Here is a 55397-nt window from a genome sequence, read left to right on the forward strand (position 1 = left end):
GTGGGGAAGATAAGCGGCTGGCTGTGAATGTGCATGAGCTTTGCACTGGTATTGGGAATGCCCTACATCCTTATTCTTCGTCTGGGGATAGTTTTGAAGGATTGTTTGAGGCGACCTTGGGCGCTGAATACATTAGCGAGGAACTTCAAAAGATTTTTGTGCGTAATGATAATCCCACCTCTCGCGTGGATGAATTCAATGTGCTTACCTATGAATCGAGTTGCGATTCTGAACAAAAATTGCTGAAAACACTGTCGCCCGATAACACAGCAAGCTACCGGTGCTACTATCCTGCCGCCGCCAGTTCCTCAAACCCCCTGACGCCGAGTAAGCTGGTCAAAGGCTTTAAAGATTTCCCTGCCTTGTCCTGCCCAGCTACCCCAGAGGGTGCCACGCCCCCCCTGATGGCAGAGTATCAATGCGACGCCCATGGCAACCCGTTGGGTTTGATACTTTATGGTTACCGAGCAGTCACTCGCAACGCCCGTCAAGTTTTGGAAACCAGCAGCATAGTGACCCTGGAGGGAATCAAAGGCGCGCTGACAGACGACCGTCTGGACTCGAAAGTCGTCTGGACGCAGGCTAGCCCCGACGAGCCGATTCTCTGGCGTGTGAGTAGTACGTCAAGCACGGAGCCCGCCGCAAAGACGCCAAATGAAGGCAAAGTGCGAGTATGGTCCATCACCAACGAGCAGATCACCGTGCTGGGGGATCAGCGCGTCAAGCTGACCACCGTACAATCCTTCGAAGACAACCCAACTGCGCCGGGGCTCAAGATCAGCACCAGTGCCACCACCGTTGCTGGAACTCACGAGGTCAGTCGCGAAATGCGTTCGCGCTTCAGCCGTCGCTGCTTGAGCAAGACCCTCGACGGTGTGCAAACCGTGTTCGAACACGACGGGCTTGGCCGTGTAACCAAGCAGTCGAGCTACCGCCTCAATGCCAAAAACGAGCCCGAGGCTGGCGCTTATAGTGTAATCAACACCGACTATGGCATTGAGCATGGCGGCCTGAGCGCACTTGTCAGCTTCATCAATGGCAGCCAAAGGCGCGACTGGCTCGATGGCTTGCAGCGGGTGGTTCGCAGCGAGTGGCGACGCACGGCCAAGGATGGCTTCATACCCCTGAGCCGCAACCACCTGCATGGCAGCGGCGACGATGACGGGGCGGGAAGCCGACAGTGGGATTACCTGCCAGGTGGCCAGGCGATCTGTGAGCCTTTGCAACGCGTTGAGCTGCCTGGGCGGCACCCATGGAGCCGCGACCTGCTGGACCCTGCCGGCACCGTCATACAAGGCCTGGGGGCCCAGACGCTGCTACGCAGCACCAACACGTTCGAAACCCTTGCCAATGGCCATATGACCCGCAGTGAGGCTGTGCGAAGTAGCGCCGGTATTGCTCGCGCTGATACCGTTCGCCAGTTCGATTCCAGCGGGCGGTTGATCGAACTCACCCGCACTGTCGACGGCCAGTCGCGCACGCACCAACTGCAGCGCGATGGGCTTGGCCGTGTCACCCGCCACATTCGCCCCGATGGCAGTGTGGTGAAGCGCAGCTATCACGCAATGAGCGATCATGTCACCGAACTGAAAGTGTTCAGCGATAGCATGGACACAACCGTTGGCCAGGTCATTGGTACCCAGGAAATCGAAGCCATTTCAACCCTGAGCAAGCGCAAGGTCGGTAGCCGCGAGTACAAGTTCAAAGGTGAGAACGTGACGCTGCCGGACAGCACTTCGCTGACGTTGACCGAAGCGGGCGACAGCGGCCAATATCGAGCCGGTGATCTGAATATGTCCAGCGTCAGCCGCAGCGGTTCGGTCACTACCTTAAGTACTGAGCAGGGCACCGAACAGCTTGGCAGCGGCTGGCAACATAGCCTTACCGCCAGCCAGTTGCCAGGTAAGCAACGACTCGATGAAACCACACCGCGTAGCACCCACAAAGGGCTCATCTGGAAAACGCTGCGCGGGCTTACGGTTGCCGCACTTCGAGCCGACGGGCACTGGCAGCGGGTGTTTAGCGATCACCACGGACGTCCCCTGCGTAGCTGGCATGACCATGAGGACGTGCTGCATCGCCATGACGATCATGGCCGTCAGGTAGAGCGGCGGGTTCATGCCCAGCGGGCAGGTGCGCAGTGGCAGGTGAACAGCGAGCACGATGCGTTTGGCCAGGAAACCCTGCGTAGTTTCAGCCACAACGGCCAGCTGGTATTCGCTCAACAGCTCAAGTGGCGTAGCGACGGGCAGCTGCTCGCCAAGCACAGCCGAGAAGGCGGCACCTGTGTGCGTAGCGAGCAGTTCGACTACGATGCGCTCGACCGCCTGATCCACTACACCTGTACAGCGGCGCACGCCAGCCACTTGCCTCGTGATGGGCAGGGAAAAGCGGTGAAGGCGCAGCGCTTTACCTGGGATGTGCTGAGCAATCTTGAAAAATGCGTCACCACGTTTGAGGACGACAAAACCTCTACTCAGGAGTTTGCCTACCACGCCGACAACCCAACGCGCCTGAAAACCGTCACTACCGACAAAAAGGCGGTACAGATCACCCATAGTGCCAACGGCTATCTGACCGAGGATGGCAAACACCGCAAGTTGGACTACAACAAAGGCGGGCAGTTGACCAAGGTCAGCGGTGCTGACAGTACCGTGCAAGCCAGCTACGTCTACGATGGCTATCAGCGACTGGCAGCCCAATATATTGGCGAAAGCAAGGCGATCTGCGAGCTACGGTACGCTGGCGATCTGCTGATAGGCGAAGACTGGTTTGATGCCGGCGGCGCATTGACCCGCCAGCGCAGCATCAGCCCGGGGTTGGCAGAGTACGAAGGCAATGCCGTCAACTGGCTGATCGATGACCCTCAGAGTGGAGTCGCTGGTTTTTACAGCAACGCAACGCTGCAACTGACTCCCCTGTTGCCGTTTGGTGAAGGCGCAGCGACTATGGCCATCAGTTCTGGCTACAACGGTATGCGCCGAGACCCGGTGACTGGCAGTTATCACGCTGGCAACGGTTACCGCTGTTACGACCCGTCTCTGGGCCGCTACACCCAGCCGGACTGGCTGAGCCCGTTCGGCGAGGGCGGTCTCAACGACTACGTGCACTGCCCGGACCCGGTTAACCAGCATGACCCCAGTGGGGCCATTGTGCTCAGCCGCTGGGGCCAGTCGCAGTTGGCCACCCTGGAGCAAGGGCTGCGCGATGCTCAGCCCTTCCCGGTAGGCGATCGGTGGCGACGGATCGGCACGGCCATTGCCATCACATTGATAGGGATCGTGGCGTCTGTACTCACGGGCGGCACAGCCTCGATGATGGTGTTCGCCGTGCTCACTGCCCTAAGCGTCGCCTCGTTGGTGTTCGAGGTGGCAGCCATACTGGTAGAGGACAGTTACCCTGAGCTTGCGAGAAAACTGTCGATTGCGTCTGCCGTCACGGGGGTGTTGTCGATTGGCAACTTTGCCGGGGTCTTCAAACAGAGCGCTCGCTTGCTGAAGTCGGCCGCCAGCCTTGCGGTACGGGTGGTCAGGAATACGCAGCGCGGGTTGCAGGCACTTTGGAAAATTTTTAATAACGTTAAACGTTATGGCTTCGCGGTTGCCGGCCAGATGATTACCAGCAGTCGTCAAGCTGTCAAAACGGCCCGGGAGGCGGCCAAAGCGGCTGCTCAGACAGCCAGAAGCACAGTGGTCGATGCATTGGGTGAGTTGGCAAGTCCGCAGTTCGCGGTGGTAGAGAAGGACTTGCTGCTCAAGATGGCGAGCGGTAGCAAGTTCCATGTTCTCACCGGTTGGAAAGGCAACTTCTACTTCCGCGCCACTCAGCATCCCAAGGCGGTCACGCTCGCTGCAGAGGCGGTTGAGTGGGTAGACAATGTAATGGTTTACCATGAACTTTACTCGGGGCCCGACGACAGTGAATCTCAGGCCACGGGTGGCCGCAGTCAATTGAGCTCGCTTGCCAGGATGATGTCGCAATCGCCGGTTTGAACCGGGTCTGGGGGGCGCGCCTGCGTCCCCCTTTTCACCTGGTGAATGACTGTAAAAGCAGGGTGGGGGCCACAACCTGTGTGCGTCCCTGAGTGATCTACTGCAACGTCGGCGGCTTGGCCTCGGCAGGCAAAGCCGCGACCACCGCTTCGATCCGCGCGATTTCCACCTCCAGGCGTTTAGCTTCCTGATGGTTACCTTCGGCCCTCAGGCGATCGCGCTCGCGTCGCAGGTTGAGCAAATTCTTCTGCAGGGCTAGGCCGGATTTATTGTATTGATCCATGTTTCACTCACGCCATTGGCCTCCGTGCCGTTGTAGGAAAAATGGACCGTAGCAGCTACAAAATCCTTCGGGAACTGAGGTTTCATACAGGAAAACCCGGCTGCCTGTAATCTGCCTACAGGCCTTGGGGAAACGTCCTACAAATCCCGTGTTCAACTGTTTCAGTTCATGTGCGCAGACTACGCATCGAATGCCCGGATTTGCTGAGGTAGCGGCACCCGCCTGGTGCGGAGTCATTGGAAGGTAAGGGCACAAGCACATCCTCGACGCTGAAACGTTATGTAGCAATTGGCTAGCCATAGCCATATCCAGCCGAGGTTCAGCTCATTTGAAAAACCGGCTCGGCGTTATGCCGAACTGGCGTTTGAACATGCTGGCGAACGCGCTTGGGCTGTCGTAGCCCAAGGTCCCGGCGACATCGATGATGCGCTGGCCCAGGGCGATGCGCTCCAGTGCCTGCATCAACCGAGCCTGTTGGCGCCACTGGCCGAAAGTCATGCCGGTTTCCTTGCGAAACAGGCGCTGGATGGTTTTCTCATCGACGCCCAGATGAGCGCCCCAGTCCGCTACGGTAGAGGTGTCGTGGGGGCGGGCGTGCAGGGCTGAACAGATGGCCTGCAGGCGCGGGTCGCTTGGCTGCAGCAGTTTGAGCGGCAGAGTCGGCAACACGCAGATTTCATCGAGGATCAGGCGCATCACCCGTGCCTCGCGCGAGTCCTCGACAAAAGGCCCGGTGAAGTCGACCGAAGCCTTGATCAATTCGCTCAGGAGCGGGGTAATGCTGATGGCCCTGCTTTGTTGGGGCAAGCCCGTCACTGCATTGGGGCGCACGAACACGCTGCGCATTTTCACATCACCCACGCAGCGGATGGCGTGTACCTGGCCAGAAGGCATCCAGATCCCACGGCTGGGCGGCACGGTCCAGCGTTCAGCGCCGGACTCGACCAGCATCAGGCCCTTGATGGCGTAGATCAGTTGATGCTTGGTATGCGAGTGGGGCGCGATGTACCAGTCTGGCGGGTAGTCGGTTGCCCGGCTACCCACCTCCCACGTCCAATCTTCGACCTCCATCAGCAATTCGTGCTGGGGTTTGACCATCATGTTCTCGTGCCGTCCAAAAGCGCTGCCATGTTAGCAGCAGCGGGTGGGCCGTGCCTTGGAGTGGGTCGCTGGCAGCAGCGCGGTGGCCAGGCCAAGCAGCGGCAGGTAGGCGATCACCTGATACACCCATTCGATGCCGTACAGGTCGGCCAGCTCGCCCAGCCCTGCGGCACCGATGCCGCTGATACCGAACATCAGGCCGAACATCACCCCCGAGACCATGCCGACCCGGCCAGGCACCGCCTCTTGGGCATAGACCACCAGCGCGGCGAAGGCCGATGACATCACCAAGCCAATGGCCACGGCCAGCACCGCAGTCCAGGCCAGGTTGGCATAGGGCAGGGCAAGGGCGAAGGGTGCAACGCCGAGGAACGAAACCCAGATCACCGCCTTGCGCCCGATTCGGTCACCTACCGGGCCACCGGCAAAGGTGCCCAACGCCACCGCGGCCAGGAACACGAACAAATACAACTGGCTTTGCTGCACGCTCAAGCCAAAGTGTTCGATCAGATAGAAGGTGAAATAGTTGGTGAACGAGGCGATGTAGACGAACTTGGCGAACATCAGCACGGCGATGACCGTGACGGCACGCCACATGGCGCTTTTGGCCAGGCCAGGTGCTTGATGCCCGGCCAGGCCTTGGAGTTGCGTCTGACCGTGGCGGATGGTCCAGCCGGTCACCCGCAGCAATACGAAGATGGCCAGGCCGGCAGCCAGCATGAACCAGGCGATGGCTGGTTGGCCGTGGGGGATGACGATGGCGGCGGTCAGCAGAGGGCCAATGGCAGACCCGGTATTGCCGCCGACCTGAAAGGTCGACTGCGCTGTGCCAAAGCGCCCGCCAGAGGCCATGCGCGCTACCCGTGAAGCTTCAGGGTGGAAGGTTGCCGAGCCGATGCCGACTACAGCGGCGGCCACCAACAGCATGGGGTAACTGTTGGCATAAGCGAGCAGGGCGATGCCGAGCAGGGTGAACAACATGCCGGTGGGCAGCAGGTAGGGCATGGGCCGCTTGTCGGTGTACATGCCAACCCAGGGCTGCAGCAGCGAGGCGGTGACCTGATAGATCAGCGCAATCCAGCCGATCTGGGCAAAGCTCAGTGAGAAATCGCTTTTGAGCATCGGGTAGATCGACGGCAGCACCGCCTGGATCAGGTCATTGAGCAAATGAGCGAAGGCGGCGGCACCGACAATGCGGACAACGAAGCCCTCAGGTTGGGCGTTGACGGTGGCTGGCGGGGCCAAGGTGGCGGCAGGAGTCGTCATGGTTTCGGCTCTTGTTCATGGGTGGCAAGGCAAAGCAGGGGCTAGGTTATCCAGCCGACCATTGCCTGTCTCACGCTGAACAGGCACTGACTGTCGCGATTCGGACAGAGCGATACGTCGTCCTGCACGCTGCGTACCGCCTCTCGGGGTTTTCCTATGGCTCAGCCATTGTGGCGCAGCTAGTGTCGCTTCACTGTTCAAGGGGGAGTGAAGGATGAACAAGGCATCGATTGTGGCAGGCATACTGCTGACGGCACCGGTCGCCACCGCCGAACAAACCACGCGTGAAGGTGATTACTGGTATCTGCAGACCAGCGTCTACACCCGGCATTGGACCCACGACCCCGAGCACAACAATCACCAGGCATTGATCGGTATCGAGCGCGTCTACACCGATGGCGCGCTGTGGGGAGCGGCGACATTCAAGAACTCGTTCAACCAACGCTCCTACTACGCCTATCTGGGCAAGAGTTGGCAACACCCACACTATCCTGTGTACGCCAAGTTGAGCGCAGGTTTTATCGAAGGCTACAAAGGCGAGTACGCCGACAAGATCCCGTTGAACCACTTGGGCATCGCGCCAGTGATCATCCCGTCGCTGGGGGTGCACTGGGGGGCAGTGGGGGGCGAGTTCGTGGTGCTGGGAGGCGCTGGTGGGATGGTCAACCTAGGGCTGCGCTTCTGACCGGTTGGGGCGACCCCAAAGGTAAGCAAGCCAAGCGCGTGCAAGATGCCCCTGAGGTTGGGCGTATCGCCAACCTCAGGGGCTTGGCCGTGAAATCAGTCCCAGGCCGGAGCAAGCCCAGCAGGGCTGACCTCGCGGCCGTTGCGCTCAAGCTCGGCGATACGGGCCATATCGTGTTCGTCCAGGCGCAGGTCACGGGCGAGCAGGTTGCTGGCCAGGTTCTCGCGCTTGGTCGAAGATGGGATCACTGCGTAACCCAACTGCATCGCCCAGGCTAGGGCTACTTGCGCCACGGTGGCTTTGTGCTTGCTGGCGATATCGGCCAGTACTGGGTCTTTGAGCACTTTGCCGTACGCCAGGGTCATGTAAGAGGTGACGGTGATGCCTTGCTGGTCGAGAAATGCGGCCAGCGTGCGATTTTGCAGGTACGGGCTGAGCTCGATCTGGTTTGTGGCGATTTCGCCTTCGCCCACGACCGCGATGGCCTGGCGGGTGAGTTCGATATTGAAGTTGGATATGCCGATCTGGCGCGTCAGCCCTTGCTGTTTGGCGTCGGCCAAGGCCTGCATATATTCACGCAACTCGACTCCTTTGCCTGGCGCCGGCCAGTGGATCAGCAGCAGGTCGACGTAGTCGGTGCGAAGTTTCTGCAAGCTCTCGCGTAAGCTTGGGATCAGCTTGTCGGCCGCGTAGTTGTCCACCCAGATTTTGGTGGTGATGAACAATTCGCCGCGCGGCACGCCGCTCTCGGCGATGGCCTGGCCCACCTCAGCTTCGTTACGGTAGATCTGCGCGGTGTCGATGGCCCGGTAGCCGAGGTCCAGAGCCGACTTGACCGAATCGATCACGGCTTGGCCGGTGAGGCGGAAGGTGCCCAGGCCGAATGCTGGAATGTTCATGAATCTGCTCCTGGTCAGTGAAGGATGAACCGCATTGAGCCTAGCTGCTCAGCGCCGGCCCATCAGCGTAGTAGGGCAGTGTGGGGCCTTGCTCGGCTTTGATTAAGCCAGGGTCGGTGCAAGGACATTTGACCTGTAATCACAAATGAAACGGCCCGCCAAAGGGCGGGCCGTCAGGCAGTGCAGGTGACGATCAGCGGCGGCGGAAAAGCGGCAGCGGCTCGTCGGTGGCGGCCTGGTAGGTCACCGAGAAGTCTTTCAGGCCTTGCAGCGCGTCTTGCGGATCTTTATCGGCCCGGATGGCGAAGGCGTCGAAGCCGCAGCGGGCCATGAAGAACAACTGATCGCGCAACACGTCACCAATGGCGCGCAGTTCGCCCTTGAAGCCGTAGCGGTCGCGCAGCAGGCGTGCATTGGAGTAGCTGCGCCCATCGGTGAAAGCGGGGAAGTTCAGGGCGATGACCTGAAAATGCTGCACGTCGTCACCGATTTCTTCGGCCTGCTCGTCACTGTCCAGCCATACACCCAGGCCGCCGTCGCGGGCCTTGAGCACGTGGGCATGGTCACGCCACATCTGCAGCGGGACGATATAGTCGTCGCAATTGCTCAGCTCATCGAACGAGAAATCCTTGGGCAACAGGTGCCAGGTTTCGTCGACGATCTGGTTGTTCTTAATGATTCGCTGCATAGACGCGTTCCTTGAAGGGGTCGATGCCGATCCGCTGGTAGGTGTCGATGAAACGCTCTTCCTCGGTGCGTCGTTCGACGTACACGGCGATCAGCTTCTCGATCACATCAGCCATGTCATCCTGGGCGAAGGACGGGCCGAGGATCTTGCCCAGGCTAGCGTCGCGCGCGGCGTTGCCACCTAGCGACACCTGGTAGAACTCCTCGCCCTTCTTGTCCACCCCGAGGATGCCGATGTGGCCGACGTGGTGGTGGCCGCAGGCGTTCATGCAGCCGGAGATGTTCAGGTCGATTTCGCCGATGTCGAACAGGTAGTCCAGGTCATCGAAACGGCGCTGGATGGATTCGGCGATCGGGATCGACTTGGCGTTGGCCAGGGAGCAGTAGTCGCCGCCCGGGCAGCAGATGATATCGGTCAGCAGGCCAATGTTCGGCGTGGCGAAGCCGCCCTCGCGCAGTTCCATCCACAGCGCGTGCAACTGGCGCTGTTCGACGTCGGCGAGAATGATGTTCTGCTCATGGGAGGTGCGCAGGAAGCCGAAGCTGTAGCGTTCGGCAAGGTCCGCCACGGCGTCGAGCTGCTTGTCGGTCAGGTCACCTGGGGCGACGCCGGTAGGCTTGAGCGACAGGGTCACCGCCACGTAGCCAGGGCGCTTGTGGGCGCGGGTGTTGCGCGAGCGCCAGCGGGCAAACCCTGGGAACTCGGCGTCCTGGGCGCTGTAGTCGACGTTGTCCAGGGCCAGGTAGTCCGGGTCGACGAAGTGGCGCGACACGCGCTGCACTTCTGCTTCGGTCAGGGTAGTGCTGCCGCCACGCAGGTGGACCATTTCGGCCTCGACCTTCTCGGCGAACACTTCCGGGGTCAGCGCCTTGACCAGAATCTTGATCCGCGCTTTGTACTTGTTGTCACGGCGACCGTAACGGTTGTACACGCGCAGGATCGCGTCGAGGTAGCTGATCAGGTCCTGCCAAGGCAGAAATTCGTTGATGAACGAGCCCACCACTGGCGTGCGGCCCAGACCACCCCCGACCAACACGCGAAAGCCCAGCTCGCCAGCGGCATTGCGCACTGGCTCCAGGCCGATGTCGTGCACTTCGATGGCGGCGCGGTCTTGCTTGGAGCCGTTGATGGCGATCTTGAACTTGCGCGGCAGGTAGGCGAATTCCGGGTGGAAAGTGGTCCACTGACGGACGATTTCGCACCATGGGCGCGGGTCGACGAGTTCGTCGGCGGCCACACCTGCAAACTGGTCAGTGGTGGTGTTACGCAGGCAGTTGCCGCTGGTCTGGATCGCATGCATCTGCACGGTGGCCAGCTCGGCGAGGATGTCCGGGATGTCTTCCAGCGCCGGCCAGTTGAACTGCACGTTCTGGCGCGTGGAGATATGGGCATAGCCCTTGTCGTAGTCGCGAGCGATCTTGGCCAGGGTGCGAACCTGGTTGGCGTTCAGCTGGCCGTACGGCACGGCGACACGCAGCATCGGTGCGAAACGTTGGATGTAAAGGCCGTTCTGCAGGCGCAGAGGGCGGAATTCTTCTTCGCTCAGCTCACCGGCCAGGTAGCGGCGGGTCTGATCACGGAACTGCTTGACGCGGTCCTCGATGATCCGCTGATCGTACTCGTCGTATACGTACATAAAAGTCCTGTCTCAGGCTGCATGCAGCTATTCGCGCGCACGGCCGCGCACTCCGGTTCGGAGCCGGGGAACGATAGCAGGTTGGGTTTATGCGCTAAAGTGATGTTTTTGCATATGAAAAGAACCAAACGAACTAAGTGAGACTGAGTGGCGTTTGTTACCCGTCAGGCAGGCAGGTTTATACTCGGCGATTTGGTTTGAAGGGGGTACCCGCATGCTCAAGGCGCTTTGCCAAAGCGTGTTACTGAGCCTGCCGCTGGCAGCCTCCGCTCACGCCGCTTCGGTAGTTTTTCTAAACCCTGGCCACAGCGACGAAGTATTCTGGAGCAGCTATTCGCGTTTCATGCAGGCTGCAGCCGACGAATTGGGCATGACTCTGGAAGTCGATTACAGCCAGCGAGACGGTGGGCTTGCGATGAGCCAGGCTCGGGCGGTGCTTAGCAGGCTCAAGCGGCCAGATTACTTGGTGCTGGTCAATGAACAGTACCTGGCGCCTGAAATCATCCGCTTGTCCCAGGGTAGTGGAGTCAAGCTGTTCTTGGTCAATAACGGGCTGACAGCCAGCCAGGCTAAAAGTATCCAGGCCCAGCCAGGCAAATATGGCCAGGTACTGGGAACCTTGATCGGTAACGACTGGCAGGCGGGCTTTGGCATGCTGCATGAAATGGTGGCCTCACTGCCCCGTGACAACCAGCCCATTGATCTTGTGGCTTTTTCCGGAGTCAGTACAACCCCCGCTTCCCAGTTGCGCGAAGCAGGCATGCGCCAGGCGTTGGCCGACTTCCCTCAGGTCCGCTTGCGCCAGGTGGTATACGGCGGCTGGAGCCGAGAGCGCGCCTACGAACAGGCTCAGCAGTTACTGCAGCGCTACCCGAAGACTCGGTTGGTCTGGGCTGCCAACGACCAGATGGCCTTCGGTGCCATGCGGGCATTCGAGCAAGCCGGCCGCACCCCTGGGCGCGACGTGGTGTTCGGCGCGATCAATAGCTCGGCCGAAGCCCTGCAAGCGCGTATCGATGGGCGTTTGAGCGTGCTGATGGGCGGGCATGCGACACTGGGCGGGTGGGCCATGGTGCTGCTGCACGATGATGCCCAAGGGTTGGATATTCACCGCGGTGGCCAACGTGAGCATGTACTGCCGGTGCTGCAGTCGATCGACCAAGCCAAGGCGCGTCGCTGGCTGAAGTTGGTCGAGCGCGACGACTACGGCGTAGATTTCAAGCACTACAGCGCACAAGGGCGGCCAACCAGCTACCAGTACCCGTTTTTGACAACGCCCGTCGACTATTGAAAGCCCTTGCTTGAGGGATGGTCATTGCTCGTCTTAACTGCTGGTTGTGAAGTGCATTCCCATAACCACTACAAGAGGCAATGCAATGGGAAACCCAACCAAGGTCCGCAAAGCTGACAGCAGTGTCGATGCCTGGGCGATCCTCTGCCTGATCGTTCTGGTGGTGGTCACCGCCGTGTATTGGGTCAGCCACCAGTGACGTGACGCTCCACCCATGATGCAACCACAGCGCCTGCGTAAGGGAGACACGCAGGCGTTTGTATTTTCACCGCGCAGTAAGGTGCAAGGCCAATTGCACAAGGCCTATCAGCACGGCAATGAACACCAGGGTGAACAGCGCGCCCAGCACGATGAAGTGGCTGGCTTTGCCGTGGGTGAAATCCCGCGTACGGTTCTTGCCGCTCTGTACGCCGAAGGCAGCGGCCAGGATGCTGTGCAGCATTTGCCAGAACGTAGGGGGCTTGCCTTGGCTTGAGTCGTCCATGGGAGGCTCCTGGGTGTTGGTAGACAACCAAGGGACAGTATAGGCAAGGCGCTTGACGTTGATCGTGCCTGGCTCTTGGCGGGCGACCTTGCTCCCCCCACAGGAATGCATTGCCCCCAGAAGTTGGGCAGTGATGCAAACCTTGGGGGGAGCCTGAAGCGAGCAGGCCGGGGGGGTTTAGCTGTCGTAACCCAGGTTAGGCGCCAACCAGCGCTCGCTGACCCGGATATCCTGGCCCTTGCGCGCGCTGTAGCTGTCGATCTGGTCTTTGTCGATTTTGCCCACGGCGAAGTACTGTGCTTGTGGGTGGGCAAAGTACCAGCCACTGACCGCCGCCGCCGGGAACATCGCGAAGTGTTCGGTAAGGAACACACCGCTTGGCCCGGTTTCGCCGATGCCGCTGCCGTCGAGCAGGCGGAACAGGGTTTGCTTCTCGGTGTGATCAGGGCACGCCGGGTAGCCAGGGGCAGGGCGGATACCGCGGTACTGCTCCTTGATCAGCGCCTCGTTGTCCAGGTGCTCGTCCTGTGCATAGCCCCAATGCTCTTTTCGCACCTGCTCGTGCAGCCATTCGGCACAGGCTTCGGCCAGGCGATCGGCCAGGGCCTTGACCATGATCGAGCTGTAATCGTCGCCTTTGTCCTGATAGGCCTTGGCCACTTCCTCGGCGCCGATGCCGGCGGTGGTGATGAAGCCGCCGACGTAGTCGGTCACCCCACTATGCTTGGGCGCGACGAAGTCGGCCAGGGACAGGTTGGGCTTGCCATCGGGCTTGATGGTCTGCTGGCGCAGGTGGTGCAAGGTCGCCAGGGGCTGGCCATCTTCACCGTAAACCTCAATGTCGTCATCGGCGACCTGATTGGCGGGCCAGAAGCCGAACACGGCGCGAGCGCTGATCAGCTTCTCGTCAATCAGCTTGTCGAGCATCTCGCGGGCATCCTTGTACAGCGCGGTGGCTGCTTCACCGACTACTTCGTCGGTAAGAATGCGTGGGAACTTGCCGGCCAGGTCCCAGGAAATGAAGAACGGCGTCCAGTCGATATATTCGGCCAGGGTACGCAGGTCAATGTCTTGCAGCACCTTGACACCGGTGAAGGAGGGCACCGCCGGCTGATACCCGGCCCAGTCGTATTGCGGCTTGGCAGCGATGGCTTGGGCGTAGCTCAGGCGTTCGGTGCGGGCGCTGCGGTTGGCGGTACGCTCGCGTACCTCGACATATTCCTGGCGGGTTTTCTCGACGAAGGCGGGCTTGAGCTCCTTGGACAGCAACTGGGTGGCCACGCCCACGGCACGCGAGGCGTCGGTGACGTAGATCACCGCGTCGTTGCTGTATTTGGGTTCGATCTTGACCGCAGTGTGCGCCTTGGAAGTCGTGGCACCGCCGATCATCAGGGGCAGGTAAAAGTCCTGGCGCTGCATTTCGCGTGCGACGTGGACCATTTCGTCCAAAGACGGCGTGATCAGGCCAGACAGGCCAATGATGTCGCACTTCTGCTCACGGGCGGTCTGCAGGATCTTCTCGGCTGGCACCATGACACCGAGGTCGACGATGTCGTAGCCATTACAGCCCAAGACCACACCGACGATGTTCTTGCCGATGTCGTGGACGTCACCCTTGACCGTGGCCATCAGGATCTTGCCCTTGGCCTCGGGCTTGTCGCCTTTTTCTGCTTCGATGAACGGGATCAAATGCGCCACGGCCTGCTTCATGACCCGGGCCGACTTGACCACCTGAGGCAGGAACATCTTGCCGGCACCGAACAGGTCGCCGACCACGTTCATGCCGTTCATCAGCGGGCCTTCGATGACCTCGATCGGCCGGGCACACTGCTGGCGGCACGCTTCGGTATCTTCGACGATGAAAGCGGTAATACCCTTGACCAGCGCGTGCTCAAGGCGCTTTTCAACGGGCAGCGCGCGCCACTCTTCGTTTTCCACTTCCTTGGTGGCGCCGCCGCCTTTGTAGTCATCGGCGATTGCCAGCAAGGCGTCGGTGCCGTGCGGAGTGCGGTTGAGCACCACATCCTCGACCTTCTCACGCAGCGCCGCAGGGATCTGGTCGTAGATCTCCAGCTGCCCGGCGTTGACGATACCCATGGTCAGGCCGTTGCGGATGGCGTGGTACAGGAAGACCGAGTGGATCGCTTCACGCACCGGGTTGTTGCCGCGGAACGAGAACGACACGTTGGAAACACCGCCCGAGGTCAATGCGTGGGGCAGGTGGTCGCGGATGTAGGCACAGGCCTCGATGAAGTCGACAGCGTAATTGTTGTGCTCTTCGATGCCGGTGGCCACGGCGAAGATGTTCGGGTCGAAGATGATGTCTTCCGCCGGGAAGCCGACTTCGTTGACCAGAATGTCATAGCTGCGCTGGCAGATTTCCTTCTTGCGTGCAGCGGTGTCGGCCTGACCAACCTCGTCGAAGGCCATCACCACCACGGCTGCGCCGTAGCGCTTGCACAGGCGAGCGTGGTGCTTGAACTGCTCCACGCCTTCCTTCATGGAAATCGAGTTGACGATGCCTTTGCCCTGGATGCACTTGAGGCCTGCTTCGATCACCTCCCACTTGGAGGAGTCGATCATGATCGGCACCCGGGAGATGTCAGGCTCACCGGCGATCAGGTTGAGGAAGCGCACCATGGCGGCCTGGGAGTCGAGCATCCCTTCGTCCATGTTGATGTCGATTACCTGGGCGCCGGCCTCGACCTGTTGCAGGGCCACTTCCAGCGCTTCGGTGTAATTTTCTTCGCGAATCAGCCGGGCGAACTTGGCGGAGCCGGTGATGTTGGTGCGCTCGCCGACGTTGACGAACAACGACTGGCGGTCGATGGTGAACGGCTCCAGCCCTGACAGGCGGCACGCCTTGGCGATTTCCGGGATCTGGCGCGGTTTGTATTTGCTCACGGCCTCGGCGATGGCCTGGATATGGCCAGGCGTCGTGCCGCAGCAGCCGCCGATGATGTTGAGAAAACCGCTGGCTGCGAATTCCTCGACCACCGCGGCCATTTCTGCCGGGGTTTCGTCGTACTCACCGAAAGCGTTCGGCAGGCCCGCGTTAGGGTGTGCGGACACATGGGTATCGGCCTTGGTCGCCAGCTCCTCCAGATAGGGGCGCAGGTCCTTGGCACCCAGGGCGCAGTTAAGGCCCACGGAAATCGGCTTGGCGTGGCGCACCGAGTTCCAGAACGCTTCGGTGGTCTGGCCCGACAGGGTGCGGCCGGAAGCATCGGTGATGGTCCCGGAGATCATGATCGGCAGCTCGATGCCGTCGTCCTCGAACACCTGCTGCACGGCGAAGATCGCTGCCTTGGCGTTGAGCGTGTCGAAGATGGTTTCGATCAGCAGCAGGTCGGCGCCGCCTTCGATGAGCCCACGGGTTGCCTCGATGTAGTTGCTTACCAGTTCATCGAAGGTGACGTTGCGATAGCCAGGGTCGTTGACATCCGGAGAAATCGAACACGTGCGGCTGGTGGGGCCGAGTACGCCAGCCACGAAGCGAGGCCTGTCCGGGGTTTCGAGGGTTTTAGCATCGGCGACTTGGCGGGCGATGCGCGCGCCCTCGACGTTCAGCTCGTACACCAGCGCTTCCATGCCGTAGTCGGCCTGGGAAATCTGTGTGGCGTTGAAGGTGTTGGTTTCCAGGATATCGGCGCCGGCATCCAGGTAGGCTTTCTCGATTGCCGCGATCACGTCCGGGCGGCTGAGCAGCAGCAGATCGTTGTTGCCTTTGACGTCGCTTGGCCAATCGGCGAAGCGCGTGCCACGATAGTCTTGTTCCTCGAGCCGGTAGCTTTGGATCATAGTGCCCATGCCGCCGTCGAGGATCAGAATGCGCTCTTTGAGTGCTTGCTGGAGTGCTTTTAGACGAGCGCTGCGGTCGGACATAGAAACTACCTGGTCGGGCGAATATCAGAAGGTGTCGAATCATAACAAAGCTGCGCGGATTTTAGGCGCGTCGCCGATTTGCATGAATTTCGCTCATGTTGAGCGCGGGTTATGCAGGCACCCAACAGACGACCAGGCAAAACGTGATGGCTTTTAATTCTCAGGACTTTCCGCACATGGTGCAGCGTATTCTTGTCAGCGTGTTCGCTCTGCTCGTCAGCAGCCTTGCGCATGGGCAAGCCCCCCAATCGAGCCCAAGCATTTCCTACACGCGGGACATTCAACCGATCTTCACCGAAAAGTGCGTAGCCTGCCACGCCTGCAACGACGCGGCCTGTCAGCTAAAGCTGGAAAGCCCCGAGGGCGCGGTGCGTGGCGCCACCAAGGTGCCGGTGTATCAGGGTGAGCGGGGCCAGGCCGTGCCGCCCACACGGCTGTTTTATGATGCGCAGAATGAGGAGCAGTGGCGGCGCAAGGGCTTCTATTCGGTCCTGGACAACCAGGGCAGCCAGGCTGCGCTGATGGCGCGCATGCTCGAACTGGGGCACAAGACCCCGCTGACCCCCAACGCCAAGGTGCCTGACGAAATCGTCCTGGGCCTGAACCGCACCAATATGTGCCCACTGCCTGAAGAATTCGACGGCTATGCCGGCGCCCATCCCAAAGAGGGCATGCCCCTGGCGGTGACCGGGCTCACTGATGACGAGTACCACACACTGCGCCGCTGGCTCGCCGCTGGCGCGCCTGTCGAATATCAGCCGATCAAGCCCAGCGCTGCCGAGGCCCGGCAAATCAACGAGTGGGAGGAACTGCTCAACCGCCCCGGCTCCACCGAAGCGCTGGTCGGCCGTTGGCTCTACGAACACCTGTTTCTGGCGCATATCTACTTCGTTGGCGGCGAGCAGGGGCACTTTTTCCAGTGGGTACGCTCACGCACCCCGAGCGGCAAGCCGGTGGACATCATCGCCACACGACGCCCGAACGATCCGCCCGGCACTGATTTCTTCTACCGACTGATCCCGGTGCAGGGCGTCATCGTGCACAAAACCCACATCACCTACCCGATGGGGCCGCAGAAGCTCAAGCGGGTGAAGCAGCTGTTCTACGCAGGCGACTGGCATGCCAGCGCGTTGCCCGGCTACGGCCCGCGTCACCGCGCCAACCCGTTCGAAACGTTCGAGGCGATCCCAGCGGTGGCCCGCTATCAGTTCATGCTGGATAACGCCGAGTACTTCGTGCGCACCTTCATCCGCGGCCCCGTGTGTCGGGGGCAGATTGCCACCGACGTGATCCGCGATAACTTCTGGGCGTTGTTCCAGGAACCGGCCCAGGACCGCTACATCACCGATGCCAAATACCGCAGCCAAGCCACGCCGCTGCTGGCGATGCCAGGGCAGAACGATGACGTCGGCAGCGTGCTGAACCTTTGGCATGCCTACCGCGATAAGCGCAACGCGTACGAAAAGCTGCGTCGCGACGCCTATGCCGAAATGCCCGCACCGGGCTGGGCAACGCTGTGGGCTGGTAACGACAACGCGCTGCTGAGCATCTACCGCCACTTCGACAGTGCCTCGGTGACCAAGGGCCTGATCGGCGATGTGCCGCTGACCATGTGGTTGTTCGACTACCCGTTGCTCGAGCGCACCTATTATCAGCTCGCAGTCAATTTCGATGTGTTCGGCAACGTGTCGCATCAGTTGCAGACGCGGCTGTACTTCGACCTGATCCGCAACGGCGCCGAGGTCAACTTCCTGCGCCTGATGCCGGCCGATCAGCGTGGCAAGATCCTCGGTAGCTGGTACCAGAACAGCGGCAAGGTGAAGATGTGGTTGGACTACGAGGACATCGACAGCGACACCCCAAGCGCCATCAAGCTCGACCCGCGCGACCCGGAGCGCGACTTCGGCCTGAAACTGCTGCAGCGCACCGGCAGCCTGAACGCCGCCCCCGACCCGATCAACCGCTGCACCGGCGCTTACTGTTCACGGCCGCAGATGAGCGAGGAATTTCGAAACGCCGAGCAATCGCTCAGCCGCCTGGTATCGCGCCCTGCGGCGGGTTTGAAGGTGATCGGCCAACTGCCTGAGGCCACCATGCTGCGCATCGAAGGCGTGAATGGCCAGCGCCAGATCTACAGCCTGCTGCGCAATCGCGCGCACAGTAACGTGGCGTTCCTGCTGGGTGAGGCCTACCGCTACGAGCCGGGTCTGGATACGCTGACGCTCTACCCAGGAGTGCTCAGCAGCTACCCCAACTTCATCTTCAACATTCCTACCCAGGATGTACCTGAGTTCGTCGAAGACATGGAGTATGCCAAGGACGACCCGGCTAAATTCGAGCGCATCGTCATGCGCTGGGGTGTGCGCCGCAGTCACCCTCAGTTCTGGTATTACTTCCATGACCTGAACAGCTTCATCAAGGAAACCCAACCGGTCGAAGCAGGTGTACTGGACATGAACCGCTACGAGAACCTCTGATCGGGTCGGTTGACCTTTGCCAATACCTTACGGTCCCAACGGGTGGGTGGTCCGGGGTTGCTGTGCAGCCCCGAGGCCTCAATGCACCGGAAAATCGCAGGGTATTCCATGCTGTATTCGCTTCAGGCACTGCGGGCGTTCGCCGCCTGGGTGGTGGTCTGTCACCACTTCATGCAGATCTTCTTCGACTTCCATGCCACCGGCCCCATCGGCCAACTGTTGAGCGACCGAGGCGCCGTTGGCGTCGACATCTTCTTCGTCATCAGCGGGCTGGTGATCTACCTTTCGACCCGCGACAAACCCATCGAACCGCAGCAGTTTCTACTCAACAGGGCGTTACGCATCATTCCGGCCTATTGGTTCTATACCGCGCTAATGGCCGCGCTGTTGCTGGGCTTGGGCAACTGGATGCCACATCAGTCGTTCGATTGGCATCATCTGTTGCTGTCGCTGCTGTTCATTCCGGCGGAAAACCCCGGCGGTTATGGCCTTTATCCAACCCTCAACGTCGGTTGGACGCTGAACTTCGAGATGTTCTTCTACCTGTTGTTCGGCCTGGCATTCATGGTCCGCAAGCGTCATCAGCTGTGGTTGGTGACTGCCGGCTTGCTGCTGGCAAGTGAAGTTCTGGGACGCACGGGCGTGTTGAGCCGGTTTTACAACAACGACATCATTTACGAGTTCCTGCTGGGTATCGGTATCGGCGTGCTCTATCGGCGCGGGCTGATTCGGCAGGGCCTGTGGCTGCCGATGGCCGTGCTTGGCGTGGCCGGCTATGCGATCTATCACCTGGATGCTTCCCAGCGGCTGCTGCACTGGGGGCTGCCTAGCGCCATGGTGGTATTGGCATTCATCGCCCTGGAGCCTTGGTTCAAGGGCAACCGCGTGTGCAAAGCGCTGGGTGACTGCTCCTACTCCGTGTACCTGATCCATGTACTGGTGCTGTACTGCGGCTGGTTCGCCAGCCAGCGGCTGCACCTGAACCCCTACTGGGTATTTGCCCTTTGCGTGCCGTCAATTGGACTGATGTCGTGGCTCAGCTATCAGTGGCTAGAGCGCGGCCTGTATCGGCGGATGCAGGCTTGGCTGGCGGCCCCGCGGGGGCAGACTGCCCCGCTTGTGCTTTCCCGAGTCAAATACTAGGACTTTGTTCGAAGGCCAGGTTGGCGTACACTTGGCCGCAAGTCTGTGAGGAACTTCCATGAGCGCTATAACCATTACTGACGCCGCCCATGATTACCTGGCCGATCTGCTGTCCAAGCAGAACACGCCTGGCATTGGCATCCGTATTTTCATCACCCAGCCAGGTACCCAGTACGCTGAAACCTGTATCGCCTACTGCAAGCCGGGCGAAGAAAAGCCTGACGACGAGCCGGTTGGCCTCAAGAGCTTCACCGCTTACCTGGACGCGGTCAGTGTTCCGTTTCTGGAAGACGCGCTGGTGGACTATGCGACCGACCGCATGGGTGGCCAGCTGACGATCAAGGCCCCGAACGCCAAGGTGCCGATGGTCAACGAAGACAGCCCGATCAACGAGCGTATCAATTACTACCTGCAGACTGAGATCAACCCAGGGCTCGCCAGCCACGGCGGCCAGGTGAGCCTGGTGGATGTAGTCGATGAGGGCATTGCCGTGCTGCAGTTCGGTGGCGGCTGCCAGGGTTGCGGCCAGGCCGACGTTACGCTCAAGGAAGGTATCGAGCGCACGTTGCTCGAGCGTATTCCCGAGCTCAAAGGCGTGCGTGACGTGACCGACCACAGCCAGAAAGAGAATGCCTACTACTGATCTTTCGAGGTCAAGGCATAGCAACAAAGTGTTACGGTTTCAATCCCTGCGACAACAGGCCGCAGCCCGTGTTTAAAGGGCTGTGGGCCATCTGCGCCTTGGTCGGGTAGAAGCCCACTGGGTGTCATGCAAGAATGCCCCGGTTTTCGACCGGCCCGCCCCGAGGGCCGGCACCTTCCCTGTAAAGGATGGTTCCATGAATGATCTGTTGACCCGGCGCGCGGTTGTCGCCGGGATGGGCGTTCTCGGGCTTGGCCTGCTGGCAGGCTGCAACCCGGCCCGTGGGCTCGAGTTCAAGTACGGCAAGAACATGAGCAACGAGATTCTTGGGCGCAAGTTCAGCCTCAAGGACCCTCAGGGCAATGTCCGTACCTTGTCCAGTTTCTACGGCAGCATGCCGATGATCTTCTTCGGCTTTACCCAGTGCCCGGCCATATGCCCGACCACGCTGGCGCGTGCTGCGCAGATCAAGAAGCTGCTGCGCGGGCGCGACCGCGAGATCTTCCAGGTGGTCTTCATCACCCTGGACCCGGAGCGCGACACCCCGCAAGTGCTCGACGCTTACGTCAAGGCGTTCGACCCTTCTTTCACTGCCCTGACCGGGACCCCGGAAGAAATCGCAGCAGTGGCCAAAGAGTTCAGGGTGTTCTACGAGAAGGTCCCCGCGGGTGACACCTACACCATCTCACATTCGTCCACCAGCTACGTCTACGATACACGTGGCACCCTGCGTTTGAGCCTGGGGCATTCGCTCAATGCCAAGGAATGCGCTGAAGACCTGACTACTCTGATGGAGATTTGCTAATGGCTGTATCACTGCAACCGATCAAGCGCAGCTTGGCTGCGATCGCGCTACTGGGCTTGGCCCTGCCTGCTTTGGCCCAGACTAGCGTGAGCGATGCGTGGGTGCGTGCCAGCGTGCCACACCAGCCGTCCACCGGCGCCTTCATGACCTTGACCGCCAGCACCGACAGCAAACTGGTAGGCGTGGCTTCGCCTGTAGCCAAGACCGTGCAGGTGCACGAGATGACCATGAATGGCGATGTGATGGGCATGAGGGAGGTCAAAGCCGTTGAGCTGCCAGCAGGCAAGCCGGTGAGCCTTGACCCTAACGGTTACCACGTGATGTTGATGGGCCTCACCCAACAGGTGAAGGAAGGCGAGACAGTGCCGCTGACGCTGACCATCGAGGATTCCAAGGGTAGCAAAGAGACTCTGCAGGTTCAGGCAGAGGTACGCCCGCTTAACGCTGAGGCAGGCGGTCATGACCACATGCACATGAATCACTGACAATCGAAAGGGCCGCGCAAGCGGCTAATGCTGTTCACTTACGCATTTGAGTCCAGGCGTGGGGTCGAAAAATCCGATACCAGTGATCTGGTGTCGGATTTTTTGGGGTTCAATTTGAGCCTTTTAGCGCCTGTGAGATCGAGCGCCGCCCGCGCGGCGCATCGCGAGCTGCGCTCCACCGAAGAGCTCACGCCGAGCCTCTAGGTTCAAGTGAACAGCATTACGCGCAAGCGGCCTTTTTCATCGTGATGCCTGATCAGCTGCGAAAGCGTGGCAGTGGCCTGTCGAGGGTCAGCGAGGTCAGGGTCTTGCGCACCTGGGCCTCATCAGCTTCCAGCGCTTTAAGGCTTGCGCGGATCTTGCCCGCTGCGGGCACATCGCCCTGGCGGTCGATCCAGTCGGCAATTTCCTTGCAGGCGCTGCTCAGGCAGGCTTGGCGCTGGTTCATCAGCGATATCAGGGTGGTGAGCTCTCGTTCGGACATGGCGGGATCCTCCGTTTAGCTCTTTCAGTGTAGCAGTGGGTGGCAGGCTTGCCTGATGGGCAACCACAGACCTCAAGGCCTGTATGAACATCCTTGGGGCTACGGTCAGGCAAGGCGCAGGCAGTTGAGTTTGCGAGGTGTAAATGAGCATTCTTAGGCTGCTTTCGCCCCTGCATCAATGAAGGCTTTGACACAGCGCCTAGCTGTGCAGGCAGGCGCTTCGATACATCCCAGGCGTCACCCCATAAGCCTGCTTGAACTGCCGGCTCAAGTGGCTTTGATCCGCAAAGCCTAGGGCGAACGCTACGTCAGAGGCCGCCAAGCCGCTTTTCAAAAATTCTCTGGCCCGCACCAAGCGCCGCTGCTTGAGCCAGGCATGGGGCGGCAGGCCCGTGGCCTGGCGGAACACGCGGGCAAAGTGGAACGGCGATAGATTGACCGCAGCTGCCAGTGCGTCGAGTGAAGGAGGGGCTGCCAACTGGCTTTCCAGCAGTTCGCGCGCGCGGGCCACTGCCAGCGGTTCTTTGCCTGGAGCGGCCGGTTCGCGGCAATGGCCGTGGCGCTGCACCAGTGCCAAAACTGCCTGGCGCCAAGCGGTCTGTTGCTCCAGGGCGCTGGCGTCGGCTTCGCAGAGCTGGTGCAACTGGCTGAACGCCCGCGCCAGGCTTGGGTCCTGGATCACGCTGTCGTTGAAGCGTGGCATGCCGTTTCGGCCCAGTTCCAGTTCATCCAGCACGCCGGTTACCCGCGCATGTTCCGGGTAGATACCCCGGTAGCGCCAGCCGGCTTCGTGGGCAGTGGCGCCAGTGTGCAGCTCATCGGGGTTGATCAGCACCATGCTGCCAACCGGCGCCAGGTGCTCAGTACCACGGTGCCAGAAGCGCTGGGCGCCGGATTCGATCACGGTGAACACATAGCCCTCATGCACATGGGGGGCAAAGCGCTGCTGGAAGTAACGGGCATGCAGCATCTCGACGTCGCCCAAGGCCGGCGCCTGCCACAGGTGGGTCTGTTCGCGCAGGGGCGTGTTCATGCAAGCCAACTGCGCAGCAAAAAGAACATCAACATGCTCACCAGCATGCTCAGCAGCACGCTGCGGGTCAACAGTACCAGTGCCACGGCGGCCAGTGCGCCAAGCAGATACGGGTTCAGCGGGCTCAGATCGAGCTGGTGGCCAGGCAGGAAAATGATCGGCCCGCATATCGCGGTGAGCATGCCGGGCACGGCAAAGCCTAAGAACTGCCGGGCGTTGGAGCTCAATCGCAGCGGCAAGCGTGGCTCCAGAAAGGCGTAGCGGTTGAGAAAAACCACGGCGCCCATGGCGAAGATCAGCAGCCAGATCATGCGCGGCCTCCGGTGAGTTTCTGGCAGATGAAGCCTGCCCACATGCCCAGCAGGCCTGCCGCGACCAACGCAGTTTCCCAATGCCAATAACTGAACAGCACCGAGCACAGCAGTGACACCGCCACACATACCACGGTGGGTAAGTTGCGCACCACCGGTGCAATCAACGCGACGAAGGTTGCAACGATGGAGAAGTCCAGACCGAGCTTGTCTAGGTGTGGGATGTTCTGGCCCAACACGATCCCGGCCAGGGTGAACAGGTTCCAGGCGACGTAGAAGGTCAGGCCCACGCCCAATGCATACCAGCGGTTGAATTGCTGCTGGTCGTAATGGCTGGTGAGGGCGAAGAATTCGTCAGTGAGCAAGAAGCCCAGCCCTAGTCGCCAGCGCAACGGCTGGGGCGCCAGCACCGGCCGCATGGACAGCCCATAGAGCAAGTGCTGAGACGTCAGCAACAGTGTGGTCAGCAGTATCGAAAACAGGTTGGCGCCCCCTTTGAGCATACCGATCGCCACCAGCTGCGCGGCCCCGGCGAAGACGATGGCTGACAACCCCTGGCCTTGCCAGGCGCTGAGGTTGGCCTCAATGGCCATCGAGCCTGCGAGCAGCCCCCAAGGGGCCACCGCCAGCGACAGCGGCAGGATGGCAATGGCGCCGTGGACAAAGGCTTGGCGAGCGACGGGGGAGGGGCTTGGCATGATGGCTGCGACACACTGTGCTAGGCAGTGCAGCATGACAGAGCATCGAACGGCTGGCTTGAACGATCTTGCTGGTTTGCTGGGGGGAATTACCGCCTAGCGCTGGCTGGTTAGCCGTTGCTGGGCTGCGGCACAGCCGTTGATTTCCACGGCTTTCTGCAACAGTGCCTGGCGGTGCTGCGGGTCGAGGCCACCCAGCAATTGGTAGACCTCGGCCTGATAATCGCGTTGGCGGCCCCACTGCATCTGCAACCCTTGTGGTTGGCTGCGGCTGCACGCTAATCGGGTAGCCGGCTGGGGGTAGTAGGGCGCATACAGCGTTGCCATGCCAGGGATCGCTTCTAGCGCTTCACGGTAGGCCGGGCTGGCATTGTACGGTGAACACCAGGTGGCGATGGCCGTTGCCGGTGGCGCAAAACCTTGCTTGAGGCTGGCTTCGAGCAGCGGGCAGGCAGCGTCGGCGATCTGTGCGGCTGGCAAGTAGGTGGTGTAGTAAAGCGCTAGACGGTACTGGGCCACCGGATGACCCAGCTCTACCGATTTTTTCAGCAGGGCTACCGCGGTCGGAAGCGTGTGGGCCATGGCCCGGCCCTGGCGATTGAGCTCAGGGTCGCTGCCCAGCGCCGTGCGCAGGATCGCACTGTCATCCTGAGTGTCGGCCTGCTCTAGCAGCGGCAGCGCCTGGCGGTAGAGCAAATCGGCATGGGGATCGATACGCACCTCGGCCGCCCGTGCAGCCATCGGCGCCAGTGTACCAAGGAGGGCGCTGACCAGGAGAACAGGCCAGCGTGCCAAGCAGGGAAGTACGGTTTGATGATTGATCACAACTGCGCGTACGCCTCAGGCGAATCGGAACGACGGGGTATTCTAGCCAAGCGCGGGGTTAATCCGATACCCCACCCGTCATTTCTCAGGCCAGGTTGATGGGTGTGATCTTGTGCGGCGCATGGCGTTCCTGAGCCAGCCCCAGTTTGGCGGTGATCACCTTGGCCAGTGCATTGTTGCCCAGATCGTTCAGGTGCAGGCGGTCGACGAACAGGTCCGCGCCGAACGCCGCAGAGCTGCTGAGCATGCTGTTCATGTCGTAGCAGGGGACTGGTTCTGCCTGGCGTTTGATGCGGCGAAAGAAAGCCATGTGCAGTTGGCTGTCGAGTACACCTTCGAGCAAACGCTCGAAATTCCCAGGCTGGCGCTGCAGGGCCGGCATCATCTTTTGCTCGCCGGTTGGCAGAGTTTCCCGGCACCAGGGCAGCAGAGGTTGGAGGATGAAGGTCAGGGTGGCGTGGCTATCAGCTAGCACTTGCTCCCACTGGCGCAAGGTTCGGCCGATGCTGTCAGCGGCACGTGCCAGGCGTTCATCCGGGGCGCTTAGCTGCCAGTCCCCAGCATGTTCATCACGCGGTGTTGCCAGTGCCTGGCCTAGCCGTTGCCACAGTGGCGCCCTGCGAGCAGGGGCCGCTGGCGGGGTGCCCTCATGGAAAGTGTTCAAGTAGGCTTGGTGCAACAGCGTGAGCGGTGGGGCGCTCGGGCTTGCCAGCACTTCGTCCAGGGCTTCATGAGCCAGGCTGTTCAGGCCGCTGAGCAACACTACATGGCCAACTTCCCCAAGGCGGTGTTGATGGGTGAGAAACAGCAGCAGTTCTTGACTTGCGTTCAACCCGCAACCGGCTAGGTTCAGCCATACCTCACCGGTGAGCATGCACAGGTACGAGGCTACGGTGTGTTCATCGCAACTGGCGCCCACACCCATAGCGGCCGAGCCACCTATCAGCAAGTTGACGCGCGGCGCATTGCCACGTTCGACGGCGGAAAAACGCTTGCCAGCGTAATGGCTGTAGCGCAAACCCACGGCATCCGTGTTGACGGTGGGCGAACGAAAGCTGCTTGGGTGCGCCTGCACCTTATGCAGTGGGCGGCGGTAGTTGGCCTGTAGAAAACGCTGGTAGTCCTGATGCAGCGCAGAAACGGGGCCTGGTCCATATGTGGCGGTTACGCACGATTTCATGGTGGCTCCTCTCAAGCGTGCACTGCACCAGGGCTGGCGATCAGCCGGCCAGGGCCTTCAGGTTGTAAGCCAGGCCACCCGCGGCAATCAGCAGCAGGACCACACCTGACGCGAGGGAAATCAGGCGGTTGCTGCGCTGGGAGGTGATCTTGCCGATGGCGAAGATGTACAGGCTCAATACGGCGAAATCGATCAGCACCCACAGCAGTGACAGCACCACCATGCTCTTGCCGAACGACTCGGTGATCTGGATGAACTGCGGGAAGAAGGCGATGAAGAAAATGATGTCCTTGGGGTTGGAAATGCCCACCATGAAACCTTGCCACAACCCGCCGCGCGTGGCTTTCGCTGGCGCAATTGCCACCTCGTCGACAGCTGGTGCCTGCAGGCTCTCGCGCAGGGTGCCAACGGCGATGTAGCCTATGAACAGGCAGCCCAGCAAGCTCATGGCGCTGAGCCAGGTTTTGTCGATGGCGGCACTGGTGAGAATGACCCAAGCTGCAGCGCCGATCAGTACTAGTGACGCCCAGTTGGTGCCGACGGCGGTGAAGATGGCTTTTCGTGAACCGGAGGCGGCGGCGGTATTGACGATCAGTGCCACTACCGGGCCTGGGGTTGCGATCAGTAGCAGGACGGTGAGTGCGTAAGTCAGTGTCAGTGCGGTATTCACGGTCAGTTCTCGGTCAGTATGTCGGGTGTTGCATGGGATTGAGCATGAAAGGGGCAGCGCGACGGATTGAGCGAGCCTGCTTCCTGCAACTGGTATTGCTTCCATTCGAAATTGTCGTCATGGCCGAAGAAGCCCAGGCTCTCGGGCATGACCCCATCGTTGTAATGGCGCACGCGGTCACGAATACGTGCCCGAATGCGTTGCCCGCTTTCGGTAGCGGCATTGGCCACCTCGTCAAAGTTTTCCCGAGGGTTGATAACGAACGTGATGTGCGGCCCCAGGTTGCGGCTTTTCATGTGTTGGTGGCCAGGGAAGTTCATGTTGATGAACAGCGCCATGCCGGCGTAGCAGAACGACCAAGCGTTGTCGTGCGGATCTGTAGGTATCGCTTGCGGCCACGGATGTGGGTCTCGAGCGTGTACGCCGCGCAGGACTTTCCAGGCCAGCGCTTGTTGCTCGGCCAGGCTGCTGGCGGGATCGGTTTCGAGAAACACCACCAGTGGGCTGCCGATGCGTTGTTTGATCGGTACCGGAGAAATGGTGCGGATGTACTCGGCCAGCCCTTGGGCAATGTCATCGGCCAATTGCTCGGCGCGGGCGAAAAGGATGTGGCAGGAGGCGCCTGCGACCGCTTTGCGCCCAAACAGGCACGGAAAATCAGGGTTGGCGAGCACGTTGCGAAAATGTTGCAAAGTTTGTTGCGTCCAATGCTGATGCTTCCGTTCATGTTTATCGGCCAGCTCTAGCGCATCCAGGCGATAGCAGTTTCCATAACCCGTAAACATGATTTCCCCAGGAGTTCGAAATAAACGAGCGTTACACTCATATGCAGGCAGATTGGTGACATATCATTTTAATTTTCTGCATTTTCTGAGACGCTCTTCACGTTGTAAAACGCGTGGAACTATGACCTACTATTAGTCTTACTCATGCTTTGGGGGCATCATGTCGGAACGGATTCAAGCGCTGCATGCCCTGCGGGCCTTTGAGGTTGCCTCGCGCTATGGCTCGTTTACCCGGGCTGCCGAGGAATTGGCCCTGACCCAGGGGGCCGTCAGCCATCACATTAAAACCCTGGAGTCGATGTTCGGCTGCGACCTGTTCGAGCGCCGGGGCCCCAAACTGAGCCTCACCGAGCATGGGCGGCTGTTGGCCCAGGAGCTCAAGGTCGGTTTCAAGATCATCGAAAATGCCTGTGCATTGCTGCGTCAGGACCGCTATGGGTTGCGTCTGAAAGCCCCATCGACACTCACCGTACGCTGGCTGCTGCGTGCCCTGGATGGTTTCAAGAAGCTTGAAGACAACTGCAGCGTGCAGCTGTCGAGCGTGTGGATGGACATCGACTCGGTGGACTTCTACTCCGAACCCTACGACTGCGCCATCCTGCTTGCCAATGGCCGCTTCCCAGCCGATGTGGACAGCGTGAAGCTGTTCGATGAATGGCTGATCCCGGTTTGCCACCCCGACTACATGGCGCAAGCCAAGCCGGAGCTGGCCGACCTGCGCCAGTGCGAGTTCCTGCACCCATCACCGGATCGGCGAGACTGGCGGCGCTGGCTGGCGCGTATGGACGCCTTGGACATCAGCATCGATCAGGGCCAGGTATTCGACACCCTGGACCAGGGTATCTCGGCGGCGCAACAGGGTCTTGGCATTTCAGTGGTCGACCTGGTCCTGGCCAGCGCCGACTTGGCTGCCGGGCGGCTGGTAACGCCTTACAAGCATGCGGTATCGACGGGTGACGGCTATTACATGACTTGGCTCAAAAGCAGCCCCAAGGCGCGGCAGATGCACAAGCTGCGTGATTTTTTGCTCGGCCAGGTGCCGCCATTGAGCCACAAGGACATCGATTACCTGTACGGCTGAATACAGAGTCCCCGGCAGCGACCTACTGGCGTAGAATCAGGCTTTTGCGCAGAGGTCGATGCGGTGGAGTTGCAGCAGGGGTTTGTCCTGACCCGGCATTGGCATGACACGCCAGACGGCACCTGTGTGGAGTTCTGGCTGGCCACCGATGCCGGGCCCCGTTTGCTGCGCCTGGCTGCGCAGGAGTCGGTGGCGTTCATTCCCCAGGCGCAAGCCGAGCATGCTCGGGTGTTGCTGGCCAAGGAACAGGGGCTGCAGCTCAAACCGCTGCGCCTGAAAGACTTCGATCAGCGGCCGATGCTTGGCCTGTACGCCCGCCACTATCGCCAACTGCTGCAACTCGAGCAACGTCTGCGCAGCGCTGGCATCGACGTGTTCGAAGCCGATATACGCCCGCCTGAGCGTTACCTGATGGAGCGCTTCATCACTGCCCCGGTGCAATTCACCGGCACGCTGGATGAGCACGGAGTGCTGTGCGATGCACAGCTCAAGCCCTGCTCGCACTACCGCCCGGCGTTGCGCCTGGTTTCGCTGGACATCGAGACCAGTGAGCGAGGCGAGCTTTACAGTATCGCTCTGGAGGGGTGTGGCCAGCGCCAGGTGTACATGCTTGGGCCGGCCAATGGCGATGCCGCAGGCTTGGACTTCGATCTGCACTACTGCGCCGACCGCGGCGAGCTGCTGGCATGCCTCAACCAGTGGCTGGCCGAGCACGACCCTGACGCGATCATCGGCTGGAACCTGATCCAGTTCGACCTGCGTGTGCTACATGAGCACGCCAAGCTGCTGCAAATTCCTTTGGCGTTGGGGCGCAACGGGGCGCCGATGACCTTGCGCAGCCATGCCGGGGGTGGCCACGTATTCGTCGATGCCCCCGGGCGGCTGCTGATAGACGGTATCGAGGCGCTGCGTTCAGCGACCTGGAGCTTCCCCTCGTTCAGCCTGGAAAATGTCGCGCAGACGTTGCTTGGCGAGGGCAAGGCCATCGATACCCCGTACCAGCGAATGGACGAAATCAATCGCCGTTTTGCCGAAGACAAGCCGGCCTTGGCGCACTACAACCTCAAAGACTGCGAGTTGGTGACGCGGATCTTTGCCCATACCCGGCTGCTGGAGTTTCTACTGGAGCGGTCTTCGGTGACTGGCTTGTCTGCAGACCGCAGCGCAGGCTCTGTGGCCGCGTTCTGCCACTTGTACATTCCGCACATGCACCGCTTGGGCTTTGTCGCCCCCAATCTAGGCAGCCGCCCCGAAGAAGCCAGCCCCGGTGGTTTTGTCATGGACTCGCGCCCAGGGCTCTATGATTCGGTGCTGGTCCTGGACTTCAAGAGCCTTTACCCCTCGATCATCCGCACCTTTCTGATCGACCCGGTTGGACTGGTCGAGGGTTTGCGCCTGCCTGATGACGCGCACTCGGTTGAAGGTTTCAGGGGCGGGCGCTTCTCGCGCAGCGCACATTGCCTGCCGGCAATCGTCGAACGTGTTTGGCAGGGGCGCGAAGCGGCCAAGCGTGACGGCAACGCTCCGCTGTCCCAGGCGTTGAAAATCATCATGAATGCGTTTTACGGCGTGCTTGGCTCAAGTGGCTGCCGCTTTTTCGACCCGCGCCTGGCATCGTCGATCACCATGCGTGGGCACCAGATCATGCATCAGACCCGCGCATTGATCGAGGCTCAGGGCTACCAAGTGATCTACGGCGACACCGATTCGACCTTCGTGTGGCTCAAGGGCGCCCATGGTGAAGAAGCCGCAGCGCGTATTGGTCGTGACCTGGTGGCACAGGTCAACCAGTGGTGGCGCGAGCATTTGCAGGAAACCCTGAAGCTGCAAAGCGCATTGGAGCTGCAGTTCGAGGTGCATTACCGGCGCTTCCTGATGCCCACTATCCGTGGTACCGACGAGGGCAGCAAGAAGCGCTATGCCGGCTTGGTGCAACGTGCCGATGGCAGCGAGGACGTCGTGTACAAGGGCCTGGAGTCGGTGCGCACCGATTGGTCGCCTTTGGCCCAACGCTTTCAGCAGGAACTGTACGGGCGAATCTTCCGCGGCCAGCCTTATCGCGATTACCTGCGCGACTACGTAAGCCGAACCTTGGCTGGGGAGCTGGATGAGTTGCTGGTTTACCGCAAGCGGCTGCGTAGGCCTTTGGCCGATTACCAGCGCAATGTGCCGCCGCATGTGCGCGCTGCCCGGCTGGCGGACGACTACAACAGCGCAGTGGGCCGCCCCAAGCAGTATCAGCGTGGCGGCTGGATCAGTTACCTGATCACCACAGCAGGCCCGGAGCCCCTGGAGAACCTGCAATCGCCCATCGATTACGAGCACTATCTGAGCCGCCAGTTGCAGCCGGTGGCCGACGCTATATTGCCGTTTGTGGGCGATGACTTCGCTGCGTTGACCGATCGCCAACTGCTGCTGTTTTGAGCCGCCCGTCGATCATGCGATCTGTCGATGGGCTATGCTCAGGTTCAGGTATGGTGACTTTCTCGGATGCCCGAAATCCTGGAAGACACGCGAAGTTACTTTTGCGTGAGCGCTCTGGCTTGTGAGTTGGTTTAGTCTCCCGAGTCGGATCTTTCTCCATGATCTGTAGTCTTTGTTTTATCGAGAAAATAAGGAGATGTGCATGCTCGTCCGGTCATTGACCCTCGCCACTTTGCTCGCTGTCAGCGGCACGTTGTTAGCAGCCGACAGTGACGCGCCACTGGCCAAGGAACTGGGCAAGGCCAGGCCATTGGTCGTTATCGCGCCTAGCAGTGCCGACCCCACCCTGCGAGGGCTGAACGACGCGCTCAAGGATCCAGCAACCGAGGCCGGCTTCAAGGAGCGCAAGCTGGTGCTGTTCAGCGTTGCTCAAATGATGGGCAAGCGCGATGACAAGAACCTCGAACAGCAGACCACCATGGCCCTGATTCGCGAGCTCAAGCTAGGTGCCAGCAAGGGTACCAAGGTGATTCTGGTGGGCCTGGACGGTGAACGTCACGTGCTCAAGGATGATGAGTCGGGGGACAAGCTCGACGCCCAGGCGATCTTCAAGGCAGTTGATGAGCTGCCGGCCAGCGAGAAGGCGGCGGTCGCTCCAGAGCCTACGACCGCGGCTGCGCCCGAGCCCAAGGGTAAAGAGGGCAAGAGCGCCAAGCCCGCCAAACCGGCAGCGCCTCCCAAACCCCTGGAGGACTGAGCCCAGCAGTGCTGAAGGCGCTGGCTGGTTGTGTGTCGCGGAAGCTGCTTGCGCACCCTGTGTGACGCGCAAGCAGGCTTATCTCTCGTGAAGGGTAAGTTTAGTCAGGCGAAGCTGGCGAAATGCGTTTGCATCCGCTGGGCATTCGCCTGTTTGCCGCTGAACAGTTCGAAAGCTTTGACGGCTTGGAATACGGCCATGTTGCTGCCGTCCAGGGTTCGGCAACCGAGGGCGCGGGCTGCTTTGAGCAGTTCGGTTTCAAGCGGGAAGTAGATGATTTCAGCCACCCATAGGCGCGGGTGCAAGAGTTCGACCGGCAAGGGCGTGCCTGGCAATTTCGCCATTCCGACCGGCGTGGTGTTGACCAGCCCATCTGCATCGGCGACCTGAGCCGCGAGGTTCTCGCCCAGCACCGCCCGGCCTTCACCGAAATGGCCATTGAGATTGTCGACCAGCGCTTGCGCACGTGCGGCGTCCACTTCGAACAGCACCAGTTGCTCGACGCCTTCGCTCAACAGTGCATGAGCCACGGCAGAGCCTGCTCCGCCCGCGCCCATCTGCACCACGCGCTTGCGCGCAACGTCCGGCAGGCCGCGCCGCAGGCCTTCGGCGAAGCCCAGGCAATCGGTATTGTGGCCGATCCGCCTGCCGTTCTGGAACACCACAGTATTCACTGCGCCGATACCCCGCGCCTCGTCGGACAGCTCATCGAGCAGCGGCAGGATCGCTTGCTTGAATGGGTAGGTGATGTTCAGCCCTGTGAAGCCGGTATGTTGTGCGGCATCCAGCAGTTGCGGCAATGCGCTGTCTGCAAGCTGAAGCTGATCAGCGTCGATCAAACGGTAGAGGTAGCGCAGATTCTGGGCGTCGCCTTCGTGCTCATGCAGGGCAGGGGTGCGCGATAGCTGTATGCCACGGCCAATCAGGCCGGCGAGGATGGCAGGTTGGCTCATGGACGTGGCTCCCGCAACAGTTCGGCAAAGTGGCTCAGGGCCATGCGATAGCCATGGCTGCCAAGGCCGCAGATGACCCCGACTGCAATCGATGAAACGAAAGACAAATGGCGGAACGGCTCGCGCTTGTGCACGTTCGACAAGTGCACTTCGATCACCGGCAGCTCGCTGGCCACCAGTGCATCGCGAATCGCCACCGAGGTGTGGGTCCAGGCGCCGGGGTTGATCACGATGCCGGCGCAACGGCCCCGAGCGGCGTGAATCCAGTCGATCAGTTCGCCTTCATGGTTGGTCTGGCGGAACTCGATTTCCAGGCCATGGGTTTGAGCGGTTTCGGCGCAACCCTGGGCAAGGTCGGCAAGGGTTTCATGGCCATACTGGGCGGGCTCGCGGGTCCCCAGCATGTTCAGATTAGGGCCGTTGAGCACGAGAATGAGGGGTGTCATGACGGGTATCGCTTTGTTGTTGTTGAATACCCCTATGTTTGTACCGGGTGGTTAATTCCGTCAATTGGATCGGCTGTCGCCCAGGGGAAAGTGGGCGATTATCGGACTTTTTTGCATCCCATCGCCGCTCACTCTCCTTGACTGGCCGCCGCCCGCTATCAGCTGGATATTGGGACCTGTGGCACCATGTCGCTGTCGGCTTCCTCGTGCAGCGAAATGCGCGAGGTTTCCGGCAAAGCCAAGCCACCTACCAAGGCCACCAGGGCGATGGCTACCAAGTAGAACGCCGGCGCCAGGCTACTACCGGTCTGTCCGATCAACCAGGTAGCTACCAGGGGGGCAGTGCCGCCAAACAGCGTGTAAGCCACGTTATAGGTGATGGCCGAGGCGGTGTAGCGGGTGCGGGTGGGGAAGCTTTCCGACAGCAGAGCCGCCGTCACCACACCACTGCACAAGGCGCCCACCGCCAACAGGATCACCCCCAGCAGTGCTGCTGGCATCGAGCCGGAACTGGCCAGCCAGTAAGCGGGGAATACACAGACCATCACCCACAGGCAGGTGAACCCGATGGTCTTGCGTCGCCCGACGCGGTCGGAGAATGCCCCGGCCAGCGGGCAGCCCACCGCTGCGAACAGCAACGCCACGGTGGTTACCAGCAACGACTGCGCGCGGGTCAGGTTACCCACCAGTTGCAGGTAGGTGGCGAAGTAGGTGGTGAACATGTAGAACGACAAGGCCGTCAGCGAGATGAACATACCCAGGTTACGTATCGCACGCCCGTGGTTGCGCAGGGTGTCCTTGAGCGGCGAATGTTCGTGGACCTTGCCCTGTGCGATGGCTTCGCGAAATGCCGGGGTTTCCTCCATGCGCCAGCGTAGGTACAAACCCACCAACCCCAGCGGTGCGGCCACCAGGAATGGGATGCGCCACCCCCAGGCGGTCATCGCTTCGGTGGAGAGTGTAGCTTCCAGGCCATAGGCGATCACCGCCGCGCAGGCGAAGGCCGAGAACGTCGATACCGGCACGAAGCTGCCGTAGAACGCGCGTTGGTTCCGGGGAGCGTGCTCCATCAGGTAGGCGCAGGCGCCTGCGTATTCGCCGCCGGCAGAAAACCCCTGCAGGCATCGCGCCAGGGTCAATAGAGCAGGTGCGGCGAGGCCAATGCTGGCATAGGTCGGCAGCAGGCCGATCAAGGTGGTGGAGCCAGCCATCAGCAGGATGGTCAGCGACAGGATGCGCTTGCGCCCGAGGCGGTCGCCAAGGGCGCCGAACACGATGCCGCCGAGCGGGCGTAAAGCGAAGGCCACGGCGAACACCGCGAAGGTCTTGAGCAGGGCGACGCTGGCGTCTTCACTGGCGAAGAACTGGCTGGCGATCAATGTGGCGAGAAAGCCATACACCGCGAAGTCGAACCATTCGACGAAGTTGCCGATGGCCGAAGCGGCGATGACCCTGCGCAGGGTGGCGGGGGGTACCTCATGCGATATGGACATACGCAAGCTCTCCGGTTTGCAAAGGCAGCCTTGATGAGTGTGGCGCGCTCAGGGTGCGCCATCGTTGTTATCAGGGCCAGTAGACCGGTGCTTGTGGGTGTGCGCATCGTCGAGGGCGACATCGGGATGCCTGTGGGCGTTACACCGTGAATACCACGCCGGTGCGTGAGGCGGCATTACGGATGTGTTCCTGCATGGCCTTCTGCGCCCCCGCTTGGGAGCGCCGGGCAAGGGCGCGGAGGATCTTGCGGTGTTCCTCCCAGGTTTCCATCGCCCGTTCCGGGCGGATGAAGGGCAGTTTCTGGCTTTCCAGGAAGATGTCCTGGCTGGCGGTGATCACTTGCAGCATGGCCTGGTTGCCGCACGCCTGCAGTAAGTGTTGGTGGAAAGCGAAGTCCAACTGCGCTGCGGCTTCGAAGCGCCCGGCTTTGAGCTCTACACGCATGGCTTCGACGTTCGCTTGCAAGCGGTCGATGTCGTGCGCAGTCATCGCGAGGGCCGCCTGGCCGGCGGCGAAACCTTCCAGCGCGTAGCGCAGTTGAAAGGTGTCGCTGGCCGACACCTGCTCGGCGTAGGGCCAGGCAAAGCTCGACGACGCAGGCGCCGAGGCTTGTACGAACACGCCTTTGCCTGGCTGGACACTGACCAGGCCCAACGCGCTGAGTGACGACAGTGCCTCACGAAGCGAGGCCCGGCTCACGCCCAACTGCTCGGACAGATCGCGCTGTGACGGCAATGCGTCACCAGGCCGATAGTCGCCATCGTCGATCAATTTGCGGATGCCTTGCAGGGCTTGTTCGGGGACGGCGCGGGGCAGGGTGTCGTGCATGCTGTTCAGACCGGTCGGAGGGCGATGACCTTGGCTTTTTACGGCCATTGACGGGCGCTGGCAAGCGTTGCTCCGCCCTGGCGCAGCCCAGCATCGCCTTGCACGAAAGCAGGGCAGTGAACACTGCAGATTGGATAGCAGGGTGGCAACTGTTCAGACCAGTAAGACCGTGTGGTGCAGTGTTTGCGGCGTTTCGGCCGGTTTTGGCATGGCCCATGCACTGCTCCGATCGCCCCTTACCTTGAACCTCTGCGAGGCCGTTCGATGAAGACTTTCCGCACCCTGTTACTGGCCAGCCTGATGTGTGGCGGCGCCCTGGTATTGCCTATCGCCAAGGCCGATGCACTGGCTGACATCAGCGCACGTGGTGTGCTCAAGGTGGCAGTGCCACAGGACTTCCCCCCGTTCGGTTCGGTCGGGCCTGACTTCAAGCCCCGTGGCCTGGACATCGATACGGCGCAGCTGCTGGCCGACAAATTGGGTGTAAAACTTGCCCTGACGCCGGTTAACAGCACCAACCGGATACCGTTTCTCACCACTGGCAAGGTCGACCTGGTGATCTCCAGCCTGGGCAAAAATCCTGAGCGTGCAGCCGTGATCGACTTCTCCAGGCCCTACGCACCGTTCTACCTGGCCGTATTTGGCCCGGCCGAGGCGGACATCGCCAACATCGATGCCGTAGCAGGCAAAACCATCAGCGTCACCCGCGGCTCGATCGAGGACATGGAACTGAGCGCCGTGGCGCCCAAAGGCGCAGTCATCAAGCGCTTCGAAGACAACAACTCGACCATCGCCGCCTACCTTTCCGGTCAGGTCGAACTGATCGCCAGCGGCAGTGTGGTAATGGCGGCCATCGCTGAGAAAAACCCGGCCAAGGTGCCGGTGATGAAGGTCAAGCTCAAGGACTCGCCTGTTTACGTGGGGCTGGCCAAGAACGAGCCGGCGTTGCTGGACAAGGTCAATGCCACGCTGGAAGCCGCCAAGGTCGACGGCAGCCTGAACCGCAACGCCGAGAAATGGTTGAAACAGCCGCTGCCGGCCGACCTGTGAGTTGCATCCGGAGCTTGTAACCATGGCGTATGCGTTTGATTTTGCCCCTGTATTGGCCCAGAGCGACCTGCTGCTCAAAGGTGCTTGGTTCACCTTGCAGCTCACCGCCGTCGGCACGCTGCTGGGCGTGGCCATCGGTGTACTTGGCGCTGGTGTACGTGCCTGGCGAATACGGCCTTTCGACCTGCTGTTCGGTGTGTACGTCGAGTTGATCCGCAACACACCTTTCATCGTGCAGCTGTTCTTCATTTTCTTCGGCCTGCCGGCGCTGGGTGTGCGCCTGACCGAGTGGCAAGCCGCTGTGCTGGCCATGGTGATCAACCTGGGAGCCTATTCCACCGAGATCATTCGTGCTGGTATCCAGGCCATCCCCAAGGGGCAGTTGGAGGCAGCCGCAGCCTTGGCCATGAGCCGCTTCGAGACGTTCCGCCATGTGGTGTTGCAGCCTGCGCTGGCGAAAGTCTGGCCGGCGCTGACCAGCCAGATCGTGATCGTCATGCTGGGTTCGGCGGTGTGTTCACAGATTGCCACCGAGGAGCTGTCGTTCGCCGCCAACTTCATCCAGTCGCGTAATTTTCGCGCCTTTGAAACTTACCTGCTGACCACCTTGCTGTATCTGTTCATGGCCATCGTGCTGCGTCAGCTGCTGGCCTGGGCGGGGCAGCGCCTGCTGATGGGGAAACGCTGATGGACTTCACCTTCTGGGACATCTTGCGCAACCTGCTGATCGGCCTGCAATGGACCCTGCTGTTGTCGCTGGTAGCGTTTGTGTGTGGCGGTTTAGCGGGCCTGCTGGTGCTGGTTGCGCGGTTGTCCCAGCACCTGATGGTGCGCAGCCTGGCCAGGGGCTACATCGAGCTGTTCCAAGGTACGCCGCTGCTGATGCAACTGTTCATGGTGTTCTTCGGCATTGCCTTGTTTGGCCTGGACGTGTCTGCCTGGATGGCCGCCGCGATTGCCCTGACCCTGTTCACCAGCGCCTTTCTCGCTGAAATCTGGCGCGGTTGCGTCGAAGCGATACCGCGCGGCCAGTGGGAGGCCTCCGGCAGCCTGGCGCTTAGCCGGATGGAGCAGTTGCGCCATGTGATCCTGCCTCAGGCCATGCGCATCGCCGTGGCACCGACGGTTGGCTTTTCCGTGCAGGTGGTCAAGGGCACGGCGGTGACCTCGATCATTGGTTTCACCGAACTGACCAAGACCGGCGGCATGCTGGCAAACGCCACGTTCGAGCCGTTCATGGTCTACGGCCTGGTCGCGCTGGGCTATTTCGTACTCTGTTACCCGCTCTCGTTGAGCGCCCGTTATTTGGAAAGGAGGCTGCATGCCCCTGCTTAGAGTGTCCGCGCTGCACAAATACTATGGCGACAACCACGTGCTGAAGGGGGTCGACCTCGCCATCGAGGAAGGCGAGGTAGTGGCCATCATCGGCCGCAGTGGCTCAGGCAAGAGCACCTTGCTGCGTACCCTCAACGGCCTGGAGTCGATCAGCGACGGTGTTATCGAAGTGGACGGCGAGTACCTCGACGCTGCCCGTGCCGACTTGCGTTCCCTGCGGCAAAAGGTCGGTATGGTGTTCCAGCAGTTCAACCTGTTTCCCCACCTGAGCGTGGGCGAGAATGTGATGCTCGCCCCGCAGGTGGTGAAAAAGGCCAGCCGCACCGAAGCGCGCCAGTTGGCCGAACAGATGCTGGCGCGGGTTGGCCTTGCCGAAAAATTCGATGCCTACCCTGATCGCCTTTCCGGTGGCCAGCAGCAGCGAGTCGCGATTGCCCGCGCCTTGGCGATGTCGCCGAAGGTGTTGCTGTGCGACGAGATCACCTCGGCCCTGGACCCGGAATTGGTCAATGAAGTGCTTGGGGTGGTTCGCCAACTGGCCAGCGAGGGCATGACCCTGATCATGGTCACTCACGAAATGCGCTTCGCCCGTGAAGTTGGAGACAAGCTGGTGTTCATGCACCAAGGCAAAGTGCATGAAGTGGGCCACCCACGTGAGGTGTTCGCCGCGCCGCAGACGGCGGAGCTGGCCAATTTCATTGGAGCAGTGGCGTCGGCCTAGGGGCGACCGACACGCCACGGTGCGTACTCAAGCTCGCTGTAGCCCTCAGCCACGCCGTTGGCATTCGCTGAATAGCCCGGCAGCTGGTTCAGGTTCGTGGCCAGACAGCGGGCATTGAGACGGGCCTGGAGCTCGCTGTCCAGCCGAAAGTCGGCTGGCCGCAAAGGGTGCGGGTGAATCTGCACCAGGCACTGCTCGACTTTGCCTTGTGCATTGCCCTGGTAATACACCGACACACTGCCAACGCTGGTTACCGGTTGATCGCGCAGTAGGTGCTGCCAGAAAAATGCGCGCTGCGCGTTCGCCTGACCCCGCAGTGATGCAGGGTCTGCTGCAGGCAGCATCACGACCAGCGGGGCGATGACGTCGACAGTATCCTTGGCCTCATACAACGCTGCAGGTACGCGGGGGTAGATGGTCTTCCAGCACTGCGCTTCGACCAGCCTGGCCAGCGCCTTGAAGTTGCTCAGAGGTACGCCAGCCGGCAGCAGCTTTTCCTGGCCCGGTGAAGGCTGGGCCTTGCAAGCGATGGGTGCGGAATTTGCGTCCAAGGTGATGCGCAACCTGACTACACCGACATGCCGACCGCTATCGGTGGTGGCGATTGTCTGGATGAGCGCTTGCTGCATTTGCTTGGCGAAGATGCCCGTTGCAGCGGGCTGCGCGTCTGGTACAGCGCGAGCCTTGCAAGCGGCCAAAGTGAGGGCGAATAGGATGGTCACCAAGATTTTTGACACAGGAACGTCCTTGCGTGTGCTTGAGCCGGAACTTCGACCCCGCGGTGGATGGCGTGCATATTCTCCCTGACCGCACGCGCAGAAGTGACTGCTGATTGTGTGGGAAACATCTTCCCGTGCGCGTCGGCATTAGCGCCACCACTCACTTGCGCGCCTGTTCCTCCAGCGCCTGCAACGCCTGCTCGATCTGTTGCATGCGCTGCTCGGCCAGCGCCTGGGCGTTTTTGTCCTGTGCCGTTTCGCGCATCAGCCCGGTGAGCTTGTCGCTCAGCCGCTGGCCTTCTTCGGTGTCTTCAAGGGCCTTGGCCTTCGCCGGGTCGTGGGTGGCGGCAACGATGGTGGCGAACTCGGCATCGGTGAAGTTCTTCTTGCTGTAGAGCTTGAACAGGTCCTGGCGTTGATCCTCGACCGTGAGGTATCGGCGCAGGACGCTGCTGATTGTGGCGGCATTCAAATGCGGGTGGGTGCGGGTGAGCAATGCCGCCATGCGTTCGATGTTGTGGTCGTAGGCCTCCTGCAGCGGCAGGTTGGCCAGAATCTGCTCCTCGCGCGAAGGCTTCTGATCGCAGGCGGCAACGGCGCAAATCAACAGCAGGGGGAACAGCAACGTCTGTATGCGGGGCATGGAGGGGCCTTGGGCGCGTTTTGCAGGGGTAGATTATAGCGGTGTACGGTGCTTGGCCAGCAGTGCGCCGGAGTAAAAAAACGCGAGCTCGCAGTGTAGGACGCTTCCTACGTCATAGGCCTAGAAGTGGAACCTCTCGTTCATTTTCATCGCCGAGCATGTTGTTTACCGTCATTGTCATCGGCGATGACTGAGGAAGGACGCTCATGGCACATCTTGCGTTGTACAAACTCGACCTGCTCGACGCCTTCGAGGCTCGCAAGGCCGACTGGACCTATGCCGACCTGGACAAACTGCTGACCAAATTCAGGCCGTCTTCCTGTTTCGAGGACGGCAAAGGGCTGATCATCGCGGCGCACAAGGAGGGAAGCTGGCCCAGGACCGTGAAGCGCTACTTGCTGACGCACTACCTGGTGCATCAACACATCGCTTGTGAGCTCGACGAGGTATTTACCGCCGTGGTGGCGACCTTGACTGAGCAGGAGCGGCAAAACTGGGGGGTGTGAATGCGGCCAGGCACGGGTCTCACGGCACCCGAAAACGCAGGACAGGCGTACCATCGTAGGGGGCGGTCAGGTAATGGGCATGCACCCTGAAGGTGCTCAGCAGCCGCTCAGGGGTGAGCACCTCCAGCGGTTTGCCGAGGGCGACCAGGCGTCCCTGGTCAAGCACAGCGACCCGGTCGCAGGTCAGGGCCTGGTTAAGATCGTGCAAGGCAACCAATGTGCTCACCGGCAACCCCTGCACCTGCTGCAGCAAGCTGAGCTGGTGCTGGATGTCGAGGTGGTTGGTCGGCTCGTCGAGCAACAGCACCTGAGGCCGCTGAGCCAAGGCGCGGGCGATGTGCACGCGCTGGCGCTCGCCGCCGGACAGAGAACGCCATATGCGAGTGGTTAGGTGCGCAGCATCCAGATCGGCCAGGGCTTGCTCGACGATTGCGCGGTCAGCGCTGGAAAACGGCGTCAGCGCTGACAGCCACGGTGTACGGCCCAGGGCAACGGCATCGAACACGCTGATCGCGTCGAGGGTGTCGGCTTGTTGCTCGACCAGCGCCAAGGCTTGTGCGACGCGCCGGCGTGGCAGGCGTGCCAGCGGCTCGCCCAGCAATTCAACACTACCTGAACTGGGTGTGCGCAGGCCTGCCAACAGCTTGAGCAGTGACGATTTGCCCGAGCCGTTGGGGCCGACGACGGCCAATGTTTCACCGGGTATCACGCTGAGCGTGATGTCGCACAACACGGCGTGGCCTGCCAATTTCAGGCCCAGGCCGCTGCATGCCATGGGTGCTGGTTGTGCGCTGTGCATGACCGTCATGGGCGCCCCCGGCGGCTGATCAGAATCAGGGCAAAAACCGGTGCACCCAGCAAGGCAGTGACCACGCCTACCGGAATGACCTGGCCGGCGATCAGGGTGCGCGACAGGATATCGGCGGCAATCAGGAACAATGCCCCACCCAGGGCGCTGGCAGGCAGCAATCGGCCGTGGCCTGGGCCCAGCAGCAGGCGCAAGGCGTGGGGTATCACCAGGCCAACGAAGCCGATGGCGCCGACGATCGAGACCATCACCGCCGTCACCAGCGCCGCGCAGCTGATCAGTAGCAACTGGCTGCGGCGCACCGCGATGCCCAGAGACGCCGCCGAGTCAGAGCCGAAAGTAAAAGCGTCCAGCGCGCGGCGGTGCCACAGGCACACCACCAAGCCGAACAGGGCTGCCGGGAGGGCCAGCCATACCGAGGGCCAGCGTACGCCGCTGAGGTTGCCCAGCAGCCAGAACAGAATGCCTCGGGCTTGCTCGGCGGTGGCTGATTGGGTGATGAGCAAGGCGGTGAGGGCATTGAACAACTGTGAGCCAGCGATGCCGGCGAGGATTACCTGTGCGTTGTTGCTGTCGGGCCCGGCGGCGCGGGCCAGCACCAGTACCAGGGCGAACGCGGCAAGGGCCCCGAGGAAGGCACCGCCAGACATACTCAGGGCCGCACTGCCAAGCCCCAGCAGCCCCACCAGCACTGCGCCGGTGGAGGCTCCGGCCGAAAGGCCCAGCAGGTAGGGTTCGGCTAGCGGGTTGCGCAGCAGTGCCTGGAGAATGACCCCGCAAGTGGCCAGGCCTGCACCGCAGGCCGCGGCGACCAGCGAGCGGGTCAGGCGGTAGTTCCAGACGATACCGGCATCGATCGGATCGACCGGATAGCCGGCTTGCCACAGGTGATTGGCCAGCACCTGGCCGACGACGCTTGGCTGCAAGTGGGTTTCACCGATGACCGTGCCGGCCAGCACGGCAGCGAGCAAGGCCAGCAGGGCCAGCGTGCTGTAGAGCAGTGCTTTGATCATTGCGCCGCGTGACCACTGGCGAAGGCTGCAGATAACGTTTGCAGCCCACGGAACAAGCGGATTCCGGCCTGCATCGCTTCGGCGTCGAGCAGGATGACACGGTTGTACTTCACCGCATCCATGTGCTTTGTCACCGGGTCCTTGCGAAGGAATTCGAGCTTTTTCTGATAGTCATCGGCAGGGTAGCGACGGCGGTCCATGCGCGCGATGATCAGCCAGGTAGGGTTGGCCTTGGCCAAGGTTTCCCAGCCTACGGTCGGCCACTCTTCGGTCGAATCGACTACGTTGCGTACCCCCAGCGTGCGCAGCATGAAGTCGGCTACGCCCTGGCGGCCGGCCACATACGGGGCGGCGGCGAGCTCGCTGCTGGAGAACCAGAACAGTGCCGAAGTGTTGCTCAGGTCTTTGTCGCGCAGTTGCAGCCTGGCGCTGGCCAGGCGTGCCTTGAGGTCGGCATTGAGGGCTGCGCCGCGCTCCTGCACGTCGAAGATTTCGGCCAGCTGGCTGACACTCTTGTAAATGCTGTCGACCTGAAACGCCTGCAGACGAGTGCCGTCGGCACCCACCAGGTTGTCCTTGCCCTCGCAGTCCGAAGGCAGCAGGTAGGTTGCAATGCCCAACTCAGCGAACTGCTCGCGGGTAGCCACCGCCCCCTGAGCGCCCACCATCCACTCGAATTGCACGGCCACCAATTGAGGACGCTTGGCCACGACTGCCTCGAAACTCGGCTCGTTGTCGGCCAGGCGCGGTACCCTGGCATTGATTGCCTGGTATTCGGGCAGCACGTTGTTGAACCACAGTGAGGTACCGGCCAGCTTGTCGCCAAGGCCCAGCGCATAGAGCATTTCGCTGCCTGCCTGGCCGATGGTGACCGCACGCTCCGGGGCTTGGGCGAACGTCTGCGGGATACCGCAGTTCTCAAGGGTCAGCGGATAGTGAGTGGTACCGGCCTGGGCCAGGCCGATGAAGCTCAGGCTTGCAAGCAAGGCGATAAGACGGGGCAGCATGCGGGGCGATCTCCTGACAGACAGTTCTGGTGAGGAACGCACGGACAGGCATCGCCGGCCCCCTGCTGGCGCAGAGGCAACTCGGATGGCCATCCCGGACACCCCGCCGGTTGGTGATAGGCGCCGGCAGGTCTCCTGACTGGTGCGTCCTGGCCCGGCTCCAGCCTTCCCGGATCAAATCACCCAGTGGCATCGATGGAGCAGGCTCGGCACCTACAGTTGCGGGGGCAGTTCCGATTGGCACGCCATGGGCGAGCCCGGGATTCCCTATTGATTCCGTGATGGAAACCGGCGGGCGGCATGGTAGACCATCAAGCCGCCGGGCAAAAGGTCAAATCAGAAGTACTTCAGCCAAGCGATATCGCGCCGGCGTGCCTTGAGCCGGGCGAACCGACGCACCGGCACGTACAGCGCCCCAGCCAGCAGCAGCGACATCAGCCACACCGCGCCGATGCTGTCAAAGCCAAAGTGCTCACCGTGGTTATGGCCCCACAGCGCCATACCGGCCAGGTACAGCAGTTTGAGCACGTACAGGTGCAGCAGATAGAAGAACATCGGCGCTGCACCTAGCACTGCCAAAGCACTGATCCAGCGGGCATGCCCTGCGCGTTCGAAGGCGCGGAGCAACAGCAGGCCGCAGCCCAGGGTCAGCGCCAGAAACAGCAGCGAGGGTGGGTATTTGGTGATGTTGAAAAAGCTCATCAGCGTCTGCGTGATGGTCGGGTAGCCGGCCCACGGCGCATCGCCGTAGCCGTTATACAGGCGCAATATCATGAACCCGAGCAGGGCGACGGCGCCGGCCACCATCAGCCGGTGCTGACGCTGGCCGGCATCGCTGCCTCGGGCGAACCACGGGCCGAGGGCATACCCCAAAGCGATCACTCCTATCCATGGCAATACCGGATAGGACGTGCGCAAGCGCAGGCCGTCGGTCACGTCCAGCCAGCTTCGGTCGTGCAGCATCGCCCAGGGCACATGCAAGGCCGACTCCACACCGAAGTGCAGGTTGTCGAGCAGGTTGTGGCCAGCAATGATCAGTGCTGCCACGCCCAACAGGGCAGGGCGCGGCAGCCAGACCAACAGCGACAGGGCGATCATGCTTATCCCTATGGCCCAGATGACCTGCAGGTAAATCACGCCCGGTGGCAGTTCGAAGGTCCAGGCAAAGTTGACCAAGGTGAACTCCAACACCACCAAGAACAGTCCGCGCTTGAACAAAAACCCTGAAACCTCGCCACGGCCCTGATACTTCTCACCATACAACCACGCCGACAGCCCCGTGAGCAGAACGAATACCGGCGCGCACAGGTGGGCCAGGGTGCGGCTGGCGAACAACCAGGGTTCGGTGGTTTCGATGGTCATCGGGTCGCTGACCTGGCGGTGTAGGAAAAAGGTCTCGCGAACGTGGTCCAGCAGCATGAACAGAATCACCAGGCCGCGCAGAGCGTCGATGCTTTGCAGGCGCTGGGTCGGTAAGGTGGTTTTGACTGAGGGGCTGATCATGGAAAATTCGCAGGCAAGAATCGGTATCAAAGGAAACGTTATCTTATAACTAATCATGCGCACTGGCTTGTTTTTTTGCGCAGTGGCGATTGATTAACTGTTATCAGCGGGCTTCGCCCGTGCTCGCGGGTAAACCCGCAGCACAGGCTTGGCGATTGGCATGAACCTCCAAGAGCGGCGTTCAGCCAAGAACGGGTCTAGCCCGCGCCATCGATCGCGGCGAATCAGAACGTGTAATCCACGGTAGCGAAATACGACCGCGGCGTGCCCATTACCCATTGCTCGCCACTGAATACCGAGGCCACATACGCCCGGTCGAACAGGTTGTTGAGCTGCAACCCCAGGCGCACGTCTGGTAGTAGCTGCCAGCCGATGTTGGCATCCACCACGGTGTAACCCGGTGCACTTTGGCTATTGGCCGTGTCGGCATAGCGTTCGTCCACATAGCGCGCACCGATGCCAGCTTCCACTTGCTGGCCAAAGCTTTTACTCAGCCACAGGTTGGCCGTGCGCCGCGGCACATTGGCAGGCCGGTTACCCGCACGGCTCTGGGGCACGCCATCGACCAGCTCGTCAAAATCATCGAACTTGGCACGTACCAGCGCTGCATTCGCCGATAGCTGCCAGCGCTGCCCCAGGGCCAATTCCACAGAAGCTTCCAGGCCATCGGACGTCTGCTGCCCGGCTTGCTGGGCCTCGTGGCTGATCGGGTCAGCCACCAGCAGCTTGTTCTTGACGATATGGAAGGCTGCCAGGGTCCATTCGCCCCGACCGTCCCAGAAGCGCTGCTTGAGGCCCAACTCAGTCTGTCTGGCCTTGGTCAGGTGATAGTGCATCTGGGACGGGGCCAGGCTGATCAGGTTGTCCACGCCGTCTTCACTGGTGCTGTACTGGCCATACAGCGACAGATCATCAGTGACTGCGAACACCAGCCCAGCGCGCCAGTTGCCACCCTGCAGGCTGCGGTCACTGCGGCTGGCATCGACAAGGTTGTCGCGCTCGATGTGATTCTGGTCGCGACGCACGCCCGTCACCAGCGACAAGCGCTCGCTCAGCTGCAAGCGGTTCTCGGCGAACAGGGCGAAGGTGTGGGTAGTGGACAGCGTCTGCGCACGGGTTGGCGAATTGCTATGGAACCAGCCAGCGGCTGGCTGCCATGGGTCGATGTAGTCTGCACCCACGTCGTCGTAGGGCCGGTTGCTGTCGACGTTGAAACGCACCTTGTTGTACTCGGCGCCAATCAGCGTCCTGCTTGGCAGCCCGAACAGCTGATGATCGAAGCTGAAGGTCTGGCGATCGCCAATCTGCTCTTGGTTGTGCCTGATTTGCAGGTAGCTCTGGCGCTCCAGTTGCTCTCGCGCGGCGTCCCAGCTGTAGTTCTCGGCATTGCGCCAGTGACGGCGGCTCTTGATGTAATACAGCTGGTTGCTGGCGCTGACGTGATCGGTCAGCGTCCAGTCGGTAGTCAAACGCGTCCACTCGTCGTGGTAGCGCTGCACATCGTTGCGAATGTTGTAGTTCTTCTTGCGCAGGCTGTTGCGGTAGTGGCCATCGATCAACGGCGTGCCGTAGTAATTGGCCGGCTGGGCGTCGCCCCGTTCGTGGGCGAGGGTGAAGCTGAGGTCCTCGCTGGCGTCAAAGCGCACTGCGGCACTGAGCGCCAGGCTACGGGAATCTGTGCGGTCGACCCAGCCATTGCCCGCTTGCTGGTTGAGTGTCACGCGGTAGCTCAAGCGCTCACTGAGGCTGCCGCCGCTGTCCAGGCCCAACTGCTGGCGATCCCAGGAGCCATAGCCCAGGCGCAGGTGGTTGCGAACCTCGCCAACCCATGGTTTTTTCGGGATTACGTTGATCACTGCCCCGGTGGCGCCCTCACCATACAGTACCGAGGCCGGGCCGCGAATCACATCGATCTGCTCGACCATCCACGGGTCGACCGGAAACGTCTGAGTACCGGCCCCGGTGTACAGGCGCGCGCCGTCGAACAGGGTCATCACAGATCCATGGCCTGTGAAGCCGCGTGCTGACAGGCCAGTGCCGCCGTCGCCGGGGTTGCCGATGAAGGTGATGCCGGGGGATCGGGTCACTGCGTCCTGAACGGTGAGGTTATTGCGCTGCTCGATCTGGCTGGCCGTGATGCTGCTGATGCTGGCAGGTGTATCCAGGGCGCTGAGGTTCAGCCGCGAGCCGGCATCAGTGGGGGTGGCCAGGTCGACGCGTTGTGGGTCACGGCTATCGGTGACAGCTGTGGAGGGGAGGTTCAGCACAGGTTCGTCGGCCAGTACTGGCAAGGTCACGGCCAAACAGGCCGCCAGGGGATGAAGCTTGATGAGTCGGGACATGTCGTTCCACTGCAGCAGGAATGAATGGATCCCGGTGGAAAACACGCAAAGGCGCACCGCGCACGCTGGCGCACACGCGGATACCGGCCTGCGCCCGCCCACCGCGGGTTGCCAAGTGAAGCTTCAGGCCGGTCTCCGGGCTTGCGAGGGGCGTGATACCTTCACCTTCCCATGCAGGCGCACAGTGGTGTATCGAAGGCATCGCTCGCTTACCGTTGCGGGGGCAGCGCCGGACTTGTCGTGAACCACGACGCACCGGCTTCCCGTTTCACCCTGCGCACGGCGGCGCAGGGCACCTGAAACTGGCGCGCATCTGACCATCGAATGGCCGGCGCGTCAAATCCGTGAATCAGCGCCCGCGACGGCGCGATACGCGCGCCTCAATATTTTTGCGTCCGATCAACAGGGCTGGTTTCTCCACCACCGGTTCATCGGCCAGCCATTTGTACATCACCAGGCAATCGACCAGGCCAAGGCGGGCGTGGCGGTAGGCTTTGGGCAGGCGGCCAACGGTTTCGAAGCCTAGCTGCGTCCACAGCGCCACAGCCACTTCGTTGCTCGCGACGACCGAATTGAACTGCAGCGCCAAAAACCCTTCCTGGCGCGCCAGTTTCTGGGAATGTTCGCACATCAGCCTTGCTACGCCCCGCCCGCGGGCAGCCTCGCAGACCATGTAACCGCAGTTGCCCACATGGGCGCCTGGGCCGGCAGCATTGGCCTTGAGGTAGTAGGATCCAAGCAGTTCACCGTCTTCTTCGGCCAGCAGCGTGTGCAGGGGCAGGTGCAGCCATAGCTGGCGTGCCTGCTCGAATGTCAGGTCAGGGTCGTAGGCATAGGTTTCACGGGCCTGGGCGATGGCCTGGAAAGTTGGCCAGAAACGCTCGAAGTCTTCCGGCGTCATGGGGCGGATATGGATCATGGCGGTTCCTGCAGTGGCTAGGCCGCCAAGTCTGGTTGGCGCGGCGCCGACGCGCAAGGGCACCGACGCCGTAAGGCATCAGCCGTCGGCCTTGCCCACCGCATCCAGGGCCCGAGCCGAGTAAACCAGGGCGGCGCCGGCATTCATGGCTACAGCCACACCGAGGGCCTCGGCGATTTCCTCGCGGGTAGCACCGTGCTTGACAGCCTGTTGTGAATGCACCGCGATGCAGCCGTCGCAGCGGGTGGTCACGGCCACGGCCAGTGAAATCAGTTCGCGGGTCTTGGCGTCCAGGTGGTTGGTCTTGGCGCCGGCGCCACTGGCAGTCATATAGCCGGCGACAGTGTCGGGGGACAGTTGCTTGAGGTCGCCGATGCCGGCCATCAGCTGCTTACGGTAGGCGTCCCAGTCCATCATGCTCATCGTCTTCACCTTGGCAAGGTTGCAGGGGGAGCTTTCAGGCTAGTCGAATTCGCGCCTATCGCCGCTTGCCGGCGATAGGGTGCAGCAAGGGCATCAGATGTAGATGAACACCAGCACGACGGCCGCGACCACCAGCCACTTTTCCAGGTAATAGCGTGTGCGGTTACGCTTTTTCAGGGCTTTGCCACGCTCGCGGATCTTGTAGATGCGCCTGAACAAGCGGTTGATGGCGCCGGTTTTGTCGCCCGCGTCGTTAGGTGCCGCTGCCCCCGCCATGACGTTGCGGCTGAACCAGCGGTTGAACGCCGTTGCCCAGCGGTACTTCAACGGGCGTTCGATGTCGCAGAACAAGATGATGCGATTATGCTCGGTGGTGTTGGCGGCGTAGTGGATATAGGTTTCATCGAAAACCACGCCCTCGCCATCGCGCCAGGAATACTTCTCGCCATCCACGTCGATGTAGCAGCCGTCGTCGTTGGGCGTGTCCAGGCCCAGGTGAAAGCGGTACGAGCCGGCATACGGGTCGCGGTGTCGCACCAGCTTGGCACCAGGGGGCAGGGTGGCGAACATCGCTGCCTTGACCGTACCGATGCCCTGCAGCAGCTCGGTGGTGCGCGGGCACAGGGTCATGGCCGATGGGTGGCTTTCGCCGTACCACTTGAGGTAGAAACGTTTCCAGCCGGTCTTGAAGAAAGAGTTGAAACCGACATCGTCGTAATTGTCGGACTTCTTGATCTCGCCCACGTGCAGCAGTTGCTGAGCTTCGCTACGAATCTCCTGCCAGTGGTCCTTGAGCGGCTGCAGCTCGGGGAAGGCTTCGACCGGCAGGTAGGGCTTGGCCGGGTGCTTGGAGAACAGGTACAGGAAAGTGTTGACCGGCGCCAGGAAGCTTGAGTGGTCACCCAATTGGCGAGTCAGTTTGTGGCGTACTCGACCGCGCAGGTGAACATAGGCGATCGAGAGAACGAAGATCAATACAAGTGCAATTTTCATGGACGGTTACTTGTCGAAAAATGGCCATGCGCCATGGCATAAGCTCGCCAGCATAAACAATCAGCGGGGTAGTTTGTACATATTGTTACCTTCGCAGAGGTGGACATTGGTGTAAGGCGGCCTGTTGCGCGCAAACGTTTCACGTGATGGAGTTCCCATGGAACAGGACATTCGCCCCAGCGGCACCCCCTTCAAAAGGCTGTTCTTCGCCTTGGCTGTCAGTGATGCCCAACGCCGCGCACTCAGCCAATGGCGGCGCGAGTTGGGCCTGCGCGGCGGCAAGCCGGTGCCCAGCGAAAACTTCCACCTGACCTTGCTGTTTCTGGGGGACGTGGCTGCAGCACAGGTGCCGGCCGTGTGCGCGGCGGTAGATAACCTGGTGCGGCCGGGTGCACCTGTGCGCCTGTTGCTCAATGCATTGAATACCTGGCAGCGCGCCAATCTGCTGGTGCTCGAGCCTGAGCAGGCGCCTGCGGCTTTACGCAAGCTGGTCTATGGTTTGCAACAGGCGTTACTGCCGCTGGGGTTCGCTGCACAGGCACGTGATTACCGTCCGCATCTGACCTTGGCTCGGGATTATCGTGGGCAGGTGCCAGAGGCCGCTCAAGCCCCTGAGTTCCACCTCATTGCCAGGCACTTCACGCTGTTCGAGTCGCGCAAGGGGCGATATTGGCCACTGGCGCAGTGGCCGTTGGGGGACTAGCCCGGCGTCAGACCGGGAGGCTTTGATAGGGCAATTCATCCCCAGGGCTGCGGGCAAACAGGCGCTTGTATTCACGGCTGAACTGGGAGGTGCTCTGGTACCCCACCCGGTGCGCCGCCTGCGCCACCCCCAGCCCCTCGCCAATCAACATCTGTTGCGCCTTGAGCAGGCGCAAGCGCTTGAGATACTGCATCGGCGCCATATCGGTGCAGCGTTTGAAGTGCTCATGAAAGGTCGAGACACTCATGTTGGCGCAGGCGGCCAACACCTCGACGCTCAACGGCTGCGCGTAATGCGCGCGCAAGTGTGTGAGCGCCGCCCCGATGCGGGCGAAGTGCCCTTGTTGCTCGACCAGCGCCCGCAACACGCCCGCCTGGGGGCCGCGCAATGCGGTATACAGCACCTCGCGAATGCGCGCCGGGCCCAGGACTTTGGCGTCGACCGGGTTCTGCAGGCAAAGCAGCAGTCGCTCTACCGAATCACGCATCGAAGCATCGAGCGCCGCCGAAGTCATCGACTGCGGCGTCTGGGCCTGCACCCCAGGGTCAGGTGTCAGGCCCATGCTCTGCACCAGCTCGCCCAGCACACCGCGGTCGATGTCCACCGCCACGCCCAGCAGCGGTTCCTCGGGGGTGGCGAAGGTCTCGCACATGAACGGTACCGACAGCGCTTGCACCAAGTAATGCCCGGCGCCGTATTCCAGGGTGCGCGGGCCCAGACGCGCCAGCTTGCTGCCCTGGGCCAGGATCATCAGGCTCGGTTCGTAGATCTGCGGGCTGCTGGCGACATAATGGTCCCAGCTCAATACCTGCACCTGGGGCAGGTGAGTGGGTACGAAGCCCGGGCGGGTCGCCAGGCTGCGTATCAGTGAACATAGGGGGGCATTGGCGTCGACGTGACGGGTCAGTTGCATACGAAACCTGGGCAGAGAATCAGACAGTTGCATCATCGCAGATTGGCGAGCCAGCGGTAGATGCTGCGTTCAAGCTCCGGAGAATCAGGCATGGATGCCGGAGAATCAGCGGTGGGCGAAAAAAACCAGGGGCAGCAAAATAGGTGGCCTGAATCGTTTCATTACTTGTGAGGTTCCGCATGTATAACGCCATTGGTTACGCCGCCCAGACCCCGACCAGCCCGTTGGCCCCCATGCGCTTCGAGCGCCGAGCGCCGCGCCCGGACGACGTCGCCATCGACATCCTCTATTGCGGTGTCTGCCATTCCGACATTCACCAGGCGCGCAACGAATGGGGCATCGCCGTTTATCCGCTGATGCCAGGCCACGAAATCATCGGTCGAGTCACGGCTGTGGGCGACAAGGTCACTTCCCATAAGGTTGGCGATCTGGTTGGGGTAGGGTGCATGGTCGACTCTTGCCGCCACTGCGAAGCCTGCGCCAAGGATTTGGAGCAATACTGCCTGGAAGGCCCGACCATGACCTACGCCACCCCGGATCGGGTCGATGGCAGCAACACCATGGGCGGGTATTCCAGCAGCATCGTGGTCAGCGAACACTTCGTGGTGCGCATCCCGGCCGGCATGGACCTGCCCAGCGCGGCGCCGATCCTCTGCGCCGGTATCACCACCTATTCTCCGCTCAAGCATCATGGCGTAGGCCCCGGCCACAAGATCGGCATTCTCGGCATGGGTGGCCTGGGGCACATGGGTATCAAACTGGCCAAGGCACTGGGCGCCGAAGTCACTCTGTTCACGCGCTCTGCGGCCAAAGCCGAGGAAGCACGTCGCCAGGGTGCCGACCATGTGATCGTGTCGACCGATGCCGAGCAGATGCGCGCCGCCGCGGGTCGTTTCGACTTCCTGCTCGACACCATTCCGGTGCAGCACGATCTCAATCCGTACCTGGAAACCCTCAAATTCGACGGCGTACACATCCTCGTGGGCCTGATCGAACCGATCGACCCGGCCGTGCACGCGGCCAACCTGGTACTGAAGCGTCGGGTGTTGGCCGGTTCGTTGATCGGTGGTATCGCCGAAACCCAGGAGGTGCTGGACTTCTGTGCTGCCCACGACATTCGCTGCGATATCGAAATGCTCGACATCCGCAATATCAACCAGGCTTACGAGCGCATGATCGCCGGTGACGTGAAGTACCGCTTCGTGATCGACATGGCGACCCTGCAAGGCTGAGCCATGCCCGTACCGGCCCTGGCGCCGGTACGGGCACCTGCATGCCGTGGTTGTGAGACCCCGGTATGACGCGTACCATGCGGGCAATCCCTCCAATAACAAACCCGTGCCTCAGCGCGGCCGATACTTGGCCCCTGACGCGCGATTTTTCGCTTTGCCTGCACAGATCAGATACCTACCCATGAACGGATCCATTGCCACCCACATGCCGCCCACCCCCAGCAAAGGTAGCTGGCTGAGTGTGATCGCCCTGGCCCTGGCGGCTTTCATCTTCAACACCACCGAGTTCGTCCCGGTGGCGCTGCTAAGTGACATCGGCAGCAGCTTCCAGATGAGCACCGCGCAGGTCGGCCTGATGCTGACTATCTACGCTTGGGTGGTGGCTTTGGCTTCGCTGCCGATGATGCTGCTGACCCGTAACATCGAGCGTCGGCGGTTGCTGCTGTTCGTGTTCCTGGTGTTCATCGTCAGCCATCTGCTGTCGTGGTTGTCGCAGAGCTTCGTCATGCTGCTGGTCAGCCGCGTTGGCATCGCCTTGGCCCATGCCGTGTTCTGGTCCATCACCGCGTCGCTGGCCGTTCGTGTGGCTCCACCGGGCCAGCAGGCCAAAGCCTTGGGGTTGCTGGCCACCGGGACCACATTGGCGATGGTGCTGGGCATCCCGCTGGGGCGGGTAGTGGGCGAAGCGCTGGGCTGGCGCATCAGTTTCCTTAGCATTGCCGGCGTGGCGCTGGCGACCATGCTGTGCCTGATGAAGTCGCTGCCATTGCTGCCCAGCCAGAACTCAGGTTCGCTGCGCAGCCTGCCTATATTGTTCAAGCGCCCGGCACTGGTCATCACCTATGTGCTGGTGACCTTGGTGATCACCGCGCAATTCACCGCTTATAGCTACATCGAGCCATTTGCCCTGCACGTGGCGCAAATCGGTGGCGAGCGCACCACGCTGCTTTTGCTGTTGTTCGGTGGCGCTGGCGTGTGCGGCTCGGTGCTGTTCAGCCGTTACAGCGATCGCTTCCCCCAGGGTTTTCTGTTGAGTTCGATCGGCGTGCTGGCCGCTTGCTTGCTGTTGCTGTTACCCCTGTCTGGCAACTTCTACGTGTTTGCGGCGCTGAGCATGTTCTGGGGCGTGGCGATCCTGAGTTTCAGCCTGTCGTTGCAGTCCAAGACGCTGAAGCTCGCCAGCGATGCCACCGATGTGGCGATGGCGCTGTTTTCCGGCATCTACAACATCGGCATTGGTGGCGGCGCATTGCTGGGGAGCATCGTCAGTAGCCAGATGGGCGTAGCCAATATTGGCCTGGTTGGCGGGAGTGTGGCGGTGATTGCACTGTTACTGGCTGTGGCCAGCACCCAGCGCTTGCGCGAAGCGCTCAGCCACTGACTGCCTGCGCTGGGCTTTGCGCAAGCACGCCAGCTGAGGGGCGCGAAGGGTAGATACCTAGCCGCAACTCGCTAGCTCAATACCGCAGCCCAGGCCGAAATCAGCAGCAGTGCGGCCAAGCTGCGGTTGAACCACAACAACCGCCCGGGCGTCTGCAACCAGCGCGTGCTACCTACACCCAGCAGCGCCCACACCGCCATGCACGGTATGGCAATCAGCAAGAACATCAGGGCCAGCTGCCACACCGGCAGCGAAGGCGCCGCAAACACGCCAATCACTGCAATTGCCATCATCCAGACCTTGGGGTTTACCACCTGTAACGATGCCGCGCTGACGGCGCCCAAAGGCTTGCTATCGATGCGCTGCAGCGGTTGCCCGGCACTGCGCAACATGCGCCAGGCCAGCCAACTCAACCACAACACGCCAGCCCAGCTCATTGCCTGCTGTGCCAAGGGATGGCGCATGAGCGCTTCACCTAGCCCAAGGCCCACCAGCCATACGATTGAGGCGGCCGCAGCGCATGCCGCCAGCAGCGGCGCCAGGCTCGCGCGCAGGCCCTGACGGGCGCCATGGGCCAGAATCAGCAGGTTGGTCGGCCCTGGGCTGATGCTCGAAGCCAGGGCGAAGAGAATGAACGCTAACAAGGATTGCGACATGGCAGAGGGCTCCAATTGTTCGGCATCCCATCCTCGCAGCACCCCTGGCGTCAGTCTGGAAGGTTTGTGCAGCGCCGTCGGTAATCGGCTGGGGTCAACCGGTAGGCACGGCGGAACCAGCGCCCCAGGTGGCTTTGGTCAGCAAAGCCAAGCGCCATTGCCACGTCGGCCGGAAGCTTGCCCCTTGCAAGCAAACGCCGAGCTTTGGAGAGCCGCAGCTGAATCAGATAGGCATGCGGCGCCAAACCGTAGGCGGCCTTGAACGCCCGAGTCAGGCGAAAGCGGTCGACACCGCAGGCTTGGGCCACCTGCTCAAGCGCAATGTCCTGGTCGAAATAGGCGTGCAAAAAATCCCGTGCCCGCTGCGCGATGATCGGCAGCCGCGGGTCGGGGTTCAAGCGCTTGCGCCAGTGCAGGTGGCCGGTGAGTGTGGCCAGCAGGGTATCCATCGCCGTCTGGCGCACAATGCGCAGCTCCAGGCCATGTACCGCCTGAAACGCCATTGCGGTGGCGCAGGCCAGGCGCGGGTCCTGGCATAAGGTGTCGGCGAAGCTTGGCAGGCTATCGGTGGGAGCCTGTTCGAACAGCGCCCGCATTTCGGCCTCGAGCCAGGTTGGCTCAAGGTAAAGGGTTGAATAAGTGAAGCCTTCAGCGGTTGGCGCGTGGCCGTCGTGCAGGTCGCCGGGCTCGAGCAGGAAGACTTGGCCCGCGGTACTCTGGTGGCGCACTCGGCGGCAGTTGAACTGCTGTACACCCTGCTCAGTGACACCGACCAGGAAGCTGTCGTGCCAGTGCGGA

At 61.3% G+C, this 55397-nt stretch carries 52 protein-coding genes and 2 riboswitches (1 of these 54 running past the window's edge); of the genes, 19 read left to right on the top strand and 33 right to left on the bottom strand.

Going from position 1 to position 55397, the window contains the following annotated elements; all coding sequences use genetic code 11:
- Positions 1-665: 665 nt before the first annotated feature.
- On the top strand, positions 666-3992 hold the full coding sequence (locus ACK59H_RS11620; RefSeq protein ID WP_409264461.1) for an RHS repeat-associated core domain-containing protein: 3327 nt from the start codon (positions 666-668) through the stop codon (positions 3990-3992).
- Between the two features lie 97 nt (positions 3993-4089).
- On the opposite strand, the gene ACK59H_RS11625 is transcribed toward ACK59H_RS11620, so the two are convergent.
- From ACK59H_RS11625 to ACK59H_RS11635, 3 genes are all read right to left on the bottom strand, one after another.
- Positions 4090-4275, bottom strand: coding sequence for a hypothetical protein (locus ACK59H_RS11625; RefSeq protein WP_060479013.1), 186 nt, complete (start codon positions 4273-4275; stop codon positions 4090-4092).
- 324 nt (positions 4276-4599) lie between these two features.
- Positions 4600-5373, bottom strand: a complete 774-nt coding sequence (locus ACK59H_RS11630) for a helix-turn-helix transcriptional regulator (protein WP_060479012.1) — start codon at positions 5371-5373, stop codon at positions 4600-4602.
- Positions 5374-5406: 33 nt separating this feature from the next.
- A complete protein-coding gene (locus ACK59H_RS11635) occupies positions 5407-6642 on the bottom strand; it encodes an MFS transporter (RefSeq protein ID WP_060479011.1) in 1236 nt (411 codons plus the stop codon).
- 214 nt (positions 6643-6856) lie between these two features.
- Between ACK59H_RS11635 and ACK59H_RS11640 the strand changes: the two genes are divergently transcribed.
- On the top strand, positions 6857-7327 hold the full coding sequence (locus ACK59H_RS11640; protein WP_060479010.1) for a hypothetical protein: 471 nt from the start codon (positions 6857-6859) through the stop codon (positions 7325-7327).
- A gap of 95 nt (positions 7328-7422) precedes the next feature.
- On the opposite strand, the gene dkgB is transcribed toward ACK59H_RS11640, so the two are convergent.
- The 3 genes from dkgB to ACK59H_RS11655 all read right to left on the bottom strand — a co-directional run bounded on the left by dkgB (position 7423) and on the right by ACK59H_RS11655 (position 10550).
- Complete coding sequence (gene dkgB, locus ACK59H_RS11645; RefSeq protein WP_060479009.1) at positions 7423-8226, bottom strand: 2,5-didehydrogluconate reductase DkgB; 804 nt, start codon at positions 8224-8226, stop codon at positions 7423-7425.
- Positions 8227-8419: 193 nt separating this feature from the next.
- A complete protein-coding gene (locus ACK59H_RS11650) occupies positions 8420-8914 on the bottom strand; it encodes a DUF934 domain-containing protein (RefSeq protein WP_060479008.1) in 495 nt (164 codons plus the stop codon).
- Complete coding sequence (locus ACK59H_RS11655) at positions 8898-10550, bottom strand: nitrite/sulfite reductase (protein WP_060479007.1); 1653 nt, start codon at positions 10548-10550, stop codon at positions 8898-8900. Before ACK59H_RS11655 ends, ACK59H_RS11650 begins: the two co-directional genes overlap by 17 nt.
- A 214-nt stretch (positions 10551-10764) precedes the next feature.
- Between ACK59H_RS11655 and ACK59H_RS11660 the strand changes: the two genes are divergently transcribed.
- On the top strand, positions 10765-11841 hold the full coding sequence (locus ACK59H_RS11660; protein ID WP_060479006.1) for an ABC transporter substrate-binding protein: 1077 nt from the start codon (positions 10765-10767) through the stop codon (positions 11839-11841).
- A 265-nt stretch (positions 11842-12106) separates the two neighbouring features.
- Here the strand turns inward: ACK59H_RS11660 and ACK59H_RS11665 are convergent, their stop codons facing one another.
- Together ACK59H_RS11665 and metH are read right to left on the bottom strand one after the other, a co-directional pair.
- Complete coding sequence (locus ACK59H_RS11665; protein ID WP_060479005.1) at positions 12107-12325, bottom strand: DUF2970 domain-containing protein; 219 nt, start codon at positions 12323-12325, stop codon at positions 12107-12109.
- A gap of 177 nt (positions 12326-12502) precedes the next feature.
- Entirely contained in the window at positions 12503-16210 is a 3708-nt protein-coding gene (gene metH, locus ACK59H_RS11670) for a methionine synthase (protein WP_060479004.1), read from the bottom strand.
- A 176-nt stretch (positions 16211-16386) separates the two neighbouring features.
- Here metH and ACK59H_RS11675 point away from each other — a divergent pair, with 176 nt between their 5' ends.
- From ACK59H_RS11675 to ACK59H_RS11695, 5 genes are all read left to right on the top strand, one after another.
- On the top strand, positions 16387-18687 hold the full coding sequence (locus ACK59H_RS11675; protein ID WP_060479003.1) for a fatty acid cis/trans isomerase: 2301 nt from the start codon (positions 16387-16389) through the stop codon (positions 18685-18687).
- A 108-nt stretch (positions 18688-18795) separates the two neighbouring features.
- Positions 18796-19830 (top strand): acyltransferase, encoded by a 1035-nt coding sequence (locus ACK59H_RS11680; RefSeq protein WP_060479002.1) that lies wholly within the window; start codon positions 18796-18798, stop codon positions 19828-19830.
- Positions 19831-19888: 58 nt separating this feature from the next.
- Positions 19889-20473: a Fe-S biogenesis protein NfuA gene (nfuA, locus tag ACK59H_RS11685; protein ID WP_060479001.1), complete on the top strand. Its 585-nt coding sequence runs from the start codon at positions 19889-19891 to the stop codon at positions 20471-20473.
- A 196-nt stretch (positions 20474-20669) separates the two neighbouring features.
- Complete coding sequence (locus tag ACK59H_RS11690) at positions 20670-21278, top strand: SCO family protein (RefSeq protein WP_060479000.1); 609 nt, start codon at positions 20670-20672, stop codon at positions 21276-21278.
- Positions 21278-21763 (top strand): copper chaperone PCu(A)C, encoded by a 486-nt coding sequence (locus ACK59H_RS11695; RefSeq protein WP_060478999.1) that lies wholly within the window; start codon positions 21278-21280, stop codon positions 21761-21763. The genes ACK59H_RS11690 and ACK59H_RS11695 overlap by 1 nt, the downstream gene beginning before the upstream one ends.
- Positions 21764-22019: 256 nt before the next feature.
- Here the strand turns inward: ACK59H_RS11695 and ACK59H_RS11700 are convergent, their stop codons facing one another.
- From ACK59H_RS11700 to ACK59H_RS11735, 8 genes are all read right to left on the bottom strand, one after another.
- On the bottom strand, positions 22020-22247 hold the full coding sequence (locus ACK59H_RS11700; protein WP_027593874.1) for a hypothetical protein: 228 nt from the start codon (positions 22245-22247) through the stop codon (positions 22020-22022).
- Positions 22248-22446: 199 nt separating this feature from the next.
- A complete protein-coding gene (locus ACK59H_RS11705) occupies positions 22447-23280 on the bottom strand; it encodes an AraC family transcriptional regulator (protein ID WP_060479191.1) in 834 nt (277 codons plus the stop codon).
- Complete coding sequence (locus ACK59H_RS11710; protein ID WP_060479190.1) at positions 23277-23591, bottom strand: AzlD domain-containing protein; 315 nt, start codon at positions 23589-23591, stop codon at positions 23277-23279. The genes ACK59H_RS11705 and ACK59H_RS11710 overlap by 4 nt, the downstream gene beginning before the upstream one ends.
- Positions 23588-24289, bottom strand: coding sequence for an AzlC family ABC transporter permease (locus ACK59H_RS11715; RefSeq protein ID WP_060479194.1), 702 nt, complete (start codon positions 24287-24289; stop codon positions 23588-23590). The genes ACK59H_RS11710 and ACK59H_RS11715 overlap by 4 nt, the downstream gene beginning before the upstream one ends.
- Positions 24290-24385: 96 nt before the next feature.
- Positions 24386-25030, bottom strand: a complete 645-nt coding sequence (locus ACK59H_RS11720; protein ID WP_060479193.1) for a hypothetical protein — start codon at positions 25028-25030, stop codon at positions 24386-24388.
- A gap of 169 nt (positions 25031-25199) precedes the next feature.
- The gene (locus tag ACK59H_RS11725; protein ID WP_409264462.1) at positions 25200-26294 is read right to left on the bottom strand and encodes a hypothetical protein; all 1095 of its coding nucleotides are present in this window, start codon (positions 26292-26294) and stop codon (positions 25200-25202) included.
- A 40-nt stretch (positions 26295-26334) separates the two neighbouring features.
- Positions 26335-26964 carry a LysE family translocator gene (locus tag ACK59H_RS11730; RefSeq protein WP_060479188.1) on the bottom strand — a complete coding sequence of 210 codons (630 nt, stop codon included), beginning with the start codon at positions 26962-26964 and terminating at the stop codon, positions 26335-26337.
- Between the two features lie 2 nt (positions 26965-26966).
- A complete protein-coding gene (locus tag ACK59H_RS11735) occupies positions 26967-27749 on the bottom strand; it encodes a YqcI/YcgG family protein (RefSeq protein WP_060479187.1) in 783 nt (260 codons plus the stop codon).
- A gap of 160 nt (positions 27750-27909) precedes the next feature.
- On the opposite strand from ACK59H_RS11735, the gene ACK59H_RS11740 reads away from it, so the two are divergent.
- The 3 genes from ACK59H_RS11740 to ACK59H_RS11750 all read left to right on the top strand — a co-directional run bounded on the left by ACK59H_RS11740 (position 27910) and on the right by ACK59H_RS11750 (position 32011).
- Positions 27910-28830: a LysR substrate-binding domain-containing protein gene (locus ACK59H_RS11740; protein WP_060479186.1), complete on the top strand. Its 921-nt coding sequence runs from the start codon at positions 27910-27912 to the stop codon at positions 28828-28830.
- A 63-nt stretch (positions 28831-28893) separates the two neighbouring features.
- Positions 28894-31254, top strand: coding sequence for a DNA polymerase II (locus ACK59H_RS11745; protein ID WP_060479185.1), 2361 nt, complete (start codon positions 28894-28896; stop codon positions 31252-31254).
- 202 nt (positions 31255-31456) lie between these two features.
- On the top strand, positions 31457-32011 hold the full coding sequence (locus tag ACK59H_RS11750; protein WP_060479184.1) for a DUF4174 domain-containing protein: 555 nt from the start codon (positions 31457-31459) through the stop codon (positions 32009-32011).
- Positions 32012-32115: 104 nt separating this feature from the next.
- Here ACK59H_RS11750 and ACK59H_RS11755 read toward each other — a convergent pair whose 3' ends face one another.
- The 4 genes from ACK59H_RS11755 to ACK59H_RS11770 all read right to left on the bottom strand — a co-directional run bounded on the left by ACK59H_RS11755 (position 32116) and on the right by ACK59H_RS11770 (position 35732).
- Positions 32116-32964, bottom strand: coding sequence for a shikimate dehydrogenase (locus ACK59H_RS11755; RefSeq protein ID WP_060479183.1), 849 nt, complete (start codon positions 32962-32964; stop codon positions 32116-32118).
- Positions 32961-33410, bottom strand: a complete 450-nt coding sequence (gene aroQ / locus ACK59H_RS11760) for a type II 3-dehydroquinate dehydratase (protein ID WP_060479182.1) — start codon at positions 33408-33410, stop codon at positions 32961-32963. Before aroQ ends, ACK59H_RS11755 begins: the two co-directional genes overlap by 4 nt.
- Before the next feature lie 158 nt (positions 33411-33568).
- Positions 33569-34903: an MFS transporter gene (locus ACK59H_RS11765; protein ID WP_060479181.1), complete on the bottom strand. Its 1335-nt coding sequence runs from the start codon at positions 34901-34903 to the stop codon at positions 33569-33571.
- Between the two features lie 139 nt (positions 34904-35042).
- Positions 35043-35732, bottom strand: coding sequence for a FadR/GntR family transcriptional regulator (locus tag ACK59H_RS11770; protein ID WP_060479192.1), 690 nt, complete (start codon positions 35730-35732; stop codon positions 35043-35045).
- Between the two features lie 264 nt (positions 35733-35996).
- Here ACK59H_RS11770 and ACK59H_RS11775 point away from each other — a divergent pair, with 264 nt between their 5' ends.
- Genes ACK59H_RS11775 through ACK59H_RS11790 form a run of 4 tightly spaced genes read left to right on the top strand, consistent with a single transcriptional unit; the run spans position 35997 to position 38838 of the window.
- Positions 35997-36782: a transporter substrate-binding domain-containing protein gene (locus ACK59H_RS11775; protein WP_060479180.1), complete on the top strand. Its 786-nt coding sequence runs from the start codon at positions 35997-35999 to the stop codon at positions 36780-36782.
- Positions 36783-36804: 22 nt separating this feature from the next.
- On the top strand, positions 36805-37470 hold the full coding sequence (locus ACK59H_RS11780; RefSeq protein ID WP_060479179.1) for an amino acid ABC transporter permease: 666 nt from the start codon (positions 36805-36807) through the stop codon (positions 37468-37470).
- Positions 37467-38117 carry an amino acid ABC transporter permease gene (locus ACK59H_RS11785; protein ID WP_081016673.1) on the top strand — a complete coding sequence of 217 codons (651 nt, stop codon included), beginning with the start codon at positions 37467-37469 and terminating at the stop codon, positions 38115-38117. The genes ACK59H_RS11780 and ACK59H_RS11785 overlap by 4 nt, the downstream gene beginning before the upstream one ends.
- A complete protein-coding gene (locus ACK59H_RS11790) occupies positions 38104-38838 on the top strand; it encodes an amino acid ABC transporter ATP-binding protein (RefSeq protein WP_060479177.1) in 735 nt (244 codons plus the stop codon). The genes ACK59H_RS11785 and ACK59H_RS11790 overlap by 14 nt, the downstream gene beginning before the upstream one ends.
- Here ACK59H_RS11790 and ACK59H_RS11795 read toward each other — a convergent pair.
- Together ACK59H_RS11795 and ACK59H_RS11800 are read right to left on the bottom strand one after the other, a co-directional pair.
- The gene (locus ACK59H_RS11795) at positions 38835-39575 is read right to left on the bottom strand and encodes a hypothetical protein (RefSeq protein ID WP_060479176.1); all 741 of its coding nucleotides are present in this window, start codon (positions 39573-39575) and stop codon (positions 38835-38837) included. The genes ACK59H_RS11790 and ACK59H_RS11795 overlap by 4 nt on opposite strands.
- Positions 39576-39717: 142 nt before the next feature.
- Entirely contained in the window at positions 39718-40200 is a 483-nt protein-coding gene (locus ACK59H_RS11800) for a hypothetical protein (RefSeq protein WP_060479175.1), read from the bottom strand.
- A 206-nt stretch (positions 40201-40406) separates the two neighbouring features.
- Here ACK59H_RS11800 and ACK59H_RS11805 point away from each other — a divergent pair, with 206 nt between their 5' ends.
- Positions 40407-40706, top strand: coding sequence for a hypothetical protein (locus ACK59H_RS11805; RefSeq protein WP_060479174.1), 300 nt, complete (start codon positions 40407-40409; stop codon positions 40704-40706).
- A gap of 19 nt (positions 40707-40725) precedes the next feature.
- On the opposite strand, the gene ACK59H_RS11810 is transcribed toward ACK59H_RS11805, so the two are convergent.
- The 8 genes from ACK59H_RS11810 to lpxO all read right to left on the bottom strand — a co-directional run bounded on the left by ACK59H_RS11810 (position 40726) and on the right by lpxO (position 49714).
- Positions 40726-41514 carry an ABC transporter ATP-binding protein gene (locus tag ACK59H_RS11810; protein WP_060479173.1) on the bottom strand — a complete coding sequence of 263 codons (789 nt, stop codon included), beginning with the start codon at positions 41512-41514 and terminating at the stop codon, positions 40726-40728.
- Positions 41511-42527: an iron ABC transporter permease gene (locus ACK59H_RS11815; protein WP_060479172.1), complete on the bottom strand. Its 1017-nt coding sequence runs from the start codon at positions 42525-42527 to the stop codon at positions 41511-41513. Before ACK59H_RS11815 ends, ACK59H_RS11810 begins: the two co-directional genes overlap by 4 nt.
- Entirely contained in the window at positions 42524-43534 is a 1011-nt protein-coding gene (locus ACK59H_RS11820) for an ABC transporter substrate-binding protein (RefSeq protein WP_060479171.1), read from the bottom strand. The genes ACK59H_RS11815 and ACK59H_RS11820 overlap by 4 nt, the downstream gene beginning before the upstream one ends.
- A gap of 107 nt (positions 43535-43641) precedes the next feature.
- A riboswitch (cobalamin riboswitch) is annotated at positions 43642-43842 on the bottom strand.
- A gap of 28 nt (positions 43843-43870) precedes the next feature.
- The gene (locus tag ACK59H_RS11825) at positions 43871-45037 is read right to left on the bottom strand and encodes a DUF1624 domain-containing protein (RefSeq protein WP_060479170.1); all 1167 of its coding nucleotides are present in this window, start codon (positions 45035-45037) and stop codon (positions 43871-43873) included.
- A gap of 224 nt (positions 45038-45261) precedes the next feature.
- On the bottom strand, positions 45262-47379 hold the full coding sequence (locus ACK59H_RS11830; RefSeq protein WP_060479169.1) for a TonB-dependent receptor: 2118 nt from the start codon (positions 47377-47379) through the stop codon (positions 45262-45264).
- 108 nt (positions 47380-47487) lie between these two features.
- Positions 47488-47694: riboswitch (cobalamin riboswitch) on the bottom strand.
- Positions 47695-47728: 34 nt separating this feature from the next.
- Positions 47729-48298, bottom strand: coding sequence for a GNAT family N-acetyltransferase (locus ACK59H_RS11835; protein WP_060479168.1), 570 nt, complete (start codon positions 48296-48298; stop codon positions 47729-47731).
- A 78-nt stretch (positions 48299-48376) separates the two neighbouring features.
- Positions 48377-48721, bottom strand: coding sequence for a carboxymuconolactone decarboxylase family protein (locus ACK59H_RS11840; RefSeq protein WP_060479167.1), 345 nt, complete (start codon positions 48719-48721; stop codon positions 48377-48379).
- Between the two features lie 93 nt (positions 48722-48814).
- The gene (gene lpxO / locus ACK59H_RS11845; protein ID WP_060479166.1) at positions 48815-49714 is read right to left on the bottom strand and encodes a lipid A hydroxylase LpxO; all 900 of its coding nucleotides are present in this window, start codon (positions 49712-49714) and stop codon (positions 48815-48817) included.
- Positions 49715-49871: 157 nt separating this feature from the next.
- Here lpxO and thpR point away from each other — a divergent pair, with 157 nt between their 5' ends.
- On the top strand, positions 49872-50417 hold the full coding sequence (gene thpR, locus ACK59H_RS11850; RefSeq protein ID WP_060479165.1) for an RNA 2',3'-cyclic phosphodiesterase: 546 nt from the start codon (positions 49872-49874) through the stop codon (positions 50415-50417).
- 7 nt (positions 50418-50424) lie between these two features.
- Here thpR and ACK59H_RS11855 read toward each other — a convergent pair whose 3' ends face one another.
- On the bottom strand, positions 50425-51330 hold the full coding sequence (locus tag ACK59H_RS11855; protein WP_409264463.1) for an AraC family transcriptional regulator N-terminal domain-containing protein: 906 nt from the start codon (positions 51328-51330) through the stop codon (positions 50425-50427).
- A 179-nt stretch (positions 51331-51509) separates the two neighbouring features.
- On the opposite strand from ACK59H_RS11855, the gene calA reads away from it, so the two are divergent.
- Entirely contained in the window at positions 51510-52562 is a 1053-nt protein-coding gene (calA, locus tag ACK59H_RS11860; RefSeq protein WP_060479163.1) for a vanillin reductase, read from the top strand.
- A 181-nt stretch (positions 52563-52743) separates the two neighbouring features.
- The gene (locus tag ACK59H_RS11865) at positions 52744-53943 is read left to right on the top strand and encodes a sugar transporter (protein WP_060479162.1); all 1200 of its coding nucleotides are present in this window, start codon (positions 52744-52746) and stop codon (positions 53941-53943) included.
- 71 nt (positions 53944-54014) lie between these two features.
- Here ACK59H_RS11865 and ACK59H_RS11870 read toward each other — a convergent pair whose 3' ends face one another.
- Together ACK59H_RS11870 and ACK59H_RS11875 are read right to left on the bottom strand one after the other, a co-directional pair.
- Positions 54015-54599, bottom strand: coding sequence for a LysE family translocator (locus tag ACK59H_RS11870; RefSeq protein ID WP_060479161.1), 585 nt, complete (start codon positions 54597-54599; stop codon positions 54015-54017).
- 50 nt (positions 54600-54649) lie between these two features.
- Positions 54650-55397 carry the 3' portion of an AraC family transcriptional regulator gene (locus ACK59H_RS11875; protein ID WP_409264464.1) on the bottom strand. It continues 83 nt past the right edge of the window, so only the last 748 of its 831 coding nucleotides appear in the window; the start codon falls outside the window, past its right edge; it ends in the stop codon at positions 54650-54652.

The organism is Pseudomonas sp. KCJK9000, assembly GCF_046230725.1.
Taxonomy (GTDB): domain Bacteria; phylum Pseudomonadota; class Gammaproteobacteria; order Pseudomonadales; family Pseudomonadaceae; genus Aquipseudomonas; species Aquipseudomonas promysalinigenes.

What these genes read in the sequence shown, in the direction of transcription:
- ACK59H_RS11675 (WP_060479003.1), top strand. Translation starts at nt 16,387, where the DNA reads ATGGTGCAGCGTATTCTTGTCAGCGTGTTCGCTCTGCTCGTCAGCAGC.
- ACK59H_RS11710 (WP_060479190.1), bottom strand. Translation starts at nt 23,591, where the DNA reads ATGATCTGGCTGCTGATCTTCGCCATGGGCGCCGTGGTTTTTCTCAAC.
- ACK59H_RS11780 (WP_060479179.1), top strand. Translation starts at nt 36,805, where the DNA reads ATGGCGTATGCGTTTGATTTTGCCCCTGTATTGGCCCAGAGCGACCTG.
- ACK59H_RS11725 (WP_409264462.1), bottom strand. Translation starts at nt 26,294, where the DNA reads ATGAAATCGTGCGTAACCGCCACATATGGACCAGGCCCCGTTTCTGCG.
- ACK59H_RS11805 (WP_060479174.1), top strand. Translation starts at nt 40,407, where the DNA reads ATGGCACATCTTGCGTTGTACAAACTCGACCTGCTCGACGCCTTCGAG.
- ACK59H_RS11810 (WP_060479173.1), bottom strand. Translation starts at nt 41,514, where the DNA reads ATGACGGTCATGCACAGCGCACAACCAGCACCCATGGCATGCAGCGGC.
- ACK59H_RS11655 (WP_060479007.1), bottom strand. Translation starts at nt 10,550, where the DNA reads ATGTACGTATACGACGAGTACGATCAGCGGATCATCGAGGACCGCGTC.
- lpxO (WP_060479166.1), bottom strand. Translation starts at nt 49,714, where the DNA reads ATGAAAATTGCACTTGTATTGATCTTCGTTCTCTCGATCGCCTATGTT.
- ACK59H_RS11775 (WP_060479180.1), top strand. Translation starts at nt 35,997, where the DNA reads ATGAAGACTTTCCGCACCCTGTTACTGGCCAGCCTGATGTGTGGCGGC.
- ACK59H_RS11750 (WP_060479184.1), top strand. Translation starts at nt 31,457, where the DNA reads ATGCTCGTCCGGTCATTGACCCTCGCCACTTTGCTCGCTGTCAGCGGC.
- ACK59H_RS11660 (WP_060479006.1), top strand. Translation starts at nt 10,765, where the DNA reads ATGCTCAAGGCGCTTTGCCAAAGCGTGTTACTGAGCCTGCCGCTGGCA.
- ACK59H_RS11800 (WP_060479175.1), bottom strand. Translation starts at nt 40,200, where the DNA reads ATGCCCCGCATACAGACGTTGCTGTTCCCCCTGCTGTTGATTTGCGCC.
- ACK59H_RS11815 (WP_060479172.1), bottom strand. Translation starts at nt 42,527, where the DNA reads ATGATCAAAGCACTGCTCTACAGCACGCTGGCCCTGCTGGCCTTGCTC.
- ACK59H_RS11640 (WP_060479010.1), top strand. Translation starts at nt 6,857, where the DNA reads ATGAACAAGGCATCGATTGTGGCAGGCATACTGCTGACGGCACCGGTC.
- ACK59H_RS11825 (WP_060479170.1), bottom strand. Translation starts at nt 45,037, where the DNA reads ATGATCAGCCCCTCAGTCAAAACCACCTTACCGACCCAGCGCCTGCAA.
- ACK59H_RS11740 (WP_060479186.1), top strand. Translation starts at nt 27,910, where the DNA reads ATGTCGGAACGGATTCAAGCGCTGCATGCCCTGCGGGCCTTTGAGGTT.
- ACK59H_RS11635 (WP_060479011.1), bottom strand. Translation starts at nt 6,642, where the DNA reads ATGACGACTCCTGCCGCCACCTTGGCCCCGCCAGCCACCGTCAACGCC.
- ACK59H_RS11770 (WP_060479192.1), bottom strand. Translation starts at nt 35,732, where the DNA reads ATGCACGACACCCTGCCCCGCGCCGTCCCCGAACAAGCCCTGCAAGGC.
- ACK59H_RS11790 (WP_060479177.1), top strand. Translation starts at nt 38,104, where the DNA reads ATGCCCCTGCTTAGAGTGTCCGCGCTGCACAAATACTATGGCGACAAC.
- ACK59H_RS11680 (WP_060479002.1), top strand. Translation starts at nt 18,796, where the DNA reads ATGCTGTATTCGCTTCAGGCACTGCGGGCGTTCGCCGCCTGGGTGGTG.
- calA (WP_060479163.1), top strand. Translation starts at nt 51,510, where the DNA reads ATGTATAACGCCATTGGTTACGCCGCCCAGACCCCGACCAGCCCGTTG.
- ACK59H_RS11705 (WP_060479191.1), bottom strand. Translation starts at nt 23,280, where the DNA reads ATGAACACGCCCCTGCGCGAACAGACCCACCTGTGGCAGGCGCCGGCC.
- ACK59H_RS11735 (WP_060479187.1), bottom strand. Translation starts at nt 27,749, where the DNA reads ATGTTTACGGGTTATGGAAACTGCTATCGCCTGGATGCGCTAGAGCTG.
- ACK59H_RS11765 (WP_060479181.1), bottom strand. Translation starts at nt 34,903, where the DNA reads ATGTCCATATCGCATGAGGTACCCCCCGCCACCCTGCGCAGGGTCATC.
- ACK59H_RS11820 (WP_060479171.1), bottom strand. Translation starts at nt 43,534, where the DNA reads ATGCTGCCCCGTCTTATCGCCTTGCTTGCAAGCCTGAGCTTCATCGGC.
- metH (WP_060479004.1), bottom strand. Translation starts at nt 16,210, where the DNA reads ATGTCCGACCGCAGCGCTCGTCTAAAAGCACTCCAGCAAGCACTCAAA.
- ACK59H_RS11625 (WP_060479013.1), bottom strand. Translation starts at nt 4,275, where the DNA reads ATGGATCAATACAATAAATCCGGCCTAGCCCTGCAGAAGAATTTGCTC.
- dkgB (WP_060479009.1), bottom strand. Translation starts at nt 8,226, where the DNA reads ATGAACATTCCAGCATTCGGCCTGGGCACCTTCCGCCTCACCGGCCAA.
- ACK59H_RS11695 (WP_060478999.1), top strand. Translation starts at nt 21,278, where the DNA reads ATGGCTGTATCACTGCAACCGATCAAGCGCAGCTTGGCTGCGATCGCG.
- ACK59H_RS11855 (WP_409264463.1), bottom strand. Translation starts at nt 51,330, where the DNA reads ATGCAACTGACCCGTCACGTCGACGCCAATGCCCCCCTATGTTCACTG.
- aroQ (WP_060479182.1), bottom strand. Translation starts at nt 33,410, where the DNA reads ATGACACCCCTCATTCTCGTGCTCAACGGCCCTAATCTGAACATGCTG.
- ACK59H_RS11665 (WP_060479005.1), bottom strand. Translation starts at nt 12,325, where the DNA reads ATGGACGACTCAAGCCAAGGCAAGCCCCCTACGTTCTGGCAAATGCTG.
- ACK59H_RS11690 (WP_060479000.1), top strand. Translation starts at nt 20,670, where the DNA reads ATGAATGATCTGTTGACCCGGCGCGCGGTTGTCGCCGGGATGGGCGTT.
- ACK59H_RS11840 (WP_060479167.1), bottom strand. Translation starts at nt 48,721, where the DNA reads ATGAGCATGATGGACTGGGACGCCTACCGTAAGCAGCTGATGGCCGGC.
- ACK59H_RS11715 (WP_060479194.1), bottom strand. Translation starts at nt 24,289, where the DNA reads ATGCCAAGCCCCTCCCCCGTCGCTCGCCAAGCCTTTGTCCACGGCGCC.
- ACK59H_RS11865 (WP_060479162.1), top strand. Translation starts at nt 52,744, where the DNA reads ATGAACGGATCCATTGCCACCCACATGCCGCCCACCCCCAGCAAAGGT.
- ACK59H_RS11830 (WP_060479169.1), bottom strand. Translation starts at nt 47,379, where the DNA reads ATGTCCCGACTCATCAAGCTTCATCCCCTGGCGGCCTGTTTGGCCGTG.
- ACK59H_RS11835 (WP_060479168.1), bottom strand. Translation starts at nt 48,298, where the DNA reads ATGATCCATATCCGCCCCATGACGCCGGAAGACTTCGAGCGTTTCTGG.
- thpR (WP_060479165.1), top strand. Translation starts at nt 49,872, where the DNA reads ATGGAACAGGACATTCGCCCCAGCGGCACCCCCTTCAAAAGGCTGTTC.
- ACK59H_RS11650 (WP_060479008.1), bottom strand. Translation starts at nt 8,914, where the DNA reads ATGCAGCGAATCATTAAGAACAACCAGATCGTCGACGAAACCTGGCAC.
- ACK59H_RS11700 (WP_027593874.1), bottom strand. Translation starts at nt 22,247, where the DNA reads ATGTCCGAACGAGAGCTCACCACCCTGATATCGCTGATGAACCAGCGC.
- ACK59H_RS11870 (WP_060479161.1), bottom strand. Translation starts at nt 54,599, where the DNA reads ATGTCGCAATCCTTGTTAGCGTTCATTCTCTTCGCCCTGGCTTCGAGC.
- ACK59H_RS11720 (WP_060479193.1), bottom strand. Translation starts at nt 25,030, where the DNA reads ATGGCTGCACGGGCGGCCGAGGTGCGTATCGATCCCCATGCCGATTTG.
- ACK59H_RS11755 (WP_060479183.1), bottom strand. Translation starts at nt 32,964, where the DNA reads ATGAGCCAACCTGCCATCCTCGCCGGCCTGATTGGCCGTGGCATACAG.
- ACK59H_RS11630 (WP_060479012.1), bottom strand. Translation starts at nt 5,373, where the DNA reads ATGGTCAAACCCCAGCACGAATTGCTGATGGAGGTCGAAGATTGGACG.
- nfuA (WP_060479001.1), top strand. Translation starts at nt 19,889, where the DNA reads ATGAGCGCTATAACCATTACTGACGCCGCCCATGATTACCTGGCCGAT.